The organism is Arthrobacter sp. NPDC058097, from assembly GCF_042884885.1.
In the GTDB taxonomy this organism is placed as follows: Bacteria; Actinomycetota; Actinomycetes; order Actinomycetales; family Micrococcaceae; genus Arthrobacter.
The window spans coordinates 200,102-255,072 of record NZ_JBHVSZ010000005.1 but is presented as its reverse complement, the minus strand read 5'-3'; the positions used below and the strand labels follow the sequence as shown (position 1 = coordinate 255,072).

55 protein-coding genes and 3 tRNA genes (2 of these 58 running past the window's edge) are annotated in these 54,971 nt (G+C 67.2%); 18 read left to right on the top strand and 40 right to left on the bottom strand.

The window, feature by feature from the left end:
- Both ACFVTE_RS11105 and ACFVTE_RS11100 read right to left on the bottom strand, forming a co-directional pair.
- Positions 1 to 151 carry the start of a proline--tRNA ligase gene (locus tag ACFVTE_RS11105; protein WP_387100275.1) on the bottom strand. Its footprint begins 1,661 nt before the window's first position, so 151 of the gene's 1,812 nt are visible here — the first part of the coding sequence; the start codon lies at positions 149 to 151; the stop codon falls past the left edge of the window.
- A gap of 314 nt (positions 152 to 465) precedes the next feature.
- Positions 466 to 783 carry a hypothetical protein gene (locus ACFVTE_RS11100; protein WP_387100273.1) on the bottom strand — a complete coding sequence of 106 codons (318 nt, stop codon included), beginning with the start codon at positions 781 to 783 and terminating at the stop codon, positions 466 to 468.
- Positions 784 to 799: 16 nt separating this feature from the next.
- Between ACFVTE_RS11100 and ACFVTE_RS11095 the strand changes: the two genes are divergently transcribed.
- A complete protein-coding gene (locus ACFVTE_RS11095; protein WP_387100271.1) occupies positions 800 to 1,177 on the top strand; it encodes a hypothetical protein in 378 nt (125 codons plus the stop codon).
- Here the strand turns inward: ACFVTE_RS11095 and ACFVTE_RS11090 are convergent.
- The 7 genes from ACFVTE_RS11090 to dxr form a co-directional block, all read right to left on the bottom strand.
- The gene (locus ACFVTE_RS11090; protein WP_387100530.1) at positions 1,161 to 2,048 is read right to left on the bottom strand and encodes a GNAT family N-acetyltransferase; all 888 of its coding nucleotides are present in this window, start codon (positions 2,046 to 2,048) and stop codon (positions 1,161 to 1,163) included. The genes ACFVTE_RS11095 and ACFVTE_RS11090 overlap by 17 nt on opposite strands.
- The gene (gene ispG / locus ACFVTE_RS11085) at positions 2,011 to 3,177 is read right to left on the bottom strand and encodes a flavodoxin-dependent (E)-4-hydroxy-3-methylbut-2-enyl-diphosphate synthase (protein ID WP_331573793.1); all 1,167 of its coding nucleotides are present in this window, start codon (positions 3,175 to 3,177) and stop codon (positions 2,011 to 2,013) included. Before ispG ends, ACFVTE_RS11090 begins: the two co-directional genes overlap by 38 nt.
- A gap of 39 nt (positions 3,178 to 3,216) precedes the next feature.
- The gene (locus ACFVTE_RS11080; RefSeq protein WP_354261805.1) at positions 3,217 to 3,510 is read right to left on the bottom strand and encodes a YciI family protein; all 294 of its coding nucleotides are present in this window, start codon (positions 3,508 to 3,510) and stop codon (positions 3,217 to 3,219) included.
- A 25-nt stretch (positions 3,511 to 3,535) separates the two neighbouring features.
- Positions 3,536 to 4,078, bottom strand: a complete 543-nt coding sequence (locus ACFVTE_RS11075) for a hypothetical protein (RefSeq protein ID WP_387100266.1) — start codon at positions 4,076 to 4,078, stop codon at positions 3,536 to 3,538.
- Positions 4,075 to 4,785, bottom strand: coding sequence for a MarR family transcriptional regulator (locus ACFVTE_RS11070; protein ID WP_387100263.1), 711 nt, complete (start codon positions 4,783 to 4,785; stop codon positions 4,075 to 4,077). Before ACFVTE_RS11070 ends, ACFVTE_RS11075 begins: the two co-directional genes overlap by 4 nt.
- A gap of 87 nt (positions 4,786 to 4,872) precedes the next feature.
- Positions 4,873 to 6,204, bottom strand: coding sequence for a M50 family metallopeptidase (locus tag ACFVTE_RS11065; RefSeq protein ID WP_387100261.1), 1,332 nt, complete (start codon positions 6,202 to 6,204; stop codon positions 4,873 to 4,875).
- A 20-nt stretch (positions 6,205 to 6,224) separates the two neighbouring features.
- Complete coding sequence (gene dxr / locus ACFVTE_RS11060; RefSeq protein ID WP_387100527.1) at positions 6,225 to 7,415, bottom strand: 1-deoxy-D-xylulose-5-phosphate reductoisomerase; 1,191 nt, start codon at positions 7,413 to 7,415, stop codon at positions 6,225 to 6,227.
- A 134-nt stretch (positions 7,416 to 7,549) separates the two neighbouring features.
- On the opposite strand from dxr, the gene ACFVTE_RS11055 reads away from it, so the two are divergent.
- Entirely contained in the window at positions 7,550 to 8,995 is a 1,446-nt protein-coding gene (locus ACFVTE_RS11055; RefSeq protein ID WP_387100524.1) for a lipase maturation factor family protein, read from the top strand.
- Between the two features lie 76 nt (positions 8,996 to 9,071).
- Here the strand turns inward: ACFVTE_RS11055 and ACFVTE_RS11050 are convergent, their stop codons facing one another.
- The 8 genes from ACFVTE_RS11050 to ACFVTE_RS11015 form a co-directional block, all read right to left on the bottom strand.
- Positions 9,072 to 11,633: an ATP-dependent Clp protease ATP-binding subunit gene (locus ACFVTE_RS11050; protein ID WP_387100258.1), complete on the bottom strand. Its 2,562-nt coding sequence runs from the start codon at positions 11,631 to 11,633 to the stop codon at positions 9,072 to 9,074.
- A gap of 76 nt (positions 11,634 to 11,709) precedes the next feature.
- Positions 11,710 to 12,540 carry an HpcH/HpaI aldolase/citrate lyase family protein gene (locus ACFVTE_RS11045; RefSeq protein ID WP_387100255.1) on the bottom strand — a complete coding sequence of 277 codons (831 nt, stop codon included), beginning with the start codon at positions 12,538 to 12,540 and terminating at the stop codon, positions 11,710 to 11,712.
- Positions 12,541 to 12,555: 15 nt separating this feature from the next.
- Positions 12,556 to 13,083, bottom strand: a complete 528-nt coding sequence (locus ACFVTE_RS11040) for a MaoC family dehydratase (protein ID WP_387100252.1) — start codon at positions 13,081 to 13,083, stop codon at positions 12,556 to 12,558.
- On the bottom strand, positions 13,080 to 13,820 hold the full coding sequence (locus ACFVTE_RS11035) for a CoA transferase subunit B (protein WP_003805903.1): 741 nt from the start codon (positions 13,818 to 13,820) through the stop codon (positions 13,080 to 13,082). Before ACFVTE_RS11035 ends, ACFVTE_RS11040 begins: the two co-directional genes overlap by 4 nt.
- Before the next feature lie 2 nt (positions 13,821 to 13,822).
- Positions 13,823 to 14,665 (bottom strand): CoA transferase subunit A, encoded by an 843-nt coding sequence (locus ACFVTE_RS11030; RefSeq protein ID WP_387100249.1) that lies wholly within the window; start codon positions 14,663 to 14,665, stop codon positions 13,823 to 13,825.
- A gap of 55 nt (positions 14,666 to 14,720) precedes the next feature.
- Positions 14,721 to 15,896, bottom strand: coding sequence for an acyl-CoA dehydrogenase family protein (locus ACFVTE_RS11025; RefSeq protein ID WP_387100246.1), 1,176 nt, complete (start codon positions 15,894 to 15,896; stop codon positions 14,721 to 14,723).
- Between the two features lie 2 nt (positions 15,897 to 15,898).
- Positions 15,899 to 18,106, bottom strand: coding sequence for a biotin carboxylase N-terminal domain-containing protein (locus ACFVTE_RS11020; protein WP_387100244.1), 2,208 nt, complete (start codon positions 18,104 to 18,106; stop codon positions 15,899 to 15,901).
- 7 nt (positions 18,107 to 18,113) lie between these two features.
- Positions 18,114 to 19,721, bottom strand: coding sequence for a carboxyl transferase domain-containing protein (locus ACFVTE_RS11015; protein ID WP_387100241.1), 1,608 nt, complete (start codon positions 19,719 to 19,721; stop codon positions 18,114 to 18,116).
- Positions 19,722 to 19,867: 146 nt separating this feature from the next.
- Here ACFVTE_RS11015 and ACFVTE_RS11010 point away from each other — a divergent pair, with 146 nt between their 5' ends.
- Positions 19,868 to 20,542: a TetR/AcrR family transcriptional regulator gene (locus ACFVTE_RS11010; protein WP_387100238.1), complete on the top strand. Its 675-nt coding sequence runs from the start codon at positions 19,868 to 19,870 to the stop codon at positions 20,540 to 20,542.
- A 34-nt stretch (positions 20,543 to 20,576) separates the two neighbouring features.
- Here the strand turns inward: ACFVTE_RS11010 and ACFVTE_RS11005 are convergent, their stop codons facing one another.
- From ACFVTE_RS11005 to pdhA, 3 genes are read right to left on the bottom strand one after another with little or no spacing between them, the layout of a single operon-like run.
- Positions 20,577 to 21,962 carry a dihydrolipoamide acetyltransferase family protein gene (locus ACFVTE_RS11005; RefSeq protein ID WP_387100235.1) on the bottom strand — a complete coding sequence of 462 codons (1,386 nt, stop codon included), beginning with the start codon at positions 21,960 to 21,962 and terminating at the stop codon, positions 20,577 to 20,579.
- A complete protein-coding gene (locus tag ACFVTE_RS11000) occupies positions 21,959 to 22,969 on the bottom strand; it encodes an alpha-ketoacid dehydrogenase subunit beta (protein WP_387100232.1) in 1,011 nt (336 codons plus the stop codon). Before ACFVTE_RS11000 ends, ACFVTE_RS11005 begins: the two co-directional genes overlap by 4 nt.
- Complete coding sequence (gene pdhA / locus ACFVTE_RS10995) at positions 22,969 to 24,144, bottom strand: pyruvate dehydrogenase (acetyl-transferring) E1 component subunit alpha (protein WP_387100229.1); 1,176 nt, start codon at positions 24,142 to 24,144, stop codon at positions 22,969 to 22,971. The genes ACFVTE_RS11000 and pdhA overlap by 1 nt, the downstream gene beginning before the upstream one ends.
- Positions 24,145 to 24,340: 196 nt before the next feature.
- Between pdhA and ACFVTE_RS10990 the strand changes: the two genes are divergently transcribed.
- From ACFVTE_RS10990 to ACFVTE_RS10975, 4 genes are all read left to right on the top strand, one after another.
- On the top strand, positions 24,341 to 24,814 hold the full coding sequence (locus ACFVTE_RS10990) for an Lrp/AsnC family transcriptional regulator (RefSeq protein WP_387100226.1): 474 nt from the start codon (positions 24,341 to 24,343) through the stop codon (positions 24,812 to 24,814).
- A gap of 297 nt (positions 24,815 to 25,111) precedes the next feature.
- Positions 25,112 to 25,561, top strand: a complete 450-nt coding sequence (locus tag ACFVTE_RS10985) for a hypothetical protein (protein WP_387100224.1) — start codon at positions 25,112 to 25,114, stop codon at positions 25,559 to 25,561.
- Positions 25,562 to 25,685: 124 nt separating this feature from the next.
- Positions 25,686 to 26,090, top strand: coding sequence for a DUF4383 domain-containing protein (locus ACFVTE_RS10980; RefSeq protein ID WP_387100221.1), 405 nt, complete (start codon positions 25,686 to 25,688; stop codon positions 26,088 to 26,090).
- 18 nt (positions 26,091 to 26,108) lie between these two features.
- On the top strand, positions 26,109 to 26,735 hold the full coding sequence (locus tag ACFVTE_RS10975; RefSeq protein WP_387100218.1) for a hypothetical protein: 627 nt from the start codon (positions 26,109 to 26,111) through the stop codon (positions 26,733 to 26,735).
- Between the two features lie 128 nt (positions 26,736 to 26,863).
- Here the strand turns inward: ACFVTE_RS10975 and ACFVTE_RS10970 are convergent, their stop codons facing one another.
- Both ACFVTE_RS10970 and ACFVTE_RS10965 read right to left on the bottom strand, forming a co-directional pair.
- Positions 26,864 to 28,480 (bottom strand): cation acetate symporter, encoded by a 1,617-nt coding sequence (locus ACFVTE_RS10970; protein WP_387100216.1) that lies wholly within the window; start codon positions 28,478 to 28,480, stop codon positions 26,864 to 26,866.
- Positions 28,477 to 28,860, bottom strand: a complete 384-nt coding sequence (locus ACFVTE_RS10965) for a DUF485 domain-containing protein (RefSeq protein WP_387100521.1) — start codon at positions 28,858 to 28,860, stop codon at positions 28,477 to 28,479. The genes ACFVTE_RS10970 and ACFVTE_RS10965 overlap by 4 nt, the downstream gene beginning before the upstream one ends.
- A 163-nt stretch (positions 28,861 to 29,023) precedes the next feature.
- Here ACFVTE_RS10965 and ACFVTE_RS10960 point away from each other — a divergent pair, with 163 nt between their 5' ends.
- Genes ACFVTE_RS10960 through ACFVTE_RS10945 form a run of 4 tightly spaced genes read left to right on the top strand, consistent with a single transcriptional unit; the run spans position 29,024 to position 32,827 of the window.
- Positions 29,024 to 30,253: a sensor histidine kinase gene (locus ACFVTE_RS10960; RefSeq protein WP_387100213.1), complete on the top strand. Its 1,230-nt coding sequence runs from the start codon at positions 29,024 to 29,026 to the stop codon at positions 30,251 to 30,253.
- A 21-nt stretch (positions 30,254 to 30,274) separates the two neighbouring features.
- Complete coding sequence (locus tag ACFVTE_RS10955; RefSeq protein WP_387100210.1) at positions 30,275 to 30,994, top strand: LytR/AlgR family response regulator transcription factor; 720 nt, start codon at positions 30,275 to 30,277, stop codon at positions 30,992 to 30,994.
- Positions 30,991 to 31,353 carry a hypothetical protein gene (locus tag ACFVTE_RS10950; RefSeq protein ID WP_387100207.1) on the top strand — a complete coding sequence of 121 codons (363 nt, stop codon included), beginning with the start codon at positions 30,991 to 30,993 and terminating at the stop codon, positions 31,351 to 31,353. The genes ACFVTE_RS10955 and ACFVTE_RS10950 overlap by 4 nt, the downstream gene beginning before the upstream one ends.
- A gap of 7 nt (positions 31,354 to 31,360) precedes the next feature.
- A complete protein-coding gene (locus ACFVTE_RS10945) occupies positions 31,361 to 32,827 on the top strand; it encodes a cation acetate symporter (protein WP_387100204.1) in 1,467 nt (488 codons plus the stop codon).
- A gap of 88 nt (positions 32,828 to 32,915) precedes the next feature.
- Here the strand turns inward: ACFVTE_RS10945 and ACFVTE_RS10940 are convergent, their stop codons facing one another.
- The 6 genes from ACFVTE_RS10940 to rpsB all read right to left on the bottom strand — a co-directional run bounded on the left by ACFVTE_RS10940 (position 32,916) and on the right by rpsB (position 37,861).
- On the bottom strand, positions 32,916 to 33,503 hold the full coding sequence (locus tag ACFVTE_RS10940; RefSeq protein ID WP_387100201.1) for a DivIVA domain-containing protein: 588 nt from the start codon (positions 33,501 to 33,503) through the stop codon (positions 32,916 to 32,918).
- Positions 33,504 to 33,592: 89 nt separating this feature from the next.
- Complete coding sequence (locus ACFVTE_RS10935; protein WP_387100199.1) at positions 33,593 to 34,516, bottom strand: phosphatidate cytidylyltransferase; 924 nt, start codon at positions 34,514 to 34,516, stop codon at positions 33,593 to 33,595.
- The gene (gene frr, locus ACFVTE_RS10930) at positions 34,516 to 35,073 is read right to left on the bottom strand and encodes a ribosome recycling factor (RefSeq protein ID WP_076798197.1); all 558 of its coding nucleotides are present in this window, start codon (positions 35,071 to 35,073) and stop codon (positions 34,516 to 34,518) included. The genes ACFVTE_RS10935 and frr overlap by 1 nt, the downstream gene beginning before the upstream one ends.
- A gap of 96 nt (positions 35,074 to 35,169) precedes the next feature.
- Positions 35,170 to 35,907, bottom strand: coding sequence for a UMP kinase (pyrH, locus tag ACFVTE_RS10925; RefSeq protein WP_236807821.1), 738 nt, complete (start codon positions 35,905 to 35,907; stop codon positions 35,170 to 35,172).
- A 124-nt stretch (positions 35,908 to 36,031) separates the two neighbouring features.
- Entirely contained in the window at positions 36,032 to 36,868 is an 837-nt protein-coding gene (tsf, locus tag ACFVTE_RS10920; RefSeq protein ID WP_190606903.1) for a translation elongation factor Ts, read from the bottom strand.
- 126 nt (positions 36,869 to 36,994) lie between these two features.
- Positions 36,995 to 37,861: a 30S ribosomal protein S2 gene (gene rpsB, locus ACFVTE_RS10915; protein ID WP_387100195.1), complete on the bottom strand. Its 867-nt coding sequence runs from the start codon at positions 37,859 to 37,861 to the stop codon at positions 36,995 to 36,997.
- 423 nt (positions 37,862 to 38,284) lie between these two features.
- Between rpsB and ACFVTE_RS10910 the strand changes: the two genes are divergently transcribed.
- The gene (locus ACFVTE_RS10910) at positions 38,285 to 38,884 is read left to right on the top strand and encodes a M23 family metallopeptidase (RefSeq protein ID WP_387100192.1); all 600 of its coding nucleotides are present in this window, start codon (positions 38,285 to 38,287) and stop codon (positions 38,882 to 38,884) included.
- Between the two features lie 108 nt (positions 38,885 to 38,992).
- Here ACFVTE_RS10910 and ACFVTE_RS10905 read toward each other — a convergent pair whose 3' ends face one another.
- The 6 genes from ACFVTE_RS10905 to ACFVTE_RS10880 form a co-directional block, all read right to left on the bottom strand.
- On the bottom strand, positions 38,993 to 40,183 hold the full coding sequence (locus tag ACFVTE_RS10905; RefSeq protein ID WP_387100190.1) for an acyl-CoA dehydrogenase family protein: 1,191 nt from the start codon (positions 40,181 to 40,183) through the stop codon (positions 38,993 to 38,995).
- A 142-nt stretch (positions 40,184 to 40,325) separates the two neighbouring features.
- A tRNA-Ile gene (locus ACFVTE_RS10900) sits at positions 40,326 to 40,399 on the bottom strand.
- A gap of 143 nt (positions 40,400 to 40,542) precedes the next feature.
- Positions 40,543 to 41,739: a glycosyltransferase gene (locus ACFVTE_RS10895; RefSeq protein WP_387100188.1), complete on the bottom strand. Its 1,197-nt coding sequence runs from the start codon at positions 41,737 to 41,739 to the stop codon at positions 40,543 to 40,545.
- Positions 41,740 to 41,844: 105 nt separating this feature from the next.
- Complete coding sequence (locus tag ACFVTE_RS10890) at positions 41,845 to 42,753, bottom strand: DMT family transporter (protein ID WP_387100186.1); 909 nt, start codon at positions 42,751 to 42,753, stop codon at positions 41,845 to 41,847.
- A complete protein-coding gene (locus ACFVTE_RS10885) occupies positions 42,753 to 43,376 on the bottom strand; it encodes a CDP-alcohol phosphatidyltransferase family protein (protein WP_387100184.1) in 624 nt (207 codons plus the stop codon). Before ACFVTE_RS10885 ends, ACFVTE_RS10890 begins: the two co-directional genes overlap by 1 nt.
- A gap of 55 nt (positions 43,377 to 43,431) precedes the next feature.
- The gene (locus tag ACFVTE_RS10880) at positions 43,432 to 44,313 is read right to left on the bottom strand and encodes a phage holin family protein (protein WP_387100181.1); all 882 of its coding nucleotides are present in this window, start codon (positions 44,311 to 44,313) and stop codon (positions 43,432 to 43,434) included.
- Positions 44,314 to 44,493: 180 nt separating this feature from the next.
- Between ACFVTE_RS10880 and ACFVTE_RS10875 the strand changes: the two genes are divergently transcribed.
- The 3 genes from ACFVTE_RS10875 to ACFVTE_RS10865 all read left to right on the top strand — a co-directional run bounded on the left by ACFVTE_RS10875 (position 44,494) and on the right by ACFVTE_RS10865 (position 46,420).
- Positions 44,494 to 45,714 (top strand): multidrug effflux MFS transporter, encoded by a 1,221-nt coding sequence (locus tag ACFVTE_RS10875; RefSeq protein ID WP_387100179.1) that lies wholly within the window; start codon positions 44,494 to 44,496, stop codon positions 45,712 to 45,714.
- 77 nt (positions 45,715 to 45,791) lie between these two features.
- Positions 45,792 to 45,971 (top strand): hypothetical protein, encoded by a 180-nt coding sequence (locus tag ACFVTE_RS10870; RefSeq protein WP_102970802.1) that lies wholly within the window; start codon positions 45,792 to 45,794, stop codon positions 45,969 to 45,971.
- Positions 45,972 to 46,012: 41 nt separating this feature from the next.
- A complete protein-coding gene (locus ACFVTE_RS10865; protein ID WP_076798221.1) occupies positions 46,013 to 46,420 on the top strand; it encodes a hypothetical protein in 408 nt (135 codons plus the stop codon).
- Positions 46,421 to 46,533: 113 nt separating this feature from the next.
- Here the strand turns inward: ACFVTE_RS10865 and ACFVTE_RS10860 are convergent.
- From ACFVTE_RS10860 to ACFVTE_RS10835, 6 genes are all read right to left on the bottom strand, one after another.
- Positions 46,534 to 46,606: transfer RNA gene (locus tag ACFVTE_RS10860), tRNA-Asn, on the bottom strand.
- A gap of 125 nt (positions 46,607 to 46,731) precedes the next feature.
- Positions 46,732 to 46,804: transfer RNA gene (locus ACFVTE_RS10855), tRNA-Asn, on the bottom strand.
- Positions 46,805 to 46,915: 111 nt separating this feature from the next.
- Positions 46,916 to 48,910 (bottom strand): DNA primase, encoded by a 1,995-nt coding sequence (gene dnaG / locus ACFVTE_RS10850; RefSeq protein WP_387100176.1) that lies wholly within the window; start codon positions 48,908 to 48,910, stop codon positions 46,916 to 46,918.
- A 72-nt stretch (positions 48,911 to 48,982) separates the two neighbouring features.
- Entirely contained in the window at positions 48,983 to 50,296 is a 1,314-nt protein-coding gene (locus tag ACFVTE_RS10845) for a deoxyguanosinetriphosphate triphosphohydrolase (protein WP_387100174.1), read from the bottom strand.
- Positions 50,280 to 51,461, bottom strand: coding sequence for a tRNA dihydrouridine synthase DusB (gene dusB / locus ACFVTE_RS10840; RefSeq protein WP_387100172.1), 1,182 nt, complete (start codon positions 51,459 to 51,461; stop codon positions 50,280 to 50,282). Before dusB ends, ACFVTE_RS10845 begins: the two co-directional genes overlap by 17 nt.
- A 79-nt stretch (positions 51,462 to 51,540) precedes the next feature.
- Entirely contained in the window at positions 51,541 to 53,013 is a 1,473-nt protein-coding gene (locus tag ACFVTE_RS10835; RefSeq protein ID WP_387100169.1) for a YibE/F family protein, read from the bottom strand.
- Between the two features lie 83 nt (positions 53,014 to 53,096).
- Here ACFVTE_RS10835 and ACFVTE_RS10830 point away from each other — a divergent pair, with 83 nt between their 5' ends.
- The 3 genes in view from ACFVTE_RS10830 to ACFVTE_RS10820 are tightly spaced (at most 49 nt apart) and all read left to right on the top strand, a layout consistent with a single transcriptional unit that may run on beyond the window.
- The gene (locus ACFVTE_RS10830) at positions 53,097 to 53,825 is read left to right on the top strand and encodes an alpha/beta hydrolase (protein WP_387100166.1); all 729 of its coding nucleotides are present in this window, start codon (positions 53,097 to 53,099) and stop codon (positions 53,823 to 53,825) included.
- A 49-nt stretch (positions 53,826 to 53,874) separates the two neighbouring features.
- A complete protein-coding gene (locus ACFVTE_RS10825) occupies positions 53,875 to 54,705 on the top strand; it encodes a DUF1295 domain-containing protein (protein WP_387100164.1) in 831 nt (276 codons plus the stop codon).
- A gap of 14 nt (positions 54,706 to 54,719) precedes the next feature.
- On the top strand, positions 54,720 to 54,971 hold the start of the coding sequence (locus ACFVTE_RS10820; RefSeq protein ID WP_387100161.1) for a lysophospholipid acyltransferase family protein. 585 nt of this gene lie beyond the right edge of the window; 252 of the gene's 837 nt are visible here — the first part of the coding sequence; it begins with the start codon at positions 54,720 to 54,722; its stop codon lies off the right edge, out of view.

Sequence of the window (54,971 nt, the reverse complement as noted above, 5' to 3'; positions counted from 1 at the left end):
CGCTCAGTCCCAGCGGCAGCCAGGTGTAGATGCCCGGGGCGGCGCGGCGGATGTAGCCCGCGCGCACGAGCAGCCGGTGGCTGGCCACCTCGGCGTCGGCGGGGTCTTCACGCAGGGTGCGCAGGAAAAGCTTGGAGAGTCGAAGAACCACGGGTAGGTGTCCGTTTCTGGGGGAAGTGCTGATTGTCTGGGTACTAATCTACCGGCTGGGCAGCAGTACAGGTTTCGGCGCCCTGTGGCAGCTGAACAGAAAAGCCACGCCCCGCAGGTGAAGCCCCTGGCCGTTTCCGGCTGGTCATCCCTGTGGTGGCGTGGCTTCGCGGCCGGTCATGCCGCTAATTCTCTGAGACCACCCGAGTCCGAAAACGCGGTTAGAAAGAACCTATGTGATAGCCGTCACCGATTCAAATTCAGTTTGGCTGGGAGATCCCGGGTGGAGCGGTCTTTAGCGCCGGACCGGGGCGGCTACTTGACCAGCGCTGCGGCTGAGTTCAGGAGCTTTCCGGCCCTGGAGCTGGCCTCAGCCTCGCTGGAGCCGCCGATGGCAAGAACGGTGATCAGGACTCCGCGCTTCACTGCCTGCGTGGTGACCATGGACTGCGTCCGGCCGTCGGGCAGCCCTGTGTCCGTCCTGTAGGCCATTGCGCCGGGTACGGATCCGATGCCGCTGAGCTGGGTCACGGTGACAGAAACCCGCACGCCCGACACGGTCATGGACATGTTCGCGCACTTCTTCAACTCCGCGGCCTGGGCAAAGCTCTTCTTCAGAAACGCGGCATCCAAGCCGGAGGTAAGGGCAATGAGTGTAGTGACACCGGTCGCAGCTTCGAGGCTCGTACCCATCGCGGCCGCCGCGCCCGCCACCGACGGGGCGCTCCCTGCGACCGCGAGTTCCCGGCACACCGCAGGCTCCACGGCTGCCGACGCCACCATGCTCTTGCTCTGCTCCACGCTTCCTGAAAGGTCGGCGCTGGACATCACGGACAGCTTCCTGCCGCCGGCGTCGCGCAACTGGCCCACCAAGGCTGTCAGTTCGGCGCTCGTGTATTTCTTGATCGGCGTCGCTGTGGGAGTTGGCGTCGGCGTCGCTTTGGGGCTCAGCGCTGCGGCAGGCGTGGAAGTCGCGGCCGCAGACGCCGTGGCCGTCGCTGCGGCGCCCGCTAGAAGAGAACTGTAGCGAAGGTCCCCACCTGCTGGAAGCCAACACGTTCGTACGTGGCCCGAGCCCGGGAGTTGTAGTCGTTGACGTACAGGCTGGTGACGGGAGCCATCTTCTGGGCCAGCAGCACCACGGCCGCCATATACCCGGCGCTTAGGCCGAGACCCCGGTGGCTGGGATTCATCCAGACGCCCTGCACCTGGGTAACTTCGGCGGTGACGGCGCCGAGCTCGGCCTTGAACACGACTTCGCCGTCCTTCAGGTGGACCAGCGAGTGGCCCTGGCGGATCAGGCCCGCCACCCGGCGGCTGTAGAAGTCGCGGCCGCCGAGGTAAGGCGAGTAGCCAACCTCTTCTTCGAACATCGCCGCACATGCGGGCAGAATGGCGTCAAAATCTGCGTACTGCCCGTATCCCAGCTCCCAGTTCGGCTCCACGGCCGGGGCGCCGGTGATGGTCATGAGCGGCTGGTCGGGCCGCACCTCGTGGGCAACGTGCCCCAGCTCCTCCAGGTGGCGGTGCAGGGCAAGGACCGTGGCTGCCGGACCGAAGATCGACGCATACCGGCGTCCGGAGCGGTGGGCCGCAGCAGTCACCGGGCCGGCCAGTTCGGGGGCGAGCTGCACGGGGACGAGGTTGGCGCCTGCCCAGCAGGCGCCAACCAGCACGTCGTCGTCGAAAACGCCCAGGACGTTCGCGCCGCCCGGAGTGGGCGCGGCGGAGTCCGTGGACTCCAGGTGCGCCAGGATGAACACGTTGGCGACCGGGTCAATCTCTGCCAGTTCGCGCAGTTGACGGGTGTCCGCAACACCCAGTACCCGGACGGTGGAACCGTCCGGCGCGGCGCCGTCCTTATGAGACGCTAACCACGGGGCTACCCTTGACAGCATCTTCGCCATCGGCCTCCCCCATCTCTTCCGCGATACGCATGGCCTCTTCGATCAGTGTCTCAACAATCTGGCTCTCAGGGACAGTCTTGATGACCTCGCCCTTCACAAATATCTGGCCCTTTCCATTGCCGGAGGCGACGCCGAGGTCAGCTTCCCGTGCCTCACCCGGACCGTTGACGACGCAGCCCATGACGGCGACGCGCAGCGGGATTTCCATTCCCTCGAGGCCTGCAGTGACCTGCTCGGCGAGGGTGTAGACGTCCACCTGGGCACGCCCGCAGGACGGGCAGGAGACGATTTCGAGCTTGCGGGGGCGCAGGTTCAGCGACTGCAGGATCTGGTTGCCCACCTTGATCTCCTCGACGGGAGGGGCGGAGAGGGAGACCCGGATGGTGTCGCCGATGCCGCGCGAGAGGAGGGCGCCGAATGCTGTGGCCGACTTGATGGTTCCCTGGAAGGCGGGGCCGGCCTCCGTCACGCCGAGGTGCAGCGGCCAGTCGCCCTTCTCGGCGAGCATTTCGTAGGCCGCCACCATGACCACGGGGTCGTTGTGCTTGACGGAGATCTTGAAGTCGTGGAAACCGTGCTCCTCGAACAGGGAGGCTTCCCAGACCGCCGATTCGACCAAAGCCTCCGGGGTGGCCTTGCCGTACTTCTTCAGGATGCCCGGCTCCAGCGATCCGGCGTTCACACCGATGCGGATGGACGTGCCGTGGTCCTTGGCCGCCGCGGCGATCTCCTTGACCTGGTCGTCGAACTTGCGGATGTTGCCCGGGTTGACGCGCACCGCGGCGCAGCCTGCCTCGATGGCGGCGAAGACGTACTTCGGCTGGAAGTGGATGTCCGCGATGACCGGGATCTGCGACTTCCGGGCGATGATCGGCAGCGCCTCGGCGTCATCGGCCGACGGGCAGGCGACGCGCACGATGTCGCAGCCGGATGCGGTCAGCTCGGCGATCTGCTGAAGCGTGGCGTTGATGTCCGTGGTGGGCGTGGTGGTCATCGACTGCACGCTGATGGGGAAATCGGAACCGACTCCGACGGAGCCCACTTTGATCTGGCGCGTCTTGCGGCGCGGGGCAAGAACGGGCGGCGGTGCGGATGGCATTCCCAGGCTGACCGAGGTCACGTGGACTCCTTGTATTCGAAAATCGGTAGTGCGGGACGGCTAGGCTGCGTGCTCAGCCAGGAGGCCGGTCACGGGCGCCCATTCGGTGGTCCGGGTGCCGGAAATCACGCCAGCAGCAGCGAAAGGATCCTGCCGCAGGAGCTCGTTGAGTGCAGCTTCGTCAGCCGCTTTGAAGATGAGCAGGGCGCCCGCGCCGTCGCCATAGGGTCCGCTGGCAAGAAGCGTGCCGTCCTGCGCCAGTCCGGCAGTCCATTCGCGGTGGGCGGGGCGGGTGGCCGCGCGCGTTTCGGAGGACTCGGCGTCGTATACGTACTCAACAGCAAAAACAGTCATAGAGATACCCTATCCCGCGGCCGGGCTAGCCAAGGAGTACGACCTTCGTAAATGCGGCAACGCCCGCCGCCCAGAGCATGGAGGCCAGGGTGCCGATGATGAACCGCTCCGCAGCCACGGGCGTTTCCTTCAGTTCCGCGAACCGGCCCAGGCCCTTGATGGCCACCACATAGGCGATGGCCACGGGCTGCCCGGTCAGGATGGCCAGGCAGACAGCCAGCCGCTCGAGCACTCCGATGATGGCCCCGCCCCGGAGAATCCGTGTGGCCGAAGCTTCGCCTCCGGGTTCCGGCGCGGCACCACCGGCGGCGTCCACCGTGATGTCGCCGTTCACCGTGTTGGCCCGGTCCCCCACGGCCGGGCTGCCAGCTGACGTCGGGCTGCCCGCAGGGGCGGGGCTGTCCACTGTCACATCCGCCGACGGATCGTCTGCGCCGTCCCTGCCGGCCCCTGCAGCGGCATCGGCTTTGTCATCGATGGTGCGGGCCAGGCGGAAAACCAGCGCCGTGACTGGCCAGCCCACGAACCCGGCCGTCAGCAGGGCGGCTGCGATCCAGACAGCGTTCACGGTTCTCCTCGGTTGTCGTCGCCATCCTGGTTTCCGGAGGCGGGGTTCTCCGGACTGGGGTTCCCAAGGATGAGGTTATGGGCGGCGGCCAGCAACATTTCCACTGCCGGCCTTGCCGCCCATTCTTCCTGCCAGCCGGACCGGAGGACGGCCCGGCTCACCGACTGTTCGCTGATTCCCAGTTCCGCGGCGACCTGTTTCTGCAGACCGTGACGCCCAGGACCCTGTTCGGCGCCCGCCCCGCTCTTCGCACGGAGGGCATCCACTACGCGCCACTGGGCTTCGGTCCGGTCCTGCACTAGCCTTCCGACCAGGCGCAGTACTGCCTCGGCGTTGGCGCACGCCGTGGCGGCTTCACGCTCCCGGGTCCCCGCAACCACGGCCGCCGGGACATGGCTCGCGGCTGACTTGGCCTGCTCCACCGCACGGCGTGCGGCAACAAAGGCCGGACCGGATCCTTCGCGCGGGCTCGCTTCCGGGGGCAGGGTTCCCTGGCCCACGCCGATTCCCACGTACCAGTGGTTGCTCCGCAGTGCGTGCAGCGCCACGTCGACCACGAGTGCCGGGTCGTGCAGAACTCCCTGTACTTCGTCGCCGACGGAGCGTTCGAAGCGGACATCGGGATGGCTGCCGAGGGCTTCGAGGAGCTCGGGCACGCGGTCCATGTCATTGGTGCTGTCACGCTGGTCGATGGTCAGAACGTACATGGCTAAACCGTATCCGGCCTAGATCTCAAAATCAATCATTTGGAGGTGATTTTTGATAATCAGCCAGAAAGGGGCGATTATGGAAGATCAGCCGAAGAGATTCACGGGCTTCACGATGTCTGCATAGATCAGCAGCGCGCCCATGCCCATGAGCAGCGCGGCCACGACGTAGGTCACCGGCAGCAGCTTCGCGATGTCGAAGGCGCCCGGGTCGGGTTTGCCGAACAACTTGGCCACCCGGCGCCGCACGGCCTCGTAGAGTGCGCCGGCGACGTGGCCGCCGTCGAGCGGGAGCAGCGGGATCAGGTTGAAAACGGCGAGGGCGAAGTTCAGTCCGGCGAGGAGTCCCACCAAGGCTGCCAGCCGGGCCTGGGCAGGGACTTCCTCCATGGCGGCCACCTCCCCGGCCACGCGGCCCACGCCCACCACACTGATGGGGCCGTTGGGGTCGCGGGGCTCTTCGCTGAACGCCGCCTTGGCGACGCCAACAACCCGGGCCGGCAGGTTCAGTACCACCCCGGCCACCTGCTTGATGTTCTCCCCTGCCATGGGCAGGACGGACGACGCCGGCTGGGGAACCAGGGCGGTCTGCGCGCCGATGCCCAGGAAGCCGACGTCCTGGTACAGGAGCTTTCCGGCCTCATCCTTGGCCTGGCGCCCGTCCGCTCCGACAACCGGGCGAGCGGACAGGACAGGGGTGACGGTGCTGGTCACCGGGGAGCCGTTGCGCTCCACCGTGATGGAGACTTCCTTGCCGGCGGAAGCACGGATCCAGCCCGTCAGCTGGTCCCAGCTGGTAACGGGTTTCCCGTCGAAGGCGGTGATGATGTCGTTGGGCTTGAGCTGGGCCGCAGCAGCCGGCGTCGGCTTGCAGTCCGCCGAGTTTGGATCGACGGTCTCCCCCGCCTTCACCTGGCACTTGGAGACATCGGCGATGGTGGTGGTGGGCTCGGAGATGCCGAAGCCCATGAGCAGCACCGCCGTGAGCACGAGGCCGATCAGCAGGTTCATGGCGGGCCCGCCGAGCATGATGATGATCTTCTTCCAGACCGGCAGCCGGTAGAACACGCGGTTCTCATCCCCCGGACCCACGTCCTCATGGGCCATGGAACGGGCCTCGCTGGCCAGCGTCTGGAACATCCCGGTGCTGGACGGGCGCACCGAGCCGTCCTCCTTGTTGGGCGGGTACATGCCGATCATCGAGACATAGCCGCCCAGGGGCAGCACTTTGAAGCCGTACTCGGTCTCGCCCTTTTTGGTCGACCAGAGGGTGGGGCCGAAGCCGATCATGTACTTGGTGACGCGCACCTTGAACAGCTTGGCGGGCACCAGGTGGCCCACCTCATGCAGCGCAATCGAGACCGCGATGCCGATCGCCACAAAGACGACACCAAGGATGAAGAGGATGACGGGACTCATGCTTAAGATTCTGCTGCTTCCTAGAGACTGCTCACTGCTAAACGTTCGTGGGTGCGCGCACGTGCCCATTTCTCAGCATCGAGCACCGATCCGACCGTTAGCCCGGAGGAACCCGAATGTTCGCTGAGGACGGCTTCGATGGTATCCACGATGTCCGTGAACCTGATCCGGCCCGCGTGGAACGCCATGACGGCTTCCTCGTTGGCCGCGTTGAACACGGCGGGGTACGTGCTTCCGCGCCGCGCCGCGTCCTTGGCAAGCCCGACGGCGGGGAAAGCTTCGGCGTCCAACGGCTCGAAGGTCCAGCTGGTGGCCTGGCTCCAGTCGCAGGGCGAGGCCGCGCTGGCTACCCGGTCCGGCCACGCCAGGCCAAGCGCAATCGGCAGGCGCATGTCCGGCGGCGAGGCCTGGGCGATGGTGGAACCGTCCACGAACTGCACCATGGAGTGGACCACGGACTGGGGATGGACCACCACGTCGATCCGGTCCAGGGGGATGTCGAACAGCAGGTGCGCCTCGATAACTTCGAGGCCCTTGTTCACCAGGCTGGCTGAGTTGGTGGTGACCATCAGGCCCATGTCCCAGGTGGGGTGGGCCAGCGCTTCCTCAGGAGTGACGGCGAAAAGCTCCTCGCGGGTACGGCCGCGGAAGGGCCCGCCTGAGGCGGTCAGGATGAGCTTGTCCACCTCTGCGGCAGTCCCCGAGCGCAGGCATTGGGCGATGGCGGAGTGCTCGGAGTCTACCGGGACGATCTGTCCCTCCGCGGCGGCGGCCTTGACCAGTGAACCGCCAACGATGAGGGATTCCTTGTTGGCGAGAGCCAGCGTGGCACCGGATTCCAGCGCGGCGAGCGTCGGGGCCAGCCCGATCGAGCCCGTGATGCCGTTGAGCACCACGTCAGCCTCGATGGCGGCGATCCGGGCCGAGGCGTCCGGGCCCGCGATGATCTCGGGACGGTACTGCCCGATCCCTGCCGCACCGGCGGCGTCATTGATCAGGTCCCGGAGGAGCGCGGGATCACCCGCGGCAATGCCGACAGCGGCGGCCCGGGTGTGCACCGCCTGCCGGGCGAGCAGTTCGAGGCTGCCGCCTCCGGCACTTAGCGCCACCACGTCGAAAAGGTGCGGGGCGCCGTCGACGACGTCAATCGCCTGGGTGCCGATGGAACCGGTGGATCCGAGGATGACGATCCTGCGCGGCTGGCCTGTCATGGGTAGGTCGGGGCCCGAAGTCTGCATTGCTTAAGTATCCCGCACCGCCGGTGGCCGCCGGACGCGGAGCCGCGGCGCAAGGTGCGGCCGGCCGGCACCTTGACGCACTTCCCCGCGGGGGTAACGTGGTGCCCGTGGACTGGGCCGCATGGTTCGACGCGCCGGACTATGAATTCGCGCGGCAGGTGCTGCAGCGCGGCGTTGCCGCACTCTACTTCGTCGCGTTCCTGTCCTCCCTCAACCAGTTTCCCGCGCTTCTCGGCGAGCGCGGCCTCCTCCCTGTTCCGGACTACCTGAAGGCCTTCACCCGGATGCGCCGGCCCACATTGTTCCGCTGGCGCTACTCCGACCGGCTGCTCCGGACGGTCTGCGCAGTGGGTCTGGTCATTTCCGGCGTCCTGGTCCTGGGGCTCCCCCAGCTGGGACCGCCATGGATACCGCTGGTGGCGTTCCTGGCGCTGTGGCTGCTTTACATGTCCGTGGTCAACGTGGGGCAGACGTTCTACGGGTTCGGCTGGGAGATGCTGCTCCTGGAGGCCGGTTTCACGGTGGCCTTCCTGGGGTCCGACCAGACGGATCCGCCCCGGACCATCCTGATCCTGGTGGCGTGGCTGGTGTTCCGGCTGGAATTCGGTGCCGGCATGATCAAGATCCGCGGCGGCCGGGAATGGCGCGACCTCACCGCCCTGTACTACCACCACGAGACCCAGCCGATGCCGGGCCCCTTAAGCCGGCAAGCGCATCTGCTGCCCAAGCCCTTCCACCGGCTGGAGGTGGTGGGCAACCACTTCGCCCAGCTGGTGGTGCCGTTCTTCCTCTTCGCACCCCAGCCGCTGGGCAGCATCGCGGCGGGCATCATCATCTTCACCCAGCTGTGGCTGGTGGCCAGCGGCAATTTCGCGTGGCTGAACTGGATTGCGATCGTGCTGGCCTTCGCAGGCGTCAGCGATTCCGTGGCGCACACGGTGCTCCCGTTCATTCCGCTGGACTGGCACACCACCGGGGAGACGCCGCTGTGGTGGCTTCTCATCACGCTGGCCGCGTCGCTGCTCCTGGTGGTCCTGAGCTACCGGCCCATCAGGAACCTGTTCTCGCAGTACCAGCTGATGAACGCCAGCTTCAACCGCTGGCAGCTGGTGAACACGTACGGCGCGTTCGGCACGGTCACGAAGCAGCGCATCGAAGTGGCGGTGGAGGGCACCCTGGACGACGAGCCGGATGATGCGGCCGACTGGCGCGAGTACGGCTTCAAGGGGAAGCCCGGCGAGGTGCACCGGCTGCCGCGTCAGTGGGCCCCGTACCACCTGCGGCTGGACTGGCTCATGTGGTTCCTGCCCCTGCGCACCGTCCACGAGGAATGGTTCTACGCCTTCCTCGGCAAGCTGCTGGAGGCTGACGCAGCCATGCTGAAGCTGCTGCGCCATGACCCGTTCGACGGCGAGCGCCCCCGCTGGGTGCGCGCCCGCACCTATCTGTACCGCTTCGCCACCCGGGCGGAGTTCCGGGAGACCGGCCAGCGCTGGATCCGGACGCCGCTCTACGAGGCGATTCCGCCCATTTCCCTGCGGGCAGGAAAATAGCCGCCTGCAGGAAAGCGGCCGGCCGGGCGGGTGCGGAGCCGGCGCTCCGCACCCGCCCCGGCCGGCAGCTTACTGACTACGCCGCCAGGGGCAACACAGCGCCCGAGGTTACGCTGAGCTGACCAGCCTCCGCGGACACGGTGACGCTTCCGCCCGGCTGCAGTCCGGACGCGACCAGTAGGTCGGCGATACGGTCGTCCACCTCGCGCTGAATGACGCGCCTCATGGGACGTGCACCGTATTCCGGTTCGTAGCCCCGCGCGGCGATCCAGTCAACGGCCTCCTCGGTCACGGTAAAGCCGATCCCCTGTGCCTGTAGGCGGCCTTCCGTGCCGTTCAGCATGAGCCGGACGATCTGGCGCAGCTGCGCCTGGTCAAGCTTGCGGAACAGGACGACCTCGTCGAGGCGGTTAAGGAACTCCGGCCGCATCGATTCACGCAGCCGGGCCATCACTCGTCCGCGCAGGGCTGCATCCGAACCGGCATCCCCTTCGCTGGCCCGGATGGCGAATCCCGCCGGGCCTGTCTTGCTGGCGAGGAACTCGGACCCCAGGTTTGACGTCATGATGACCACAGTGTTGCGGAAGTCAACTGTCCGCCCCTGCCCGTCGGTCAGACGCCCATCATCCAGTACCTGGAGCAGGAGGTTGAACACATCCGGGTGGGCCTTCTCGATCTCGTCCAGCAGCACGATGGAGTACGGATTCCGCCGCACCCTCTCGGTAAGCTGGCCCGCCTCGCCGTAGCCGACGTAGCCAGGGGGCGCACCGACCAGCCGGCTGACGGTGTGCCGCTCGCCGAACTCACTCATGTCGAAGCGGACCAGCGCGTTCTCGTTGCCGAACAGGGACCCGGCCAGCGCCTTGGCCAGCTCGGTTTTGCCGACGCCGGTGGGCCCGAGGAACAGGAAGCTGCCGATCGGCTTGCCCTCCGTGCCCATGCCGGTGCGGTTGCGGCGGACGGACTTGGCGATGGCCGTCACCGCGTCGTCCTGCCCGATGACCCGCTCATGCAGTTCCGCTTCCAGCTTGGCCAGCCGCTCCCGGTCATTTTCGGTGATCCGGCTTGCCGGAATTCCGGTGGACCTGGAAATGATCTCGGCGATCCCCGCTTCGTCAACAACTGCAGGGTCGGCACCGGGCGCCGTTCCGGCACTGATCTTCTCCTTCGTGGCTGCGATTTCGTCCCGCAGCCGCGAGGCCTCCTCGAACCGCTCGTCAGCGACGGCGGCATTCTTTGATTCCTCCAGGGCGGACAGACGCTCACGCAGGGCATCCAGTTCACCTGTACCGCGCTGCAGGCTCAGCCGCGCTCCCGCCTGGTCGATGAGGTCAATGGCCTTGTCCGGCAGGAAGCGGTCGGTGACATACCGTGCGGACAGCTCGACCGCTGCGCGGACGGCGGCGTCGGTGTACTCCACGCCGTGGTGTTCCTCGTACCGTCCCTTCAGCCCTGCCAGGATCTGAATGGCGTCCTCGATGCCAGGCTCACCGACGTGGACGGGCTGGAACCGCCGCTCGAGAGCCGGATCCTTCTCCACCTTGCGGTACTCGTTCAGCGTCGTGGCGCCCACGAGATGAAGTTCACCCCGTGCCAGGCGGGGCTTGAGGATGTTGCCGGCATCCATGCCTCCCTCGCCTGCCCCGCCGGCGCCGATCACGGTGTGCAGTTCGTCGATGAACAGGATGATGCTGCCCGCCTGGCTGCTAATCTCATCCATCGCCTTGGTGAGCCGCTCTTCGAAATCGCCCCGGTACCGGGTTCCGGCGAGCATGGCAGGCAGGTCCAGTGAAATGACGCGCTTGTTCCGAAGCTGCTCGGGAACCGCGCCCGCCGCAATTGCCTGTGCCAGGCCCTCAACGATAGCCGTCTTGCCCACCCCGGCCTCGCCGATCAGGACCGGGTTGTTCTTGGTCCGGCGGGCGAGGATCTCAATGGCTTGCTCGGTCTCCTGCGAGCGCCCAATCACCGGATCCAGTGCGCCTTCACTGGCGCGCGCCGTGAGGTCCGTGCCGTAGGTGTCAAGGGTGGGCGTCGCCGGGCCAGGCCCGGCGGAGGGCTGGCCGGTGGCCGGGGAACCTGATCCAGGTGCCGATCCACCATCGGTCTCCGCTCCAGTGGCTCCCGACTGGAAGGACTCGGGCGTCACGCCGGCGGCCATGAGGATCTGGCCTGTCGGTGCTTCCTGGTTAAGGACCAGGGCGACGAACAGGTGCTCGGGATCAATGTAGGTAGACCCGAAGGCACGGGCGACCTGGTGGGCATCGAGCAGGGCCCGCTGGGCCGACGGCGTCAGGGCCGGTGTTCCGTCCACTGCCGCACTCGACTTTTCGGGCAGCCGGTCTTCTGCCGCCTGGGCGACCGCGGCAGTGTCAGCACCGGCTCGCCGCAGGTAACCGGCGGCGGGTTCGTCCTGCACCATGACACGGAGAATGTGCAGCGCGTCGACGTCGCTGTGACCATGGTCAGTGGCGAAGCGGGCGGCGTGGGCAAGCACCTCGTGGGTACGGCGGCTCAGCAGCCGGGTGAGGTCGCGGGCGCGCGCCGACCTGGCAGCCCGCTGGCCCTGAAGGTAACGGGCAAAGAACTCATCAAAGGAACCGTTGCCGGAACCGGCAGGCCCGAAAAACGTAGGCATTAAACCTCCAATAGAAACTTGAGTGTACTTGACTCAAGTCCCGCTCCTGGAGATTTATTCCCGGGCAAGGACCCGGCTACCGCGCCCTCCGGAGCACGGACTCCGCGTGCCGCAGGATGGGGCCATCGATCATCCGGCCCTGGTACTGGAACACGCCGGTCCCGGCTTCCTTTGCCGCCTCCAGCAGGTGCGTCGCAGCGGCTACGTCCTCGCCCGAGGGTGCGTAGGCGGCCCGGACGGCGGCCACCTGGCTGGGATGGATGCAGGCCTTGGAGCCGAACCCGGACGCGGCGGCGTCCCGGGCCTCCGCGGCAAGCCCGTCAAGGTCCGGAATGTTCACGTAGACCGCGTCGACGGCCTGCTTGCCGGCAGCGCCCGCTGCCAGAAGCACGGAGGATCGGGCGTGCAGGGCAACTGCGCGGTAGCCGCCGTCGTCATTCCGGCTGGACGTGCCACCCAGGGAGGCAAGCAGGTCCTCCGCCCCCCACATCATTGCCACCACGTTCGGCTCAGCGGCAATGGCTGGTGCGTGGACCACGCCGGCGGCCGTCTCGCACAGGGCAATCACATGGAAGTCCGGCAGGGCCCGGAGCTGGCTCGCGCTCTCCGCCTTGGCAAGCATCACGGTGCGGTAGGGCGTGTGGGCCAGGCAGTGGAGGTCCTTCTCGAAGTCCTCGGTGCCGGCCGGGTTGATCCTGATAATGGTCCGGCTGGGGTCCAGCTCCGGCCCCTCCCCGGAGCCGCCGAGCTGGGCCAGGATGGCGCCCCGGGCCCGCTGCTTGTCCGGCGCCGCCACGGCATCTTCAAGGTCCAGGATGACGGCGTCGGCCCGTTCGGCGGCCTTTTGGAAGCGTTCTGGACGGTCGGCAGGGCAGAAAAGCAGGGCGGGGCCCATTACAAAAGTCATAGCTTCATTGTCCGATTATTTGCCCCGCTGCGCCTCTATATGCGCCTCGCGCGTCCACATCAGGCAGCTTCTCGTGGCCAGTGCCACCACGGTTCCGTCCTGGTTCCGGCCGGTGTGCTGCATGGTGACCACGCCCTGCCCGGGCCGTGACCCGGACAGCCGTTTCCCGGTGATGACCGTCTCCGTATAAAGGGTGTCACCGTGATAAAGCGGGTGCGGGAAGGAGACGTCCGTCAGCCCGAGCTGCGCAATGATGGTGCCCTGCGTCAGCTGGCCGACCGACTGGCCCACCACCGTGGCCAGCGTGAACATGGAGTTCACCAGCCGCTGGCCGAAGGGCTGGCCCGCACTCCAGGCCGCATCCAGATGCAGCCCCTGCGTGTTCATGGTCATGGTGGTGAACAGCACGTTGTCCGTCTCCGTGACGGTGCGCCCGGGGCGGTGGGCGTAGACGACGTTTTCCTCGAGTTCCTCGAAGTAGAGTCCGCGCTGCTCGATGACCCTGGCGGTGCCAGTGGCTGAGTCTTCCGGCTCCGCCCTCATACGGTGAGTTCCTGGTCTTCCTCATACAGCTCCGCGCCGGTGGCCGCGGCAACATCTTCCGCCGAGACGTTGGGGGCGAGTTCGCGCAGGACCAGGCCGTCGGGGGTCACGTCGAGGACGGCGAGGTCGGTGATGATCCGGTCCACGCAGGCCTTGCCCGTCAGCGGCAGCGAGCAGCGGTCCACGATCTTCGGTTTCCCGCTGCGGTCCACGTGCTCCATCATGACAATCACTTTTTTGGCGCCGAAGACCAGGTCCATGGCGCCGCCCATTCCCTTGACCATCTTTCCGGGGATCATCCAGTTGGCGAGGTCCCCGTTGGCGGCCACCTCCATCGCGCCGAGCACGGCCACATCCACGTGGCCGCCGCGGATCATGCCGAAGGACTGCGCGGAGTCGAAGAACGCCGCGCCCTTGTTGACGGTGACCGTCTCCTTGCCGGCGTTGATGAGGTCCGGATCCACCTCGTCCTCGCCGGGGTAGGGCCCGACGCCGAGGATGCCGTTCTCGGAGTGCAGGACCACCTCGACGCCGGCCGGGATGTAGTTGGGGATCAGCGTGGGCATGCCGATGCCCAGGTTCACGTACTGGCCGTTGCTCAGCTCCTGGGCCACGCGGGCGGCGAGCTCGTTCCGTGTCCAGCCCTTGCCCTCGGGGTGGGAGGAGGCAGCCCGGCGGTACTCGTGACGGACGGCCTCGGGGCGGGGCGGCTCCCCCTGTGCGCTGTTCAGGTCCATGGCTACGCTCCTGCCTGTTCGGTGGTGCCGGTGGTTCCTGCCGCGGCGGTGGTTCCCGCTGTGCCGGCAGCCGCTGGCGGGGTCGCCGACGCCGCGGACAGTGCGACGGTCCGCTTCTCAATGCGCTTCTCGGACTCGGGCACCACCACTACCCGCTGGACGAAGATGCCCGGGAGGTGGACGTGTTCGGGATCCAGCTCGCCCGGCTCCACGAGTTCCTCCACCTCCGCGATGGTGATCCGGCCCGCCATGGCGCAGAGGGGGTTGAAGTTCATGGCCGTGGCGTGAAAGACGAGGTTCCCGTGGCGGTCGCCCTTCCAGGCGTGGACCAGACCGTAATCGGGGGTCAGGGACTCCTCGAGCACGTAGTCCACGCCGTCGAAGCTCCGCACTTCCTTGGCCGGGGACGCGATGGCGATGCCGCCGTCGGCGTCGTATTTCTGCGGCAGGCCGCCGTCGGACACCTGCGTCCCCACCCCCGCCTTGGTGTAGAAGGCTGGGATGCCGGCGCCGCCGGCCCGCAGCTTCTCGGCCAGCGTGCCCTGGGGGGTCAGGACCACTTCCAGTTCCCCGGCGAGGTACTGCCGGGCGAACTCCTTGTTCTCCCCCACGTACGAGCTGACAGTCCGGCGGATCCGGCCGTCCCGGAGCAGGATGCCCAAGCCCCAGTCATCCACGCCGCAGTTGTTGCTGACCGTCTCCAGGTCCTTGGTGCCGTGGCGGTGGAGGGCATCGATGAGCGCCACCGGGATCCCGCACAGTCCGAAACCCCCGACGGCGAGCGACGCGCCGTCGGATATGTCGGCGACCGCTTCGTCAGCGCTGGCAACAACCTTGTCAATCATCCTTGATCCTTTCGGCGTCTCCACAGACTCTCGACAGACACGGCCACCGGGCCTGTTACAGCCCCAGTTCCCGGGCGATCAGCATCAGCTGGACCTCCGTGGTGCCCTCCCCGACCTCCAGGATCTTGGAGTCCCGGTAGTGGCGCGCCACGGTGAACTCGTTGATGAAGCCATAGCCGCCGAATACCTGGGTGGCATCCCGCGCATTGTCCATGGCCGCCTCGCCTGCGACCATCTTAGCTATGGCCGCCTGCGTCTTGAACGGCTTCCCGGCGAGCATCCGCGCCGCCGCATCGTAGTAGGCCAGACGGGCTGTATGGGCCCGCGCCTGCATACGGGCGATCTTGAAGGCGATGGCCTGGTGCTTGCCGATATTGGTCCCGAAGGCGCTCCGGTCCTTGGCGTAGCGGACGGAGAGATCCACGCAGCCCTGCGCCGCGCCGGTGGCCAGCGCCGCGATGGCGATCCTGCCCTCATCCAGGATGGACAGGAAGTTGGCGTAGCCGCGGCCCCGCTCCCCCAGCAGGTTCGCCTCGGGAACGGTGACGTCCCGCAGCGTCAGCGGATGCGTGTCCGAGGCGTTCCAGCCCACCTTGTTGTACGCCTTCTCCGCCTTGAAGCCGGGCGTGTTCGTGGGCACCAGGATGGTGGAGATTTCCTTCCTGACGCTGCCGTCCTGGCGCTCCTGCTCGCCGGTGACGGCGGTGACCGTCACCAGTTTGCTGATGTCCGTTCCCGAGTTGGTGATGAATTCCTTGTTGCCGTTGATCACCCAGTTTTTTGCGTCCCCGTCGCCTTCCAGCCGGGCCGAGGTCTTCGTGCCACCGGCGTCGGAGCCGGCCTCCGGTTCGGTCAGGCCGAAGCCGGCGAGCGCTTTTCCGGAGGCGAGCAGCGGAAGCCATTCCTGTTTCTGGGCCTCCGTGCCAAAGCGGTAAACGGGCATCGCGCCGAGTGACACGCCTGCCTCCAGCGTGATGGCCACGGACTGGTCCACGCGCCCCAGCTGTTCCAGGGCGAGGGCGAGCGCGAAGTAGTCGCCGCCCATGCCGCCGTACTCCTCCGGGAACGGCAGGCCGAACAGCCCCATGTCCGCCATTTGCGAGACCACTTCGTAGGGGAAGCTGTGTTCCTCATCGTGCTTGGTGGAGACGGGTGCCACCACCTCGTCGGCGAATTCGCGGACGGTCTTGCTGAGGTCCTGGTATTCCTCGCTGAGGTCAAAATCGGCCATCGCTAGGCCTCCTTACGTTCTTGTGCTGGAGCGTGGTTTGCGGGCTGTTCCGCTTCGGGGGCGGCCGCGTGGTCCGCGTGGATGGTAGCGACAAGCTGGCCGGCTTTGACGAGGGCACCCGTGGTGACGCTGATGTGGACGGTGCCGGCGACTTCGGCCACGAGCTGGTGCTCCATCTTCATGGCCTCCACGGACAGGAGGACCTGGCCGGCCTCTACCGTGTCGCCGTTGCTGACGGAGACGGACACCACGGTCCCGGGCATGGGTGACCGCACTTCCGGATCAGCGGCGCCTTCCTCCCGCTCGATCGCGGCCAGCACGCGCTCCAGGCGGCTCTCACGGGTGAGGACCTCGAGGCGGCAGGACCAGCCGCCGTTGCCGAGGAAGAGCTCCGACAGGATGCGGGGATCGGGCTCCATCCAGCTCCGGGCGGGGGGACCTGTGTAAACGGGTGCCACGGTGTAGCTGCTGACCTCGCCGTCAAGGGTGAGCACCGGGAGGTTGCGGCCCGTGAACTCCAGGACGGCGGTGAGGCGGGGGCCGCCGTTCACACTCACCGTGGCCTGTTCACTTGCGGCCGAAGGCCACACCTTCACTGTGGCAACGCCGCCGTCCGAGGTTCCCAGGCTGATCAGCCGCGGAGCGGCAGCTCCGATGCGCCAGCCGTCGCGACGCTTCCACGGGTTGCCTTCGGGTTCCTGTTGCTTCGCTTCCTCCTCCGCGGCCAAGGCGTACAAGGCCGCAGCCACAAGTTCGGCGTCGCCCGCACGGCGGAACGCAAACTGCGGCAGCTTGCGCTCGATCAGGCCGGTGTCGAGGCGGCCGGCGCGGACGTCGTCGTCATTAATCAGGAGGCGCAGGTATTCCACGTTGGTGTCGATTCCCAGCGCGGTGTACCCGGCGAGCGCCTCGTCCAGGTTGTCCAGTGCCACCTTGCGGGCCTCACCCCAGGCGATGACCTTGGAAATCATCGGGTCATAGTTGGTGGAGATCTCCACTCCATCCAGCAAGGCCGAGTCCACCCGGACGCGGCCGCGGTCGGTTTCAATCTCAAAACGGGCGCCGGCGCTCGGGCGTGAGGCGGGGCCAGGGACCTCGTCCAGCAGAAGCACTGTTCCTGCAGACGGCAGGAAGTTCCGGTGCGGGGTTTCGGCGTAGACGCGCGCCTCCGCTGCATGGCCGTTGAGTACGACGTCGTCCTGTCCGACGGTGAGCACCTCGCCGGCGGCGATGCGTACCTGCCATTCGACGAGGTCGATGCCGGTGACCATTTCCGTCACCGGATGCTCGACCTGGAGGCGGGTGTTCATTTCCATGAAGAAGAACTCGTCCGGGGAGTCGTCCGAAACCAGGAACTCCACGGTGCCGGCGCCGGTGTAGTGGACGCTGCGGGCGGCCTGGCAGGCGGCTTCGCCGATCTTCGCGCGGACTGCCTCGCCGTCGGGCAGCGATGCGAGCAGCGGCGACGGGGCCTCCTCGATCACCTTCTGGTGCCGGCGCTGCAGGGAGCACTCACGCTCCCCCAGGTGGATGACGTTGCCGTGCGTATCGGCCAGGACCTGCACCTCGATGTGCCGCGGGGAGGTGACCAGGCGTTCCAGGAACAGGGTGTCGTCCCCGAACGCGCTGGCAGCCACCCGCCGTGCGGTGGCCAGGGCGGCTGGCAGGTCTTCCGGGTGCTCCACGGCATGCATCCCCTTGCCGCCGCCGCCGGCCGAGGGCTTGATGAGCAGTGGGAAGCCCACCGCCGGGGCGGCGGCGATGAGGTCCGCATCCGTCATGCCGGGCTCGGCGATGCCCGGGACCACCGGAACGCCATACCCGGCCACGTGGTTCTTCGAGCGGATCTTGTCGCCCATGACCTCAAGGGCCTCGACCCCGGGGCCGATGAAGGCGATGCCGGCATCCTTCAGAGCCCGGGCGAAGTCGGCGTTTTCGCTCAGGAAGCCGTAGCCGGGGTGCACCGCCTGGGCACCGGTGTTCCGGCACGCCCCGATGATCGCGTCGATGCTCAGGTAGCTCTGGGCCGCCGCGGCGGGGCCGATCCGGACGGCGGTGTCCGCTTCGCGCACGTGACGCGCACCGGCGTCGGCATCGCTGAAAACCGCAACCGAACGGATGCCCATGGCGCGCAGGGTCCTGATCACCCGGCAGGCAATCTCGCCGCGGTTGGCGACCAGGACGGTGCGGAACGTGTTCTCGGAAGTCATCTCTGGCTCACATTCGGAAGAGGCCGAAGGAGGACTCCGGCAGCGGGACGCGGGAGACGACGTCGAGCGCCAGGCCCAGCACGGTGCGGGTGTCTGCGGGGTCGATGACGCCGTCGTCCCATAGCCGCGCGGTGGAGTAGTACGGGCTGCCCTGGTCCTCGTACTGCTGGCGGATGGGGGCCTTGAAGGCTTCCTCGTCCTCGGCGGACCACTCCTGCCCGGCCGCTTCGAACTGGTCACGCTTGACGGTCGCCAGGACGCTTGAGGCCTGGTTCCCGCCCATGACCGAAATCCGGCTGGCGGGCCACATCCAGAGGAAGCGCGGCGAATAGGCCCGGCCGCACATCGAGTAGTTGCCGGCACCGAAGGAGCCGCCAATCACCACTGTCAGCTTGGGCACGCGGGTGGTGGCCACGGCGGTGACCATCTTGGCGCCGTTCTTGGCGATGCCGCCCTGCTCGTAGTCCTTGCCCACCATGAAGCCGGAGATGTTCTGCAGGAAGAGCAGCGGGATGCCGCGCTGGTCGCACAGCTCAATGAAGTGGGCGCCCTTGAGTGCGGACTCGCTGAACAGTACGCCGTTGTTCGCCACGATGCCCACGGGATGTCCGTAAAGCCTGGCGAAGCCGGTCACCAGGGTGGGCCCGTAGTTCTTCTTGAACTCGTGGAAGCCGCTGCCGTCCACCAGCCGGGCGATCACCTCGCGGACGTCGTACTGCGCATTGACGTCGGTGGGCACGGCGCCGTAGAGCTGGCCGGGCTCGGCAACGGGTTCGACGGCGGTGTCCACGTCCCAGGCGGGCGCGGAGGGTCCGGGCAGCGTGGCGACGATGTCGCGGACGATCTGCAGGGCGTGCTCGTCGTTTTCGGCGAGGTGGTCAGTTACGCCGGAGATCCGGGAGTGCACATCGCCGCCCCCGAGCTCTTCGGCGCTGACGATTTCGCCGATGGCCGCCTTCACGAGCGGCGGCCCGCCCAGGAAGATGGTGCCCTGGTTGCGGACGATGACCGTTTCATCGCTCATCGCGGGAACGTAGGCGCCGCCGGCAGTGCAGGAGCCCATTACGGAAGCGATCTGGGGAATCCCGGCGGCGGACATTCTGGCCTGGTTGTAGAAGATCCGGCCAAAGTGGTCCCGGTCCGGAAAGACCTCGTCCTGCCTGGGAAGGAAGGCCCCGCCGGAATCCACGAGGTAGATGCATGGCAGCCGGTTCTCAAGGGCGATCTCCTGGGCCCTGAGGTGCTTCTTCACCGTCATGGGATAGTAGGTGCCGCCCTTGACGGTGGCGTCGTTGGAAATCACCAGCACGTGGCGGCCGTGCACCAGGCCGATGCCGGTGATGATGCCGGCGCCGGGCGAATCGTCGTTGTACATGCCGTTCGCCGCCAGCGGGGCGATCTCCAGGAAGGGGCTGCCGTCGTCGAGCAGGCGGTCAATCCGCTCCCGGGGCAGCAGCTTGCCGCGGGCCATGTGCCGCTCGCGGGACTTTTCCGGGCCGCCCAGGGCCGACGTCGCAAGTCGCTTCCGCAGCTCATCGGCGAGCGCGCGCTGGGCGAGGCTGTTGGCCTCGAATGCGCTGCCGGCAGTGTCCAGCCGGCTGGCGAGTGTCTCCATTGACCGCTTCCATTCCCGGACACATATCCGGCGGCAGTCCTGCCGCATTTCGGTTAGTGCCTCGTAACTGAGTTTAGGTTAGTCTCTAGTAACTGTGATGTCCAACACAGGATGTTGGTAGAGTTCTTGGGTTCCGAGGAGGAAATGTGCCCACCACAGACCACGGAGAGCTCACCGCTCCTGTCCAGGCCGCACCCGGTCGCGAGACATCCGTCCCCACGCAGCGCAGCCGGGCGAAGGAGTCCCGCCGGCAGGCGCTCCTGTCCGCAGCGGCCACACTCTTTGCCGTCAACGGGTTCAACCGGGTCTCCCTCGAGGACCTTGGCGCTGCGGCCGGCGTGAGCGGACCCGCCGTGTACCGCCACTTCCCCGGAAAGCAGGCAGTACTGGGCGCGCTGCTGCTCACCGTCAGCCAGGACCTGCTCGACGGCGGCCGCCACGTGGTTGCCGACGCCGGCGATCCCTCTTCCGCACTGGCCCGGCTGGTGCAGTTTCATGTGGACTTTGCCCTCAGCAACCCCGATGTGATCCGGGTGCAGGACAGGGACTTCAGCAACCTGACCAGCGAGGACCAGGCACAGGTGCGGGCCTTGCAGCGCAGCTACGTGGAGGTGTGGGTCGACGTGCTCGCAGGCGTCCACGGCACCACCGACACAGCCGACCTCCGCATGCGCGCCCACGCTACCTTCGGCCTGATCAACTCCACACCGCACTCCGTCCGCACCCACGGCCGGCGGGTGGCCATCAGGTCGGCGCGGCCGCTTCTGGAGAACATGGCGCTGGCGGCCCTGCTGGTGACAACGAGCCCGCTCGCGGAGTAGCCCTTTGCGGGGATCCCTGAGTTTCGGCCTGCGGCTACACCATTGCGAATGCCATGCCGGGATCCGCGAGGAGGGCGCCGACGTCGGCCAGGAACCTGGATCCCTGTTCGCCGTCCACCAGCCGGTGGTCGAAGGACAGGCTCAGCGTCATGACCTGCCTGAGCGCGACCTGGTCCTGGTACTCCCAGGGCGTCTTGCGTACAGCGCCCATGGCGAGGATCGCGGCCTCCCCCGGGTTGAGGATGGGGGTGCCGGCGTCGATGCCGAAGACACCGATGTTCGTGATGGAGATGGTGCCGCCCGAGAGGTCGTCCGGGCTGGTCTTGCCGGCCCTCGCCGTGTCGGTGAGTTCGGCGAGCGCCGTCGAGAGGTCGATGAGGGTCAGGCGGTCGGCATCCTTGATATTGGGAACCGTGAGGCCGCGCGGGGTTGCGGCCGCGATGCCGAGGTTCACGTAGTTGAACTGCACGATTTCCTGGTTGGCCTCGTCCCACTTGGCATTCAGCCCGGGATTGCGCCGCAGCGCGATCAGGACGGCCTTGGCCACCAGGGTCAGCGGTGTGAGCTTGTGGCCGGCAAAGGGCTTGCTTTCCTTGAGCCTGGCCAGCAGCTCCATTGCCAGGGTCACGTCGACGGTGAGGAACTCCGTCACGTGCGGCGCCGTGAAGGCGCTGCTGACCATGGCGGCGGCCGTGTACTTGCGGACACCCTTGATCGGCGTCCGCACCTCGCGCTCGCCCTGTGCCGGCGCGGGCTGCACTTCCTGTGCTGCCAGTTCCTGGGCGGCCGCGGGAAGGTCCCCGCCGCCCACGAAGTTGCGCACGTCGTCACGCGTGATCAGGCCGCCGGGGCCTGTCCCCGCGACCCTTTCCAGATCCACGCCAAGGTCCTTGGCCAGCTTCCGGACAGGCGGGGTGGAACGGGGCCGCTCGGCGGGGCTGGTGTCCTGGGCTTTGGTTTCGGCGGGCTGGGTTTGGACAGGCTCAACCAGCGGGGCCCGGGTTTCGACAGGCTCAACCAGCGGGGCAGGCTGCTCCGCCAGGGTGCGCTGCCGCCGCACGGGACGGCCAGTGCTTTCGACGACGGCGCCGTACCCCACGAGGTTGGGTTCCCGCTTGGGAAGCGCCGCCTCAGCCGGAGCGGCAGCGGCAGGCTGGGCACCGGCGTCGTCCATTACCTCGAACGAGACGATCGGCTTGCCCACCTCCACGACCGTTCCCGGCTGTTCATGAAGGGCAGTGATCACGCCCGCGAACGGTGAGGGCAGTTCCACCACTGCCTTGGCGGTCTCCACCTCGGCGATGATCTGGTTCAGGCTGACGGTGTCCCCGACCCCCACCTTCCAGCTGACGATTTCGGATTCGGTCAGTCCTTCGCCGAGATCGGGCAGCCGGAATTCCTTGATCATGGTGGCGGTCATCCTTCCAGTCCGCTCAGCGAATTCGGGCGGCCCAGCGCGCGGTCGACACCATCGAGGATCCGGTCCAGATTCGGCAGGTGATGCATCTCCACCTTCGAATACGGGTAAGGCACGTCAAACCCTGTGATGCGGACCGGTGCCGCCTCCAGGTGATAGAAGCAGCGCTCGGTGATGCTGGCGGCAACCTCTGCGCCGAGGCCGCCCGACTGGCCAGCCTCGTGGGTAATCACCAGCCTGCCCGTCTTCCGGACAGAGGCCTCAACGGTGGCGAAGTCCACCGGAGCCAGGGAGCGCAGGTCAATGACCTCAACCGAGACACCCTCGTCCGCGGCCGCCGAAGCGGCATCGCGGGCCGTCTTCACCAGTGGCCCGTACGCCACAAGCGTGACGTCGCTGCCGGCCGTGACCACGCGGGCCTGGCCCATTGGCGGGGCTGAATTCGGATCCAGCGCCTCGTCCACGTCGCCTTTGTCGTGGTAGCGGCGCTTGGGCTCGAAGAACACGACGGGGTCATCGCAGGCAATGGCCTGCTGGATCATGGTGTGGGCGTCCTGCGGGCTGGCCGGGGTGACCACGCGAAGGCCTGCCGTGTGCGCGAAGTAAGCCTCAGGCGATTCGGAGTGGTGCTCAGGCGACCCGATACCGCCGCCAAAGGGAATGCGGATGGTGATGGGCATTTTCACGGTGCCGCGGCTGCGGTAATGCATCTTCGCAACCTGGGATACGATCTGGTCGAACGCGGGGTACACGAAGCCGTCGAACTGGATTTCCACCACGGGCCGGTACCCGCGGTAGGCCAGGCCGACAGCCGTGCCCACAATGCCGGACTCAGCCAGCGGCGTGTCCACGACGCGGTGCTTGCCGAAGTCCTTCTGCAGCCCGTCGGTCACGCGGAAAACACCGCCCAGGGTGCCGATGTCCTCGCCCATGAGGACCACCTTGGGATCGCTGTCGAGGGATCTGCGGAGGCCGGAGTTTATTGCCCGCGCAAAGGTCATCTGCGTCATCAGCGTGCACCTTCTTCTTGTGTTGCCGCTTCGGGATCGCCAAAGGAGGCAAGGTAACGGGAGTAGTGGTCCTGCTGGCGCTCCAGCCAGGAATTCGGGGTGCTGTAGACATGCTTGAAGACGTCGAGGGGTTCGGGGTCCGGCATGCCGACGCAGCCGGCGCGCAGGTCACGGGCGACGGCGTCTGCCTTGGTCCGCACCCCGGTTTCGAACTCCTCGGTGAACAGGCCCTTCCGGTCCAGCAGCGCATGGACCCGGCCGATCGGATCCTTGGCAGCCCAGTCCTCAAGCTCATTGGGGTCGCGGTACCGGGTGGGATCATCCGCCGTCGTGTGCGGGCCCATCCTGTAGGTGACGGCCTCGATGAACGTGGGACCGCCTCCCCGGCGGGCCCGGTCGAGGGCGACCCGGGTGGCCGCCATGACCGCCAGCACGTCGTTGCCGTCGACCCGCATGCTGGGGATGCCGAATCCGGTCCCGCGGTCCACAAGCTGGGTGTGGGACTGGACGCGCACCGGTTCGGAGATGGCCCAGTGATTGTTTTGGCAGAAGAACACCAGCGGGACCTGGTAGCTGGCGGCGAAGACCATGGCCTCGCTGACGTCGCCCTCGCTGGTGGCTCCGTCGCCGAAGTAGACGATGGCAGCGGAATCGGCACCGTCGTTCTGGATTCCCATCGCATAGCCGGTGGCATGCAGGGTCTGGGCGCCAATGACGATCTGCGGGATGGCCAGGTTGAACTTGTACGGGTCCCAGCCGCCGGAAGCTGCGCCGCGCCAGACACGCAGGATGTCCTTCAGGTCCACCCCGCGGCAGTAGGCCACGCCGTTCTCGCGGTAGCTGGGAAAAATAAAGTCGTCATCGCGCAGCGCCCGCACGGATCCCACCTGCGAGGCCTCCTGGCCCAGCAGCGGGGGCCAGAGGCCCAGTTCGCCCTGCCGCTGCAGTGCGGTGGCCTCCTTGTCGATCCGCCGGATCACCACCAGGTCCTCGTAGAGCGAGCACAGCTGCTCGTCTGATACGTCCTTGACCCAGGGGTCGTACTCCGGATGGCTGACGCGCTCCCCCGCGGGGGTAATCAGCTGGACCATGCTGTGGCCAACGCCACCCTGGTGCCCTGTCCTGTTGTCCCGGCCGGCGGCTGTTCCGCCCTGGCCCGCATCGTCTGTTACCACTGTTGCCGCAACCTTCTGACGTCGTGTAACCATCCCGCGGCAGGACTCGTGATACCGCCGCATTCCGGCCTCCCGGGCACCTTTGCCCCGGTTAATTGTGACCATACTCACAATGTTCAGGTGGTACAACCACCGTGGCAAAAACTGAGCACAATGCACTGTCTGGCAGCTCCAGACCGTGCTAGCCTTGCGCATTATGCACGTTTTGGATGGCACAGACACCCGGCTGCTCTCCGCCCTGGCGCAGGACCCCCGCCGCACGGTGGTGGCCCTGGCCCAGAAGCTTGGGCTCTCCCGCAACACCGTCCAGGCGCGGATGGCCCAGCTCGAGAAGAAGCACGCTTTCCTCTCCTTCGAGCGGCGCATCAACCCCGTGTCCCTGGGCTATCCGCTGATGGCTTTCATCTCGGTGCACGTCCAGCAGCAAAAGCTCGGCTCCCTCGCCGAGGAGCTGGCCGCCGTGCCGGAAATCCTCGAGGGCTACGGCCTGACGGGCTCCGCGGACCTGCTGCTGCGCGTGGTGGCACTGGACGCCGAGGACCTCTTCCGGATCAACGGAAAGATCCTGGCCTGCGACGGCGTCGAGAGGACCGATACGGCCCTGGCCATGGGTGAACTGATCCCTTTCCGGATCCAGCCACTGCTTGAGCGCAACTCTGCGGACGACTGACCGGAACAGACGGGCGTAACCACGGGACAACATCGCTGTTCCGGGCCGCCGGCGCTATAGGCTGTTCCACAAAAGTGACCGGGCGCCGGCTGTGCCCCGTAAGTTGGAGCGCCGCTGGTGCGGTGCCGGAAAGGCCCACCCTTGAGCAATCCCCCGCTCCCCCCGCAGCAGCCCGGCTCACAACAACCCGGCCCCTACCCGCCGGGTTCTCCCCAGCCCGGTCCGTACCAGCAAAGCGCCCAGCCCGGCCCGCAGCAGCCCCTGGGCCGGCGGTCGCTCCCTTCTTCGCCTTTCGGCTTGCCCGGCCTGCCTCCGGCCAAAAGCCGGAAGGGCCTCTGGATTGTCGTGGGCATCGTGGCAGGCGTGCTCCTGCTGGTGGTCGTCGGGGTGCTGCTCCTGGTGAATCTCGTGGGCGGTGCCACCCGGCAGGCCGGGGACCTCGCGGACGGCTTCACCAAGCTGGTCATCGCCGGGGACACGGACAAGGCCTATAACGACTACATGGATCCCAGCCTCAAAGAGCAGCTGAGCCGCGAGGAATTCGCTTCCGGCGTCAAGAGCCTCCAGCTGGACCCGGCCTGCACACCGGCCTACGACGACCTCAAAGTCAGCACGCAGAATGAGAACAACATTGCGGACGTGGCCGGGCTCATTAAATGCCCGGGCAGGGACATCGAACTCGTATACCGCTTCGCCGGCAAGAACGATCTCAAGCTGGTGACCATCAAGCTCCGGCCCAAGGCCTGACTCTCATCTGACCGCCACCCATCCAAGCGCACACCAGGCCCGAATTGCTTCCGAGGGGTCCGTCCGGGACTCCGCAAACAAGGCCGGGGAAACAGCCCCGGCTTGAACCGGAAGGAAATGGGCAATGCGCAACTCACCCAACCGACTTGTCGCCACAGTTTTCGGAGCCGTCTACCTGCTGGTGGGCCTCGTCGGCTTCGCCGTGACCTCGGGGGTCGGCTTCTTCGCCACCGAAGGCACCAACCTGATCATCTTCGAGGTCAACCCGCTGCACAACGTGATCCACCTGGCCATCGGCGCGGCCCTGCTCTACGCCGGCGTCAAGGACATCCAGCTTTCGCGCACCGTCAACACGGCCGTGGGTGCCGTTTACCTGCTGGTGGGCATCCTCGGCCTGTTCCTGCTCAGCTCCCCGCTCAACATCATTGCCCTCAACGGCGCGGACAACGTTCTCCACCTGGCGAGCGCCGTCCTGCTGCTCGGCGTCGGCCTGTCTCTGGACAAGGTCCCCGCCACGGCCCGCGCCTAAGAGACCCCGAGCCGAAGGATGATGACCAGCCAGGCCATCCCGGCAACCGCGGGAACCCCGGCAACGCATGACATATGCCGTTCCGATGCCGTGCGGCTCGTCGCCGCCTTTGCCGGGCTCGGCGCCGCAGCGGTCAACCTCGCCGTCGCTTCCAGCCTGTTTGCCGCCGCCGGCCCTGCCCTCCCCGCGAGGGCAGCCGGCGCCGCGGCCGCCCTGCTCTGGGGAACGGGCCTGCTGGGTTGGACGGTGGCCGGGCTTAGACGGAACCGCTTCCCGCTGCCGGGGACCTCCGCCATCCTGCTCCCCGCCGCAGCCGCCTTGCACGTGGTTGCCATCATTCTGGGCGCAGGCAGCGGCATGGCGGGCCTTGGCATCAGCCACCTCGCCGCCCTGCTGCTGACCCTCATGATCCTCGCCGCCACATCGTGGCTCCGCCGCAGGTCCCCGGGTGTTCCCGGCGGGCCGGGCCAGAGCGAACCGGGCCAGAGCGAATCGGGCCGGCTGGGTGCCGGGCAACTGCTCGCCGCCGCCTTCGCCGGAGCGCTGCTGGTCGCCGCCATCACGACGCCGGGACTCGCCGCGTCGACGGCCGGCCAGTTCGCGGTGCCGCACGGCGAACACACCGGAGGCCACCACTCGCCTTGAGCCGCAGGCTTACTCCCGACGGCGGCAGGCTCCACCGGCAGCAGGCTCCGACGGCGGCAAGACAGTGGCAGACACAGCACGAGCCCCCGCGCCATGCGCGGGGGCTCGTCACTGTTTTATCGGGCTTTCTAGTGCTCCACGGCCTTCTCGGCGCCCACCCCGGTCAGTGAACGGACCTCCATTTCGGCCTGCTTGGCGCGGTCCTCCTGCTTTTTATCCAGGACGGTGCCGAGCCAGCCCAGCAGGAAGGCCAGCGGGATGGACACGATGCCCGGGTTGCTCAGCGGGAAGACGGCGAAGTTGGCGCCCTTGATCATGGACGTTGCGCCGCCGGACACCACCGGGGAGAGCGCGATCAGGATGATGGCCGACGCGAGCCCGCCATACATGCTCCAGATGGCGCCCTGCGTGGTGAACCGGCGCCAGAACAGGGAGTAGATGATGGTGGGCAGGTTGGCGGAGGCCGCAACGGCGAACGCCAGGGCCACCAGGAACGCCACGTTCTGGCCGTTGGCGAAAATCCCGCCCAGGATGGCGAGGATGCCAATCACAATCACAGTGCGGCGGGCCACCTTAACTTCAGTGTCGGCGTCGGCCTTTCCCTTCGCGATGACGTTGGCATAGATGTCATGGGCGAACGAGGCGGCGGCGGTGATCGTGAGGCCGGCGACCACGGCCAGGATCGTGGCGAAGGCCACGGCCGAGATGAAGCCCAGCAGCAACGGGCCGCCCAGGTGGAAGGCCAGCAGCGGCGCGGCGGAATTGACGCCGCCGGGGGCTCCCTTGATGGTGTCCGCCCCCACCAGGGCGGCGGCCCCATAGCCGAGGACCAGCGTGAAGAGGTAGAACAGCCCGATCAGCCAGATGGACCACACCACGGACTTGCGGGCTTCCTTGGCGGTGGGCACCGTGTAGAAACGCATCAGCACGTGCGGCAGGGCGGCCGTGCCCAGGACCAGGGCGAGGCCCAGGGACATGAAGTCCAGCTTGGACGTTTCGGTCTTGCCGTACTGCAGGCCCGGGTTGAGCACGGCCGGGTTGTTGGCCGCGTCGACCGCGCCGCCCAGCAGGTTCGAAAGGTTGAACCCGTAAATGGCCAAAACCCAAAGGGTCATGACGGCGGCCCCGGCGATGAGCAGGATGGCCTTGATGATCTGCACCCAGGTGGTGCCCTTCATGCCGCCGATCAGGACGTACATGATCATCAGGGCGCCGACGACGATGATCACCAGGGCCTGTCCGCCCCAGTCACTGATGCCGAGCAGGAGCGAGATGAGGCTTCCGGCGCCGGCCATCTGGGCCAGGAGATAGAAGAAGCAGACGGCCAGCGTGGAGATGGCGGCCGCGATGCGCACCGGGCGCTGCCTCAGGCGGAAGGAAAGGACGTCTGCCATGGTGAACTTGCCCGTGTTCCGGAGCAGCTCCGCCACCAGCAGCAGCGCCACGAGCCAGGCCACCAGGAAGCCGATGGAATACATGAAGCCGTCGTAGCCGTTGATGGCGATGGCGCCGGTGATCCCCAGGAACGAGGCTGCTGACAGGTAGTCCCCGGCGATGGCGGTGCCGTTCTGCGAGCCGGTGAACGAGCGGCCGGCGGCGTAGTAGTCGGCGGCGGTTTTGTTGTTGCGGCTGGCCCGGAGGACGATGACCATGGTGACGGCGACGAACAGGGCGAAGATGCCCATGTTCAGCAGCGTGGTGTCCTTGAGTGCGGCGACGTCAACCGCTGCGGGGATCGCGATCATTGTGCCCCTCCGCCCAGTGCGCCGCTGCCGGATTTGTCGTACTCGTGGCCTTCAATGCCGTGCCGGATGTCCGCGGCGATGGGGTCCAGGCGCCGGTTCGAGTAGCTGACGTACCAGCCGGTGATGGCGAACGTGGTCACGAACTGCAGCAGCCCCATGATGATGCCCACGTTGATGTTGCCCCACACCTTGGTGGACATGAAGTCCACGGCGTAGGCGGCAAGGATGACGTACGCGAAGTACCAGAGCAGAAACGCGACGGCCATTGGGAACACAAAGCTGCGGTGGCGCTTGCGCAGGTCCTTGAACTGCTGCGTGGCCTGGACTTCCTCGAAGTCCGCGGACGCCGCCGCGTCCTGCTTTCGGGCATCGTTACCCATCATTCCTCCTCATAGAGATGAACTCCCACACGGCGGCCCCCACCAGCCAATGTGACTGTCATCACTGTGCGCCGCGGCGCGGACCATAAGCCAGTGGTTGCACGACGCGGGTCGGTCAACGGCGGCGATGCTGCGCCAAACGGCACGCGCTACGCTGGGCATCATGCCGGACTCCCCTCTCTATTCCGCAGCCGCCGTTGCCGTCATCGCGCTCGCGGTGGCCGCCGTCGTCGCCGTCGGGCTCAAGGTGCTGCGCTCCTTCCGCGAGCTGGGCACCGACGCCGAGCGGGCCACCTACAACACCCTGCACGCCGCTTCGAAAGCCGGCCGGCACCTGCGGACCGGCCTGAACCCCGCGGGCGCCGCCAAAGCCAGCCGGCAGCTGCGGGCCCTGCTTGGCTGTGACGCGCTGGCCATTCTGGATGTGTCCGGCGTGCTGGCCTGGGACGGGGCAGCCGAGGAGCTGCGTCCCGGGCTGATGGAGCTCGCCGCGGATGTGCTCTCCAGTGGCAGGACCCAGGTTTTCAACGCCGCCGATCTGAAGCTGCACTCCCCCACGTCCGGACCCTCCAGGTCCGGGTCAGTCCCCAAATCCGGGCCGGTCGCGGCCGCGGTGGTGGCGCCCGTCCGGGCCGGCTCGCGCGTGGTGGGCGCCGTGGCAGCCTTCGCGCCGCAGGCGGGGGCCGGCCTGGTGCGCGCTACCACCGAAGTGGCCGACTGGGTGGCCGCCCAGGTAGAGCTGGCTGAGCTGGACGCCTCCCGGACGCTCCTGATGGAGGCCGAGGTGCGGGCACTCCGCGCCCAGATCAGCCCGCACTTCATCTACAACTCGCTGAACGCCATCGCCTCCTTCATCAACACCGATCCGGCCCGGGCCCGGGAGCTGGTGGTGGAGTTCGCGGACTTCACCCGGTACTCGTTCCGGCGGCACGGGGACTTCACCACGCTGGCCGAGGAGCTGCGCTGCATCGACAGGTACCTGCTGCTGGAGCGGGCCCGCTTCGGCGAGCGGGTGCAGGTCAGCCTGCGGATCGCGCCCGAGGTGCTGAGCACGGTAATCCCGTTCCTGAGCCTGCAGCCGCTCGTGGAAAATGCCGTCCGGCACGGCCTGGAGGCAAAGGAGGGTCCCGGCCACATCACCATCTCCGCCAATGATTCGGGCGCGTTCGCCGAGGTCACCATCGAGGACGACGGTGTGGGGATGGACCCGGTGCAGCTGCAGTCCATGCTGGCCGGCCATGTGGACGGCGAGCACGTGGGCCTGCGGAACGTCGACGCCCGGCTCCGGCAGGTGTACGGGGACGAGCACGGCCTGGTGATCGAGACGGCTCCCGGCGAGGGCACGCTCATCACCATGCGGGTCCCCAAGTCCCAGCCGGACCACGATGCCTGAACCGAAAGCTAACCTAGGACCATGATTAATGTTCTCGTCGCCGACGACGAGCTGCCCGCCATCGAGGAGCTGGCCTTCCTGCTGGGCCGGGATGAGCGGATCGGCACCATCCTCCGTGCCTCCTCCGGCGCCGAGGCCTTGCGTGCCCTCGAAGCCGATTCGGTGGACGCCGTCTTCCTCGACATCCATATGCCGGCCGTGTCCGGCCTGGACATCGCACGCGCCATATCCCGCAGCAGCCGGCCGCCCGCCGTCGTCTTCGTGACAGCGGACGAGGACTGCGCCCTGGAGGCGTTCGAGCTGGCGGCCGTGGACTATCTCCTGAAGCCCGTCCGGGCCGAGCGGCTGGCCCGCTCCGTGGGCCGGATCAGTGAACTGATCCGCGACGGCGGGACCGCACCTGAGATGATCACCGTGGACCAGGGCGGCACCACCAGAATGATCCGGCGCGACGACGTCACGTACGTCCAGGCCCAGGGCGACTATGCGCGCCTCCACACCGCCGATGCCAGCTACCTGATCCGGGTTCCGCTCGCCGATCTGGAACAGCAGTGGGCGGATGCAGGCTTCATCCGAACCCACCGTTCCTACCTGGTGGCCCTCGCCCACGTCACGCACCTCAAGCTCGCCGCTGGCCGGCCCAGCGTGTCCGTCGAGGACGCCGAGCTGCCGATCAGCCGGCGGCACCTGCCTGCCGTCCGCGAGAAGCTTGAGGCAACCAGGATCCGGCCCCAGGCATGACGCGCGTCAGGGTCACGGCGCCCCGTTCGGCATCCCGCATTTCGGCCGACTCCTCGGCAGAGCCGCGGGAGTCCGCCGAGGAGTCGGCCGTCGGCCAGGTGTTTGTCCGCTCGCTCATCCGTTCCCAGCTCCGGCTGGCCCTGGTGGTGGCAGGCGGCTTCCTGCTGATCCTCGGCGCCTTTCCGCTGCTGCTTGCCGCCATACCGGGCCTGGCGGAGACCCGGCTCGCCGGGATTCCGTTCGACTGGCTCCTGCTGGGCGCCGGGATCTACCCTGTGACCGGAATCAGCGCCTGGCTGTACATCCGCAGCGCGGCGCGGAACGAGGCCCGCTACCGCGACCTCGCCGGGGAAAAGTGATGCGCCGATGAATCCGGCCGTCGGCATTGCGGCGGTTGCCGCTGTTTCCGTGGCGACGGCGGTGATCGGCTTCTACGGACTGCGGATCTCGCGCACCACCGGCGACTTCTACGTGGCGTCGCGAACCGTGCCGCCCTGGTGGAACGCGTCGGCGATCGGCGGGGAGTATCTGTCCGCGGCGAGCTTCCTGGGCGTGGCCGGCCTGATCCTGCTGTCCGGCACTGATGCCCTCTGGTATCCCGTGGGCTATACGGCCGGGTACCTGATGCTCCTGCTGTTCGTGGCCGCGCCGCTGCGGCGTTCCGGGGCGTACACCATCCCTGATTTCACCGAGGCCCGGCTCGATTCCCGGGCCGTTCGGCGCGTGACCAGCCTGGCTGTGGTCATCGTGGGCTGGCTCTACATCGTGCCGCAGCTGCACGGCGCCGCCCTGACCATCCGGACAACCACCGGGCTGCCGGCCTGGGCCGGTTCAACCGCCGTCGTCGTGGTGGTGTGCCTAACCGTCGTGGCCGGCGGCATGCGCTCAATCACCTTCGTCCAGGCCTTCCAGTACTGGCTGAAGCTCACGGCCCTGGCCGTGCCACTCATCTTCATTCTGCTGGTCCTGGCAGACACCGGTTCACCCTCGCTGGCGGAAGCTGCCGCGAACCCGGGCGGAGCGGAGCCGGCCAGCCCCTACCAGAGCATCTCGCTCCTCGTTGCCCTGCTGTTCGGAACGCTGGGGCTGCCGCACGTCCTGGTCCGCTTTTACACCAACCCGGACGGGCACTCGGCGCGGCGGACCACGCTGATCGTGCTGGGCCTGCTGTCCGTGTTTTATCTGTTTCCGACGGCGTTCGGCCTGGCCGGCAGGCTGTTCGCCCCTGATCTGGCAAGGGCGGGGCAGGCGGATGCCCTGGTGCTGCTGCTTCCGGGCCGCCTCGTCGGGGGCCCTGCCGGCGAGCTGCTGTCCGCCCTCGTCGTGGCGGGGGCCTTTGCCGCGTTCCTGTCCACGACGTCGGGACTCGTCGTCTCGCTGGCCGGTGTGATCAGCCAGGACGTCCTGGGCGGCAGCGTGCGCGGCTTCAGGCTGGCGGCGCTTGTCTCGATCACCGTTCCGCTGGCCGTGGCACTCATGACGGACTCGCTGGCCCTTGCAGGCAGCGTGGGCCTGGTCTTTGCCTTCACGGCGTCAACCATCTGCCCGGTCCTGCTGCTCGGCATCTGGTGGCGGGGCCTGACCGACGCCGGTGCCATCGCCGGCATGGTGACCGGCGGCCTGCTCTGCGGCGGCGCCATGGTGGCGGGGACGGTGCTCGGCGTGGCCGGGACGCCCCCGTGGCTGGCGCAGCCGGCGGCCTGGACAGTGCCCGCCGCCTTCACCGTGATGGTCCTGACGTCGCGTGCCACCAGTTCCCGCGTGCCGCGGACCACCACCAGGGTGATGAACAGGCTGCACACGCCCGAACGGCCGCTGGCCACGGAACGCTGAACTGGCAGCGCTCAGCGGCCGGGCCCGTCGACGGGCCGGCGCGGCCGCATCATGACGCGGAGCGGCGGGGCCAGCCTTGCCCAGGCGGTCAGTCGATGGCGGCCATCAGCTCGACCACACGGTCGAGGAAGGCGTCCACCTGGGTCTCCTCGTAGCCGTCCTTGCCGACCGCGGGCCGGAAGACGGCCCGGCGCACGTTATCGACGCTGAGGGGCTTGTCCTGCTCCAGGTAACCGATCAGGTCGCGGCACAGGGTGTCGACATCTTTGGTGTTGTAGCCGCGCGCCTTCTTCTTGGCCGGCCGGCGGAACCTCTCGCCGTCGGGACGGTGAAGGCGGCCGCGGAGCGTCCCGGACAGCTGTCCGATCTGGCGCAGCCAGGCGTCCTCGCCGCGTTCGGCGATGAGGTCGTCCCGCTCCCGGCGGGCGAAGGCGTCTTCCAGCCGGTCCAGGGCCGCGTCGACGGCGGCGGCCGAGTATCCGCCCTTGACGGGGTCAAAGGACACGGACCGGACGTCGGCGCTCTTGATGGGGTGGGCGGCAGCCTCGGGCGTCTCCAGGGACACGCGGGCCTGCTGGAGGAACTGGTCCACCTGCTTGGCGTTGTAGCCGTAGTCGGTCCGCGCCACGCGTTCGAACGACGCGGGGATCTGACGCTTGCTGTCCACTCTCACCATGTTTCCTTCGATACTTCTTCGGCGGGTCGTAACCGCATTATTCTAGGGCGTTGCGCAGGGCGGGGTGCCGGAGCCCTCGCCAGGAAGATTCAGGCCCCGGAAAACAGGACGAACAGCATGAAAGCCGCCGGCGAGGCGAACACGATCGAGTCCAGCCGGTCCATCACCCCGCCGTGTCCCGGCAGGATGCTGCTCATGTCCTTGACGCCGAGTTCCCGCTTCACCATCGATTCGGCGAGGTCGCCGGCGGTGGCGGCAGCGACCATGCCGATCGCCAGCACTACCCCCACCCACCAGGGCTTGTCCAGCAGGAAGATGCTGGCCAGGATACCGACGAGCATGGCGCCCGCGATGGATCCGGCAAAACCCTCCCAGGACTTCTTCGGGCTGATCTTGGGCGCCATGGGGTGCTTGCCCAAACGGGCGCCCACGAGGTACCCGAACGTGTCATTGGAAACCACCAGGAGCAGCAGGATGACGATCTGCCACGCGCCCTCCGGCACCGTCCCGCCGGGCCACGGCCCTACCGGGGAAGCCCCGCCTTCGACGTGGAGCGGCAGCGCGGCGAAGCTGATCAGGAAGGGCACCCAGGCAAGGGTAAACACCCCGGCGAAAATGCTGCGGGCGGAGCCCGTCGCACTTTCCACCGACCGCCAGAGCAGCACAGCGACACTGCTCGAAAGCATCGCGAACAGCAGGCTTTCCAGACCCCTAAAGTAGGCCGAGAACGGCATTGCCACCGTGCCCACCATGACGGGCACGATGGGCAGGCGCGTGCCGTTCGCTTCGAGCGCCCGGAAGACCTCCCAGACGCCGAAGGCGGCGAAGGTGGTGACGACGGCAACAAAGCCGAGCGGCAGGAAGAGCAGCCCGCCGAGCACCGCAAGGAGCATGGCCAGACCCACGGCGATTGCGGCCGGCAGGTTGCGCCCCGCCCCGGGGGTGGGGTTGGGCCTGGGCTGGCGGGTCCGGGTTCGGGCCCGCGCACCGGGGGCCTGCTGTGCCTGGCCCATCAGACCTCGAGCAGCTCAGCTTCCTTGCGCTTGAGGAGCTCGTCGATGCCGTCGACGTGCTGCTTGGTGATTGCGTCAAGTTCCTTTTCGCCGCGGGCACCCTCATCCTCGCCGGCTTCGCCGTCCTTGACGAGGCGGTCCAGGGTTTCCTTGGCCTTGCGGCGGATGTTGCGGATGGAAACCTTGGCGTCCTCGCCCTTGGACTTGACGATCTTGACGTATTCCTTGCGGCGTTCCTTCGTCAGCTCCGGGATGGTGATGCGGATGACGTTGCCGTCGTTGGACGGGTTCGCGCCGACCTCTGAATCACTCAGCGCACGCTCGATGTCGCGCAGGGCAGTCTTGTCGAACGGCGTGATGAGGATGGTGCGGGCATCCGGGATCGCGAAGGAAGCCAGCTGCTGCAGCGGCGTGGGGGTCCCGTAGTACTCCACCATGACCTTGTTGTACAGTCCGGGGTTTGCCCGCCCAGTGCGGATCGAGGCGAAGTCTTCCTTGGCTACCTCAACGGCCTTGTCCATCTTGTCTCCGGCTTCGAGCAAGGTTTCTTCGATCACGATCTCTCCTCAGAAATTGGTTCCCGGCCAACCGGGCATTTCACAAACCTGGTCCCGCCCAGTGGCGGAACCGTCCTAGAAATATCCTAGCTGTAACTAGGGTGTGACCAGCGTTCCCAGCTTTTCGCCGCGGATGGCGCGCGTGACATTGCCTTCGCCTTCCATGCCGAACACCACCATGGAGAGCTTGTTGTCCTTGCACATGGTCATGGCGGTCTGGTCCATGACGCGGATGTCGCGGCGGAGGGCGTCGTCGTAGCTGAGGTTTTCCAGCTTTTCCGCCGTCGGGTCCTTCTTCGGATCGGCGGTGTATACGCCGTCCACGCCGCTCTTGGCCATGAGCACCACGTCGGCGTGCACCTCGAGGGCGCGCTGGGCGGCCACGGTGTCCGTGGAGAAGTACGGCAGGCCTGCGCCGGCGCCGAAGATGACCACGCGGTTCTTTTCCATGTGGCGGATGGCACGGCGGGGAATGTAGGCCTCGGCCACCTGGCCCATGGTGATGGCACTCTGGACCCGGGTCTCAACGCCGGCCTGCTCCAGGAAGTCCTGCAGCGCGAGGCAGTTCATGACGGTTCCCAGCATGCCCATATAGTCGGCACGGGAGCGGTCCATGCCGCTCTGGGACAGTTCGGCGCCGCGGAAGAAGTTACCGCCGCCCACCACGATGGCCACCTCGACGTCGGGAACGGCTGCGGCGATCTGCTTGGCGACCGCGCGGACGGTGTCCGGGTCGACGCCCAGCTTGCCGCCGCCGAAGACTTCACCGGACAGTTTCAGGAGGACCCGGCGCCTGCTCTTCTCTGACTGGACGGGAGTGTTGACGGCTTCCATGGTGCCTTCCGGTTGGTGAACTCTGAGCTAGGTTATCGCGCATCCGGCCAGCGCTCACATTCTTATGTGGCCGGTGCATGCAAAAGGGGCGGCCACCAAAGTGGCCACCCCCTTGCGTGTCAGACTAGGAGCCGACGCGGAAACGCGTGAACGCGGTTCCCTTGACGCCGGCCTCTTCGAGGACCTGCGCCACAGACTTCTTGGCGTCCTTGGCGAAGGCCTGGTCAACCAGGACCTCACCCTTGTAGAAGCCGGTAACGCGGCCTTCGACGATCTTGGTCATCGCAGCTTCGGGCTTGCCCTCGGCCTTTGCGGTTTCCTCGGCGATGCGGCGCTCGGATTCGACGAGCTCGGCCGGAACGTCCTCGCGGGAGAGGTAGTTCGGAGCCATAGCGGCCACGTGAACGGCAACATCGTGCGCGGCCGTGGCAGCGGCTTCGCCTTCACCATCGACAGCGAACAGGACGCCGACCTGGGCCGGGAGGTCCTTGGACGTCTTGTGCAGGTAGGCGTCAACCGTGGCACCCTCGATGCGGGAAATGCGGCGGACAACAACCTTTTCACCGAGGATTGCGCCTTCTTCGACGACAACCTCGGACAGCGGCTTGCCGTCAACGTCAGTGGCGAGCAGGGTCTCGAGGTCGGCAGCGCCGGACTCAACGGCGATGGCCAGGACCTTGTCAGCCAGCTGGATGAACTTGTCAGCCTTGGCGACGAAGTCGGTCTCGCAGTTGACCTCGATCATTACGCCGACGCCGCCCTCGACCTTGGCAGCAACCAGGCCTTCAGCGGTGGAGCGGCCTTCACGCTTGGTGGCGCCCTTGAGGCCCTTGATACGGATGATCTCGATCGCCTTCTCGGCGTCGCCGTTGGCTTCGTCGAGAGCCTTCTTGACATCCATCATGCCGGCGCCGGTGCGCTCGCGCAGAGCCTTGATATCAGCGGCAGTGTAGTTCGCCATGTGAACCCCTCTGTCTAGAAAATTTTTGTGTGTACGGACCGACAGGACGGCAGCTCACTGAGTGAGCGGCCATCCTGTCAGTTGCCCGGGCGCTGCGGACAGCGACCGGAAATCCCGATGAAGTTGTTACTTCGCGGAGTCGGCGCCCTCGGCGTCAGCCGGGGCTTCCTCAGCGGCGGGAGCAGCTTCGGCGGGAGCAGCTTCGGCAGCCGGAGCTTCCTCAGCCTTGCTGCCTTCGAGGAGCTCGCGCTCCCATTCAGCCAGCGGCTCTTCCGGAGTCTCGGTGGTGCCGGTTGCGCGCTGGTTGCGGGCGATCAAACCCTCGGCAACGGCGTCAGCAACAACGCGGGTCAGCAGGTTCACGGAGCGGATGGCGTCGTCGTTGCCCGGGATCGGGAAGTCGACCTCGTCCGGATCGCAGTTGGTGTCCAGGATGGCCACAACCGGGATGTTGAGCTTCTTGGCCTCGTCAACAGCCAGGTGCTCCTTCTTGGTGTCAACAACCCACAGCACGGACGGTGCCTTGGTCAGGTTGCGGATACCGCCGAGGTTGGACTCGAGCTTGGTCAGCTCGCGGCGCAGGAGCAGCAGTTCCTTCTTGGTGTAAGCGGAACCGGCGACGTCGTCGAAGTCGATCTCTTCGAGTTCCTTCATGCGCTGGATACGCTTGGCAACAGTCTGGAAGTTGGTGAGCATACCGCCGAGCCAACGCTGGTTGACGTACGGCTGGCCAACGCGGGTGGCCTGCTCGGCGATGGCTTCCTGAGCCTGCTTCTTGGTGCCGACGAACAGCACGGTGCCGCCGTGGGCAACGGTGGCCTTGACGAACTCGTAGGCGCGGTCGATGTAGGACAGCGACTGCTGGAGGTCAATGATGTAGATGCCGTTGCGCTCGGTGAAGATGAAGCGCTTCATCTTCGGGTTCCAACGGCGGGTCTGGTGTCCAAAGTGGACGCCGCTGTCAAGCAGCTGGCGCATGGTTACGACGGGCATGCCGACGCTCCTTCCGGCAGGTCATTCATGAGAGCGGCCGCGGCCGCTCTTACCCTGCCAATAGTTGACGGTTAGTTAGCCTTGCCCGGCCGGGCACAGGCTCCTGGCATCCATTGCACATCTCATCAGGACCGTTGCCGGGCCTGACCGCAAGAGGCACAATCCTCCGCAGCAGGAAGCAACTGCTTACCGGTTGTGGAGGGCTGGATACGCGTAGTCAGCTGCTGCTCCCCCGCACTCCTGAATGGGGCGTGCTGACGCGACCCACTAAAATGGAATGCGTTGAGGGCACAGCAAACTGCTCCACCAAGTGTACTACAGCGCCCCGCGGCAAATGCACCGGTTCGGGCGCACCGGGCGGCGTTTTCCACATAGGCCGAAGCTCCCGTTCCGGCGGGCGGACCGGGCGCCCATGCTGGGGGCATGAAAGCTTACGTGATGGCGGCGGTGCTCCTGCTCACGACGGCGGCACCCGCGCCTTCCGCCATTCCCGCACCTTCCGTTGCTGCCGCACCCTCTGCCGCCCCGGCACCGTTCGCTCCGGCATCGTTCGCCCTGGCAGCAGTTTCCCCCTCTCGGGCCGGCACGCCGGCGCCGGCTGGGTGGCACTGGCCGCTTGCACCGCGGCCGGCGGTCCTGCGTCCCTTCGATCCCCCGGACAAACCGTGGCTGAGCGGGCACCGGGGCGTGGACCTCGGCTCAGCGTCCGACGGGGGCCCGGTCACAGCGCCGGAAGCCGGCACCATCAGCTTTGTAGGCGTGGTGGTGGACCGGCCGGTCATCACCATTGATCACGGCAATGGCCTGCGCAGCAGCTTTGAACCGGTGCGGAGCAAACTCAAGAAGGGCGCTTCGGTGGCCAAGGGCGCCGTGGTGGGCACCCTGCTGGCGGGCCACTGCGGCCGCTCGCCATGCGTGCACTGGGGCGTCCGCCGCGGCGGGGAGTACCTCAATCCGCTGTCCTTCATCCTGGACCTGCGGCCCTCGGTGCTGCTGCCGCTGAAGGGCAGCGGGCCATCTTGAGGCTAGGCAGGGTCACCTGGTCAGGCTGCGGCACCAGCTTAGGGGCGGCGCCTGCTTACATGATGACTCCTGCTTAGGGGCGGCGCCTGCCTTAGGCGCTGCGCCTGCCTAGACGATCGCGGAGACGCCGGTGATGGCCCGGCCGGCCACCAGGGTGTTCACTTCGTGGGTGCCCTCGTAGGAGTAGATTGCCTCGGCGTCGGCGAAGATCTTTGCCATCTCGAAGTCCGTCACAATGCCGTTTCCACCGAGGAGGCTGCGGCCGATGGCCACGCTCTCCCGCATCCGTGCGGTGGTGAACGCCTTTGCGAGGGCCGACTGCTCGTCCTTGGCCTGACCGGCATCCTCGAGCTGGGAGAGCCGCACCATCATGCCCATCGAGCTGACCGCGTTCCCCAGGATCTGGACCAACTGGCTCTGCACCAGCTGGAATGAGGCCAGCGGACGCCCGAACTGGTGCCGTTCCACGGCGTAGCGCCGGGCCACGTCGAAGGCGGCGAGCTGCTGGCCCACCGCCTGCCAGGCAACGGCGAGACGGGTGACTTTCAGGACCTTGTTGGTGTCGCGGAAGCTGTTGGCGTTCGCCAGCTTGAAGAAGTCCGGCACCGCCACATTGTCCAGGGTGATGTCGGCGTTCTGCACGGTCCGCAGTGAGATCTTGTTCTCGATCCTGGTTGCACTGAAGCCCGGCAGCGCCGTGTCCACCAGGAAGGCCTTGACCTGGTTGTCAGCGACATCGCGGGCGTAGACCACCACCCAGTCGGAGAAGGTTGCGTTGCCGATCCAGCGCTTCGCGCCGTTGAGGATCCACCGGTCGCCGTCCCGTTTGGCGGTGGTGCGGGTGCCCCCGGCAACGTCCGACCCGCCCAGGGGTTCGGTCAGGCCGAACGCGCCGATCTTGCGCAGCGAGTAGATGTCCGGCAGCCAGGCATCCTGCTGCTCGCGGGACGCCAGGGCCTCGATGGAGCCGGTAAAAAGGCCGTCGTGCACACCCATGAAGGTGGCGATGGACGTGTCCGCGCGGGTAACTTCCGCATGCACGATGCCGGCGAACAGATTGGAATAGCCCTGGCGGCGCACCGGGCTGACGAGGTCGAGCTCGGCCAGCTTGGGAATCAGGTCGAGGGGAAATTCGCCGCGGTTCCAGCAGTCCACCGCTATCGGCTTTACCTCCCGGGCCAGGAAGGAGCGGACCTCGGCCAGCCTGTCCTGCTCCTTGGAACTAAGCAGCTGCTCGAAGGAAAAGAAGTCGCCGTCGGCGTAGGGCAGGCTGTTGATGTCGGTTACAGCGGCGGACATGGCGCTCCTTCGCAATGGCCAGCGTCCGCGAGGGAACAACGACACGGCGCCGGCGGGTTAGTTACTCGTCAGTAACATATCCCAACGCGGCGGAAAAAGGAAAGAGCCCTGATCTGCGGGACGCAGATCAGGGCTCTGAAAGTAGGGCTACTCGGACTTGAACCGAGGACCTTAGGATTATGAGTCCCGCGCTCTAACCAGCTGAGCTATAGCCCCGTGCACCAGCCCCATAAGGGGGAGGCGTCCCCGGCCAGCAGCGGCCCGCGAGGGGCCCGTCGCCGGGGGGCAGATTCACTCTAGCAAACCGGCGAAGGGCTCCAGACCACTTCGGCCGCCGCTGGCCCCAGACGGCAGGGACCCTAGACGACCTTGTCCTCGTAGTTCGCCCCGTAGTACAGGTCCTCGAACGTCTGAAGTGTCCCCTGGATGCTGTGCGGTTCCACCATGCACCGGCTGGCTTTGCCCATTGCCTTCCGTTCCTCGGCCGGGAGCCGGAAAATTTGGGTGATCTTGGCAGCGAGGTCGGCGCTGTCATTCGGGGTGAACAGGTAGCCGTTCTCGCCGTCGCGCACCAGATGCGGCAGCGCCATGGCGTCCGCCAGCACGACCGGCGTCGATGCGGACATCGCCTCCAGTGTCACCAGCGACTGCAGCTCCGCGGTGCCGGGCATGCAGAACAGGTCGGCCCGGATGTAGGCCTCGCGGAGTTGGTCGTCGCTGGCCAGGCCCAGGAACTTCACCCGGCCCTGCAGCCCAAGCTGTTCCACCAGGGCCTCGAGCGTCGGGCGCACCTCGCCGCCCCCGACGATTTCGAGATGGACATTCAGGTCGGCAGGGGTGGCAGCCACCGCCTTGATGAGCACGTCGACGTGCTTCTCCTCGGCGAGGCGTCCCGCGAACAGCACTGTCGGGTGTTCATGTGGCTCTATGACCTCATCGGCCTTGGGCTCGTATGCTGCGGAGTCAATGCCGTTGGACAGCGGGAGCACCTTGCGCAGGAAGGCATGCTGGTGCATCGCCTTGGCGGCCAGCGGCGTGGGTGTGGTGACCACATCCGCCTGGCCCATGACCTTGCCCATGTCCTTCCAGGAGATTTTCCCGATGATGTCCTTGAACCACTGCGGGAACGGCAGGAACGGGTTGAGGTTCTCCGGCATGAAGTGGTTGGTGGCGACGACGCGGATGCCGCGCTTCACCGCCTCGTACAGGACGTGCTCGCCGATCATGTAGTGGCTCTGGATGTGCACCACGTCCGGCTGGACCTTGTCGAACAGCAGGCTGATTTCCTTCTTGATCTCCCACGGGAAACAGATCCGGAAGTACTCGTGCGTGAAAACGCTGTGCGAGCGCAGGCGGTGGACGGTGGCTTCGGCGCGGAACTCGGTAAAGCTCTTGCCCTTGTCCTGCCGGCAGGCCAGCACGTGGACATTGTGTCCGCGTGCCGTCATGCCCTTGGCCAGCCGGTAGCCGAACTGGGCGGCTCCGTTAACGTGGGGCGGGTACGTGTCCGCCGCGATGAGGATGGTCAGTGGACGCTGGGCGTCGGGCATGGTCACGTAGAGAGCTCCTGGTGGTCATGGTGGTCGGCTGCGGCTAACCACACCGGCCGGCCGGCGCGTGGTGCACCGGCACATTCTTGCCTGGTCCGCAGTAAAAACCGGCTAGTGGGACGCCCTGCCCGTGGCCTTCCGAACGTCCTTCTTCCGTTTGGTGACCTCGGGATGGTGTCGTGAAAGGGCGATTACCCCCACGATAGCAAGGGTTGCCGCCGTACCCATGGCAATCGCCAAGACGGCGTGGACGTCGGGACGCAGCTCGCCCAGGATGGTGATGCCAATCGCGATGCCCACAATGGGGTCCACCACGGTGAGGCCGGCAATCACCAGGTCCGGCGGACCGGTGGAGTAGGCGCTCTGGACGAACCATGATCCCAGTCCCCCGGCCGCGGCGATGGCCACCACCGAATACCACGGCACGTTCAGCAGGAACTGGCCGTTGGGGTCCAGCAGATGCTTGCCGATAATGCGCGTCAGCACTGCCACGAAGCCAAACAGGATGCCGGCACCCAGGATGTAGATGAACGCGCTCATGCGGTGCTTGAACATGGCGGCGAGGCTGCCGAACACGCCCACCGCCAGGGCCAGCAGCAGCACAATCGTGAGTTCGTCCTCCGGCGTGACGTGGTGGCTTTCCTGCGTGACGTTGACGGCCAGCAGGACGAACAGCGCCGATCCCGTCACGCACGCGGTGATTGCCACCACCGTGGCGCGGTTGATGCTCAGCCCCTGGTCCTTGGTATTGACCACGGTGGTGATCACCAGGGCGATGGCGCCAATGGGCTGCACCACGGTCAGGGGTGCCGTGACCAGCGCTACCGAGTTCATCGCCATGCCCATGCAGAGCAGGAGGAGGCCGAAGACCCAACGCGGGCTCCGCAGGAGGCGCAGGAATCCGTTGGAGCTCAGCGCCAGACCACCGGTGTCCGCCTTGACCGCACTGCCCTGGCGCTGGGCTCCGAAGGCAAGACAAAAGGCGCCCATGACCGCGAGCAAAACCGCAACCCAGACCATCAGCCGTTCCCGCCGTCGTCGGCCGCCAGCATTTTTCCTTTGCGTCGGATCGCCCGGAAATAGTTGTAGGCAGCAACCCAGTGGCCGACGAGTCCCAGCCCCAGAACCACCCAGGCGGCGACGAACCACGCTGCGGCGAACGGAATGGGCAGCTTGGACAACACCAGGAGCGGAGTTCCGAGCAGGAGCAGGCCGGTGCGGGCCTTGCCCACGAGGCTGACAGGAAGGTCCGGGTGGCCGCGGAAGTAGAACAGCGACATGCCCAACAGGACGGCATCGGGAACCACCAGCGCCGCCAGGTACCACCACTGCACGACGCCGGCGATCACCAGGGTGACCGCGACGGCAATCATGGCCAGCCGGTCGGCGATGGGGTCCAGGACCCGCCCCAGCTTGGAGGCCTGGTTGAACCGCCGGGCGACGTAACCGTCCACCCAGTCGGTGCTGCCCATGATGGCCAGCACCAGCACGGCCAGTCCGTATTCCTTCTGGGCCAGCACAAGCCAGATGAAGATCGGCACACCCATGAAGCGGAGGACCGTGAGGAGGTTGGGGACGGTGTAGACCAGATCGCGATCGACATGCGGCTGCCCGGGGCGGGAACCAGCGCCGATGAATCTCATCAGGCCTCCCTCTCCGGGGCCGGCGGCCTCTTACAGTCTTCGTTCAGGGCAAGGCTCAGCTCTTGAAAAGTTTCCGGAGCAGAGTGAGCAGGACGGCGGTGGAGGCGGCGAGGGCAAGGAGCGGCTTCCAGCGCGCCTCGAGCTGTCCGGGCAGCGAGCCCGCCGGGGCAGCGGAGCGGGCCGACGCCGACAGGGCGGCGAAGCGTTCGGCCGCACGTTCGCGGGCCTCCTGGAACTTTTCGTTGCCTTCAGCGGCCCGGTGCCGGGCGACCCCGAGCAGGGCCTGGGCCTGGGTCTTGACGTCCAGTTCCTCGCCGAGCTCGTCCCGCACACCGGTCAGGTGTTCACGGCGCTGCTTCAGGCGGCGGCGGAGTTCGGGCTCGGTGGCCACGGGAACTTCCACGGCCTCGGCGGCCTTCTTGGCGTCCTTGTCTGCCTTCTCCCTGGCCTTCTCCGCGGCCTTTGCCTCGGCGGCGGCCTTGGCCTGGGGCGAGTTGGGATCCAGTACGGCGGCGTCGAAGTCCGAGCCCTCCTTGGCGATGCCCAGGTCGTGCTTGAGGCCGCGGACTGTGTCCTCGGGAATCAGCGGCATGGCCTGTTTGAACTTCCGGAGGCCGATGAGCCCGCCAATGAGCGCAATGAGGACGAAAACCGCACTGACGAGCAGCGCCGCCAGCCACGCGGGCATGATGGTGGCCAGCCCCATGATGGCGGCGACGACCAGACCGATGACCAGGAGGGCCAGGAAGACGGCGGCCACGCCGAAGAATGCGCCGGCCACGCCGAGCTGCTTGCCTTTGCGCTTCGCTTCGATCTTGGCAAGCGCGATCTCGTCATTGAGCTGGCGGGGCACAAGTTTGATGGCGAGCCGCAACGTTTTTGGCAGCGCAGTGATACGCAGTCCTTGGTTGGTCCGCCCGCTGTGACGCCCGCTCATAGGTTCCGCCTTACTGGTTCCGTCGTCGATTTTTCTTCGCTGCCACGGGGGCAACCGGCACGTCCGCGCGCCCCCGCTGACAAAACTATCATTCAGGGTCTGCCGGAACTTCTGGAAATAGCCCCGGCGAGCCCTCCAACGCTGTAAAAGTCTGATCTGTCAGCCCTAGGATGGTTCTCTGTGACCACCACCAACCCGGGCGATGCCCTCAGCCGCCGGCAGAAATTCCTCTACATCCTTCTACTCGGCGCCCTGACCGCCCTCGGGCCGTTCACGGTGGACCTCTACCTGCCCGCCTTCCCCGCCCTGGAAGCAAGCCTCAACGTCTCGGAAGCGGCTGTTCAGCTGACCCTGACCGGCACCACCGTCGGCTTTGCCCTGGGGCAGCTGGTGGTGGGGCCATTCAGCGACAAGTTCGGGCGCCGGCTTCCGCTGATCCTGGCCACCGCCCTGCACATCGCCGCCTCGCTGGGCGCCGCAATCTCCACCGACATCGCCACCCTCGGCGTGTTCCGGGTCCTCATGGGCATCGGCGCTGCCGGCGGCGGCGTGGTGGCGATGGCCATGGTCCGCGACCTGTTCAGCGGCTACGCCATGGTCCGGATGTTCTCCCGGATGGCTCTGGTCAACGGGCTGGCCCCCATCCTGGCGCCCGTCATCGGGTCCCAGCTTCTCCTCGTCATGCCGTGGCCGGGCATCTTCGTGTTCCTGGCCTGCTACGGCACCGCGGTCATTGTCTCCGCCATCGTGCTTGTCCGGGAGACGCTGCCGCGGGAGAAACGGGGCCAGTCCGGCCTGACGGCCCGGCAGCGGTACGGTGTGCTCTTCTCCGACCGGATCTTCGTGGGCCTGCTGATGCTGGGCGGCATGAACTTCGGCGGCCTGTTCACCTACCTGTCGGCGTCCCCGTTCCTGTTCCAGGACGTCTTCGGGTTCTCACCCCAGCAGTACGGCCTGCTCTTCGGCATCAACTCGCTGGGCATCGTCGCCGGAGTGCAGACAAGTTCCCGGCTGATCAAGCGCGTCCCGCCGCAGTGGATCCTGGCTTGCTCCACCGCATGGATGTTCCTGATGGCCGTGCTGATCGTCGTCTTCGACCAGCTGGGTTTCGGGCTCTGGGGCGTCATGGTTCCGCTCTGGTTCTACATCCTGGGCACCGGCTTCACCTTCCCGTGCGTGCAGGTCCTGGCGCTGGCCAGCCACGGGGCCCAGGCCGGCACGGCAGCGTCCCTGCTCGGAGCCTCCACCTTCCTGATGGCAGGCATCATCTCCCCCGTCGTGGGCTGGCTCGGCGGAAATTCCGCCACGCCCATGGGCGCCGTCCAGGCCTGCTGCATCTTCCTGGCCGCGGCCGCCCTGTGGCTCGTGGTCCGGCCCCGGACCGTGCCGTCCATCCACTGAGTCCTGCCACCCGCAGTGCTCCCGGTGGGCAGACTGGCGCCGGTCATCAGGCCGGCACCGGCCTGTAGGCTGGCACCATGACCCGCAAACCCCATCGAAACGGCCGAGGACTGTTCCTCGGAGCCATCCTCGGCGCCGTGGCAGGCTTCTTCGCCGGCCGGATGATGGGCAACGCGGCGCTGGGCATCCTGGTGGGCGCCGTCGTCGGTTCTGCGCTGCTGTACCGCGTCAATCCGGGACCCTGGAACAGGCCCTAGGCCATCTGTTCGCCTGGGGGGCTGCGCGATAAAGTTGTTACGTGCCCCACTGGCAGGATCATCCCCCACTTCCGGCCACGTGGCAGCGGTGCGACTCCGGCATTCTGCCGTTGTGGTGGGACCGGCTGTGCACCCAGACCAGTGCCCAGTCGGCAGCACTCTATGCGGCGGGACTTTTCACTGAGGACCGCCGCCGGCCCATAGCCCAGTGGTTCAACCCGGCTTTCAACGCTGCCCTGCTGGTGGCCCCGGAGACCTCCCCCGAATGGCCCGTCCAGAGGTTCGGCATCTTCTATGCCCCGCCCGACGGCGGCTTCACGCGCGTGCACTCCTCTCCCCACGAGTGGCACCCCCGCGAGCCGCGGAAGTCCCCCACGGAGCGGGAGGCGTTCGAGGCCGCCATAGCCGAGGCCGAGCGCTTCCTGCAGGTGGAGATGGATTTCGTCTGACGCTGCCCCTCCGTGGTTAGGGGGATTCGCCGGGTCAGCCTGCCCCAGACGGCCCGGGTCACAAAACAAAAAAGTCCCGCGGCCGGCTCTGGGGCCAACCGCGGGACTGCGCGCTCCTCCTGCTGGACTTGAACCAGCAACCCTTCGATTAACAGTCGAATGCTCTGCCAATTGAGCTAAGGAGGAATGAAGCAGGTATGACACTAGCAAACGTTTTGCCGCAATGTGAAATCGGCGCCAATACTGGGCGCGTATACCCCTCCGGGGTATAAAAAAGTCCCCGTTCCGGAACCCGGAACGGGGACTGTGCGCTCCTCCTGCTGGACTTGAACCAGCAACCCTTCGATTAACAGTCGAATGCTCTGCCAATTGAGCTAAGGAGGAATGAAGCGGGTACTAGCCTAGCAAACACCCGGCCCGGATACGAAATCGGCGACTTTGGGCCGCGGAGCCTGCTCCCGGAGACCGGCCTTCGAAGCCGCCAGTCTCCGCAGCCTAGGCATCCGAGCGCAGCGACCTGCGCTCCATTTCGAGCATCATGAGCTCCCGGTTCAGCTGCTGGAACTCCTCGGGGTGGGCAGCGGCATCCAGCCGCTGCAGCTGCCCGAGCTTGTCCGCCTTCACGCGGGTGATCTGCAGCTCGAAGAGCCTGGCGAGGATGTCCCGGCAATACTTTTGCACGGCTTCGGCGGTGTGGGCCGGCAACGGTACAACGGCCAGCTCCGAGACCAGCGGCTGCAGCGGCTCGGGAACCTCCTGCCGCAGGGCCTCCACCCATTGCACGGCATCCCCGGAGAACCCCGGAGCCGTGGCGCGGATGGCATCGTGGATGGCCTGGTAGGCGGGCGTGGCGAATCTAGCGGTAACGAACCGCTCCCACGCCGCACCGCCCAGCATCGCAGGCTCCTGCAGCGCCACCTCGAGGGCCTGCCGCTCCATGGACGCCACCGGGTCCCGGGGATCCGGACGGTGGAAGGACGGCAGGACGCCCGACGGCGGGAGCGCCGCTACGCCGGGCACGTTCTGTCCGATTCCCGGGACCGCGTTGGAGCCGGCACCGTTGTAGCCGGCACCGCCGGACCGGGCCGGCTTGGATCCGGCCAAGTTGGAACCGGACGCTGACCCGTTGGCCTGTGCCCCCGGACCCGGCGCACCCGGCGCAGCGCGCTTGGCGGCGGCCGCCACAGCCCGCGTAACGTCCTCGACGGGCATGCCCAGCCACCCGGCCAGTTCGCGGGCGTAGCCGGGCCGGAGCCCGGCGTCGCGGATCTGGGCCACGACCGGAGCGGACTCGCGCAGCGCGGCCACCCGCCCCTCCACCGTGTCCAGGTTGTGCTTCCGCAGGGTGGCCCGGATGGCGAATTCGAAGAGCGGGCGCCGGGAACTGATCAGGTCGCGGACGGCGGCGTCCCCGCGCGTCTGGCGCAGGTCACAGGGATCGGCCCCCGTGGGTTCGACCGCCACGTAGGTCTGGGCCACGAAGCGCTGGTCCTCTTCAAAGGCCCGCAGGGCCGCCTTCTGGCCGGCCGCGTCGCCGTCGAAGGTGAAGATGACCTCTCCCCCGGTGCCGTCGTCGGACAGCAGCCGGCGGGCAATCTTGATGTGGTCGGCGGCGAACGCTGTACCGCACGTTGCCACCGCCGTCGGAATTCCCGCAAGGTGGCAGGCCATGACGTCGGTGTAGCCCTCCACCACCACCAGCTGCCGGTCCTTGGCGATGTTCCGCTTGGCAAGGTCGATCCCGTACAGCACCTGGGACTTCTTGTAGAGCGTCGTTTCCGGGGTGTTGAGGTACTTGGGACCCTGATCGTCCTCGTAGAGCTTGCGCGCACCAAAGCCGATGGTGTCGCCCGCGATGTCCCGGATGGGCCAGATCAAGCGGCCGCGGAAGCGGTCATAGATGCCCCTGTTGCCTTCGGAGAACATCCCCGTGAGCTTCAGCTCGGGATCGGTGAAGCCCCGGCCGCGCAGGTGCTTGAGCAGCGCATCCCACCCCTGCGGCGCGTAGCCGACGCCGAAGTGGTCGGCCGCTGCCCGGTCGAAGCCGCGCTGCTGCAGGAACTTCCGGCCCTCGGCGGCACCGGCGGTGAGCAGCTGGGCGCGGAAGAACTCGTCGGCGATCTTGTGGGCGTCCAGGAGCCGCTGCCGCTTGCCGACTTCCTCGCGGCTGGGCCCGGTGCCGCCGTCCTCGTAGCGGAGCTCGTACCCGATCCGGGCGGCCAGCTTCTCCACGGCCTCGTGGAAGGAGGTGTGATCCAGTTTCTGCACGAAGGAGATGACGTCGCCGTCCTCGCCGCAGCCGAAGCAGTGGTAGCGGCCCACCTGCGGGCGGACGGTGAACGACGGCGAGCGCTCGTCGTGGAACGGGCACAGGCCCTTGTAGGAGCCGAGGCCGGCGCCCTTAAGCGTGACGTAGCCGTCGACGACTTCCTTGATGTCCGTGCGCTGGCGGACTTCATCGATGTCTTCCCGTTTAATCAGCCCAGCCACGAAGCAATCCTAGTCTTTGCAGGCCGGCACGAGCCCGGGATCCCGGCGTATGTGGACTGAGTGCGTCCAATCTCACCACAGGGACGGCAGGCTGCCCACGAGCCGTTCGTACATGGCCAGGGCGGAGCCGTCCGTCAGCGACGCCACCTGGTCGATGACCACGCGGAGCCGGGCGCCGTCGTCGGGCGCTTCCCGCCAGTCCGCCGCGAACATGGGCTCGAGGTGCCGGTCGCCGGAGGCGTTCAGAGCCGTCACCAGGGCGTGGAGCACCTCTCGCTGGCGTTCGTAGATGGGCTGCCGGTGGTCGGTGGTCATCACGAAGGTGGTGGCCAAACCCTTCATCACCGCGATCTCCAGGACGGTCTCCTCCGGAACCATGAGCTCGGCGTTGTACCGGGTCAGGTTCGCCGGGCCGTAGACGGCGCGGGTGGTTTCCAGCGCACTCTGGCAGAACCTGCCGATGAGCTGGCTGGTCATGTCCTTCAGCGCCGCCATGGACTTGCGGCTGCCGTCCGCCTCGCGCACCCAGACGTCGGTGGCTTCGAGCCGGGCCAGTGCGGCGTCGATGGCGGCGGGATCGTTGTGCGGCAGGTACCACTGCTTGGCGTAGCCCACCACGCGCGCCCGGTGGTCCGGGTTGTCCATCCAACGCAGCTGGAAGTGCCCGGCCACGATCGCGTCCTCGACGTCGTGCACCGAGTACGAGATGTCATCCGCGAGGTCCATGACCTGCGCCTCGAGGCAGGACCGCCGTTCGGGGGCGCCTTCGCGGATCCAGTTGAAGATGGGGAGGTCGTCCTCGTAGGCGCCAAACTTGCTGGTCCGCTGGCCGTGGATCACCGGCGCGTCCAGGGCGGACCACGGGTACTTCGCGGCCGCGTCCAGGCTCGCCCGGGTGAGGTTCAGGCCCGCCGGCCTGCCCTCCGCGTCAAGCACCTTCGGTTCGAGCCGGGTGAGCAGGCGCAGGGTCTGGGCGTTGCCCTCGAACCCGCCGATGGCGTGGGCCATCTCGTTGAGCGCCGATTCACCGTTGTGGCCGAAGGGCGGGTGGCCGAGGTCGTGGCTGAGGCAGGCGGTGTCCACAACGTCGGGGTCGCAGCCGAGGGCGCGGCCCAGTTCCCGGCCAACCTGCGCCACCTCGAGGCTGTGCGTCAGCCGGGTGCGGACAAAGTCGTCGGTGTCCGGGGCCACCACCTGCGTCTTCGCACCGAGCCGGCGCAGGGCCGAGGAATGCAGCACGCGGGCGCGGTCGCGCTCGAAGTCGGAGCGGTAAGTGCTCTTGGGCGGTTCCTCCACCCACCGGGCGGTGTCGTGGGCCTCGTAGCCCGGCAGGGCCTGCGGGGTGGTGCGGGCTTCCGCCAGCCGGCTTTCAGCCACCGGACACATCCAGTTCCGCCGCGGCGATGTCCCGCGACTGGTCCTCGTTCAGCTGGCGGCTCAGCAGCCAGTCCTTGGGCAGGGCCGGCCTCTTCGGCGAACCGGCGCGCCCGCGCGGCCCTTCGGAATCGACGCCGGGGTAAGGCAGGTCCATGTCCAGCTCGTCCAACAGTCCGCGGAGCACTTCAAGCGTGGGCACGGTGGCCAGCTTGGCCCGCAGTTCGCCGCCCACCACGTAGCCCTTGAAGTACCAGGCCATGTGCTTGCGGATCTCGCGCAGCGCCTTGTACTCGTCGTTGCCGAAGGTCTCGACCATGAGTTCGGCGTGCCGGTAGACGCCCTCGGCCACCTCACGCAGTCCGGGCCGGTGCCGCTTGTCGCTGCCTTCGAAGGCGGCCTGCAGGTCGCCGAACAACCACGGCCTGCCCTGGCAGCCACGGCCCACCACGACGCCGTCGATGCCGGTTTTGCGGACCATCCGGACGGCGTCCTCGGCGGACCAGATGTCGCCGTTGCCCAACACCGGAATGTCCGGCAGAGCTTCGCGCAGGCGGGCGATGGCGGACCAGTCCGCCTGGCCGGAGTAGAACTGCGCCGCCGTCCGGCCGTGAAGGGCGACGGCGGCAACACCGGAATCGCGCGCGATCCGGCCGGCGTCGAGGTACGTCAGGTGGTCGTCGTCGATGCCCTTGCGCATCTTGATGGTCAGCGGGACGCCGCCCTTGGACGCCTCGCGGACGGCGGTCTGGACGATGGAGGTGAAGAGGTCGATCTTCCAGGGCAGCGCCGAACCGCCGCCGCGCCGGGTTACCTTGGGCACCGGACAGCCGAAATTGAGGTCAATGTGGTCCGCCCGGTTCTCCTCCACGAGCATGCGGACCGCCGCACCCACGGTGCCGGGGTCCACGCCGTAGAGCTGGACGGAGCGGACTTTCTCGTCGTCGTCGTGCGAGATGATGCGCAGCGATTCCGGCGTGCGCTCCACGAGGGCACGGGAGGTGACCATCTCCGCCACGTACAGCCCGCCGCCATACTCACGGCAGAGCCTGCGGAAGGCAGTGTTGGTGATTCCGGCCATGGGCGCGAGCACCACCGGGGTGTCCACGGTGATGGGGCCGAGTTTCAGCGGCGGAAGTTCCAGCCGGGGGGCGGGAGGCGTTGCTACAACAGTCACCCGTCCATTGTCTCAAAGTCGGGCAAATCGGGCAGAATTCCGGGCAGGAACCCGACGGCGGCACCTAACCCCGCTCCATTCAGTCCCGCTGTGTTGGATCACGCTGTGTTTGGTCACGCTGTGTTTGGTCACGCAGCGCGGCACGCCGTCCCCGCCGGGTCGCCGGCGGCGCGCCAGCTTCGCTTTCCCGGCCAGCCACCGCCGCTGCGGCCGCGAGCGCGCCGGTGTCGTCGACGTCGTCGGCCGTTATGGCGGGTTGGCCGCCCGGGCGGTGATCCGCGACGGAGGCGCCGGGCGCCTCGGCCGACCGGATGCCCGTGGCCTTGACCACCAGCACGGCGATCAGCGTGGTGACCGGAATCGCCAGGACCAGGCCGATGGAACCGACCAGCGTGCGGATGACCTCCTCGGACAGTTCGGCGCTGGTCAGTGCCTCCCCCAGCGGACGGTTGTAGAGCATCACGATGATGAGGATGGGCAGGGCGGCGCCGGCGTAGGCGAACGCAATCGTGTACACCGTGGAGGCGATGTGGTCCCGGCCGATCCGCATGGCCGAGGTGAACAGCTTGCGGGCGCTCGTGTTGGGGGCGAGCTCGTACAGTTCCCATACCGCTGAAGACTGCGTGATGGTGACGTCGTTCAGCACGCCGAGCCCGGAGATGATGAGGCCGCAGAGGATGATGCCGGAGATGGAGATCTTGTCCGAGATGTTCACCAGTGTGGCGGCGTCGTGGCTGCCCACGCCCGCGAGGTTCGCCGCATTGGTGGCCCAGGCCGCGAGCAGGGCCGTGATGCCGAGCCCGAAGATGGTGCCCAGCAGCGCCGTCGAGGTCCGTGCCGAGAAGCCGTGCGCGAAGTACAGCACCCCGATCATGATCACCGTCGAGCCGACCAGGGCCAGCAGGAGCGGCGGCTTGCCCTCCACGAGGCCGGGGAGCATGAAGCTAACCAGCACAAAGTAGGCGCCGACAAGGCCGATCAGGGCACGCAGCCCGCGCCAGCGCGCCACGGCCACCACCACGACCGCGTAGAGGAGGGCCAGCAGGATGATCGGCATGGTGCGGACAAAGTCCACGAAGATGTACGACGGCGACCCCTGGGCCGCCGGGGCATCGGCGCCGGTGGCGGCCGCCTGCGCGTGGGCCAGGTTCAGGTAGCGGATGTTGTCGCCCACCTTCACGCCGTGCGATTTGGCGATGTCCGGGTTGATCACCACCTTGACCGGGTTGCCGCCCTTGTCCGGCTCGGTGAACGCGAAGGTGCACTGCGAGCCGCCGTTATCTCCGGCTGCCGCCGGGGTGCAGCTCTCCGTGACCACGCGCTGGATCCGCCCGGTGTCGAACGTGACGCCCGGGGCTGCGGCATACGGGTTGGCCAGGGTCAGGCCATCCCTGTTGCCCGAGGGCCACAGCGCCGCCATGGCCGCGAGGGTCAGCAGGGTCAGCGGAATCAGCACCGCTGCCAGAATCCTGTTTGCTTTCCTGCGGGCGGCCATCGCTTCCGCCGTTGGCTCCGAATGCCCTGTATGACCGTGGGAGTGACCTGCACCCATCAGCAGCTAGACCTCATGCTTGAACTCTACGGCGGCGGCCATAGGGTTGATAAATGGACGAGGAAGTGTCGGAGGATTCAGCAGTGAGCCAACGCCGAAGTGAACATGAAGCGGTGCTGACCGTTCTGGCCCCCTCCGGGCCCACCCGTGGCGTGGCCCTGGTGCTGCACGGCGGCAAGTCGCACAGCTTCGAGCCCGTCCAGGCCACGCACCTGAGCCCGGCGCGGATGGTGCCCTTCGCCCGCCACCTGCACGCCGCCGGCCGGAAACACGGCCTGGCGGTCTGGATCCTGCGGAACAGCGTGCGCGGCTGGAACGGCGAGGACATGTCCCCGCTGCAGGATGCGCACTGGGCGCTGGCCAAAATCCGCGAGGAGCACCCGGGCGTGCCCATCTACCTGCTGGGTCATTCGATGGGTGGCCTCACCGCGATCTGCGCCGCGGACGAACCGAACGTGGACGCCGTGGTGGCGCTGGCTCCGTGGCTCGATGATGCCACGCCCGTTTCCGCGGTCGCCGGACGGAAGGTCCTGATCGTGCACGGGAACGAGGACCGTTGGACGAGCCCCTCGGCTTCACTGCGGTTCGCGCGCCGCGCGGCCCCGGAAGCGGCGGAGCTGCGGTACGTGTCGCTCCGCGGCGCCGGGCACTTCATGCTGCGCCGGGTCGGACTGTGGCACAGGCTGGCTACCCGGTTCCTGATGAAGGCCTTCACGGAGCGGGCCGGAGTTCCGGGGGCTGGGTCCTCGTCCGCCGCCGCCCTGGACAGGGTACTGCCCCCGTCCGGCGAGGCACTGCCCCTGGTCCTGTGAGGCACCTGGTGTGCTGTGAGGTGCCTGGTCCTGTGAGGCGACCACTTTCATGAGCCCGTTCCCGCTGGAGGCGTTCCTCACCGCCCTGCCCTGGGCGGCGCTTGGCGTGGTGCTGGTGCTCGCCGTCACCTACGCCGCGGCCATCAGTGCGGATTCCACCGGTGCCGGAGCCGGCCGCCAGGCCCGGCATTCGGTCATGGACGTGGCGTGGGGCCCGGGCTTCGTCGTGATTGCGGTGATCTGCTTTATCCTCTCGGCCGGGGAAGGCGACGGCGGCCGGCGGGTGCTCCTGCTGGTCCTGACAGGCATCTGGGGAATCCGGCTCGGCACGCACATCGGCCGCCGGGCCCGTGGCGGCCATGAGGACCCCCGCTACGTGGAGCTGCTCAAAGGAGCACCCGGGTCGCGGAACGCCTACGCCCTCCGCCGCGTCTATCTGCCGCAGGGCCTCGTAATGTTCTTCGTCTCGCTGACCATCCAGGTGGGCATGTTCGCCACCGGCCCGCTGGGGTGGCTCGCCGTCGCGGGTTCGGCCGTGTGGCTGACCGGGTTCATCTTTGAGTCCGTGGGAGACCTTCAGCTGGAGCGGTTCAAGAACGATCCGGCCCGCCGGGGCACCGTCCTGAACTCCGGGCTGTGGCGCTACACGAGGCACCCCAACTACTTCGGCGACGCCGCCGTCTGGTCCGGGCTGTTCCTCATCGCGGCGGAGTCCTGGCCGGGCGTCCTGACCGTTCTCTCCCCGGCGCTGATGATCTGGACGCTGGCCGGCAAGACCGGGAAGCCGCTCACGGAGAGGGCCATGTCCGGCCGCCCCGGATACCGTGAATACGTGCAGTCCACCAGCGGCTTCATCCCGTGGCCGCCGCGGCGGCACTGAGATCCGGCCACCGAATGTCCTGGACCCCAGCTGCCAGCGACCGCTTCTACCGCCTCCTCGTCCGCACCGGGCTGTTCCTGCGGTGGCTGTTCGGGGTGCGCCTGATCGTGACCGGGCAGCAAAACCTGCCGGACGGCGAAGCGGGAAGCCCCACCAAGGCTGCGAGGACGGTGCTGCCGGGCAGCGGCGCCGTCGTCGCCATCACCCACTTCGGGTACCTGGACTTCGCCGCTGCAGAGCTCGTGCTGTGGCGGCACAACCGCGGG

Bases quoted from the DNA above. Each gene is read 5' to 3' on its own strand.
- ACFVTE_RS11095 (WP_387100271.1), top strand. From the start codon at position 800: ATGAGTGTAGTGACACCGGTCGCAGCTTCGAGGCTCGTACCCATCGCG.
- ACFVTE_RS11090 (WP_387100530.1), bottom strand. From the start codon at position 2,048: ATGCTGTCAAGGGTAGCCCCGTGGTTAGCGTCTCATAAGGACGGCGCC.
- ACFVTE_RS11080 (WP_354261805.1), bottom strand. From the start codon at position 3,510: ATGACTGTTTTTGCTGTTGAGTACGTATACGACGCCGAGTCCTCCGAA.
- ACFVTE_RS11070 (WP_387100263.1), bottom strand. From the start codon at position 4,785: ATGTACGTTCTGACCATCGACCAGCGTGACAGCACCAATGACATGGAC.
- ACFVTE_RS11065 (WP_387100261.1), bottom strand. From the start codon at position 6,204: ATGAGTCCCGTCATCCTCTTCATCCTTGGTGTCGTCTTTGTGGCGATC.
- dxr (WP_387100527.1), bottom strand. From the start codon at position 7,415: ATGACAGGCCAGCCGCGCAGGATCGTCATCCTCGGATCCACCGGTTCC.
- ACFVTE_RS11050 (WP_387100258.1), bottom strand. From the start codon at position 11,633: ATGCCTACGTTTTTCGGGCCTGCCGGTTCCGGCAACGGTTCCTTTGAT.
- ACFVTE_RS11045 (WP_387100255.1), bottom strand. From the start codon at position 12,540: ATGACTTTTGTAATGGGCCCCGCCCTGCTTTTCTGCCCTGCCGACCGT.
- ACFVTE_RS11040 (WP_387100252.1), bottom strand. From the start codon at position 13,083: ATGAGGGCGGAGCCGGAAGACTCAGCCACTGGCACCGCCAGGGTCATC.
- ACFVTE_RS11035 (WP_003805903.1), bottom strand. From the start codon at position 13,820: ATGGACCTGAACAGCGCACAGGGGGAGCCGCCCCGCCCCGAGGCCGTC.
- ACFVTE_RS11030 (WP_387100249.1), bottom strand. From the start codon at position 14,665: ATGATTGACAAGGTTGTTGCCAGCGCTGACGAAGCGGTCGCCGACATA.
- ACFVTE_RS11025 (WP_387100246.1), bottom strand. From the start codon at position 15,896: ATGGCCGATTTTGACCTCAGCGAGGAATACCAGGACCTCAGCAAGACC.
- ACFVTE_RS11020 (WP_387100244.1), bottom strand. From the start codon at position 18,106: ATGACTTCCGAGAACACGTTCCGCACCGTCCTGGTCGCCAACCGCGGC.
- ACFVTE_RS11015 (WP_387100241.1), bottom strand. From the start codon at position 19,721: ATGGAGACACTCGCCAGCCGGCTGGACACTGCCGGCAGCGCATTCGAG.
- ACFVTE_RS11005 (WP_387100235.1), bottom strand. From the start codon at position 21,962: ATGACCGCCACCATGATCAAGGAATTCCGGCTGCCCGATCTCGGCGAA.
- ACFVTE_RS11000 (WP_387100232.1), bottom strand. From the start codon at position 22,969: ATGACGCAGATGACCTTTGCGCGGGCAATAAACTCCGGCCTCCGCAGA.
- ACFVTE_RS10990 (WP_387100226.1), top strand. From the start codon at position 24,341: ATGCACGTTTTGGATGGCACAGACACCCGGCTGCTCTCCGCCCTGGCG.
- ACFVTE_RS10980 (WP_387100221.1), top strand. From the start codon at position 25,686: ATGCGCAACTCACCCAACCGACTTGTCGCCACAGTTTTCGGAGCCGTC.
- ACFVTE_RS10975 (WP_387100218.1), top strand. From the start codon at position 26,109: ATGATGACCAGCCAGGCCATCCCGGCAACCGCGGGAACCCCGGCAACG.
- ACFVTE_RS10970 (WP_387100216.1), bottom strand. From the start codon at position 28,480: ATGATCGCGATCCCCGCAGCGGTTGACGTCGCCGCACTCAAGGACACC.
- ACFVTE_RS10965 (WP_387100521.1), bottom strand. From the start codon at position 28,860: ATGGGTAACGATGCCCGAAAGCAGGACGCGGCGGCGTCCGCGGACTTC.
- ACFVTE_RS10960 (WP_387100213.1), top strand. From the start codon at position 29,024: ATGCCGGACTCCCCTCTCTATTCCGCAGCCGCCGTTGCCGTCATCGCG.
- ACFVTE_RS10955 (WP_387100210.1), top strand. From the start codon at position 30,275: ATGATTAATGTTCTCGTCGCCGACGACGAGCTGCCCGCCATCGAGGAG.
- ACFVTE_RS10950 (WP_387100207.1), top strand. From the start codon at position 30,991: ATGACGCGCGTCAGGGTCACGGCGCCCCGTTCGGCATCCCGCATTTCG.
- ACFVTE_RS10945 (WP_387100204.1), top strand. From the start codon at position 31,361: ATGAATCCGGCCGTCGGCATTGCGGCGGTTGCCGCTGTTTCCGTGGCG.
- ACFVTE_RS10940 (WP_387100201.1), bottom strand. From the start codon at position 33,503: ATGGTGAGAGTGGACAGCAAGCGTCAGATCCCCGCGTCGTTCGAACGC.
- ACFVTE_RS10935 (WP_387100199.1), bottom strand. From the start codon at position 34,516: ATGGGCCAGGCACAGCAGGCCCCCGGTGCGCGGGCCCGAACCCGGACC.
- pyrH (WP_236807821.1), bottom strand. From the start codon at position 35,907: ATGGAAGCCGTCAACACTCCCGTCCAGTCAGAGAAGAGCAGGCGCCGG.
- tsf (WP_190606903.1), bottom strand. From the start codon at position 36,868: ATGGCGAACTACACTGCCGCTGATATCAAGGCTCTGCGCGAGCGCACC.
- rpsB (WP_387100195.1), bottom strand. From the start codon at position 37,861: ATGCCCGTCGTAACCATGCGCCAGCTGCTTGACAGCGGCGTCCACTTT.
- ACFVTE_RS10910 (WP_387100192.1), top strand. From the start codon at position 38,285: ATGAAAGCTTACGTGATGGCGGCGGTGCTCCTGCTCACGACGGCGGCA.
- ACFVTE_RS10905 (WP_387100190.1), bottom strand. From the start codon at position 40,183: ATGTCCGCCGCTGTAACCGACATCAACAGCCTGCCCTACGCCGACGGC.
- ACFVTE_RS10890 (WP_387100186.1), bottom strand. From the start codon at position 42,753: ATGGTCTGGGTTGCGGTTTTGCTCGCGGTCATGGGCGCCTTTTGTCTT.
- ACFVTE_RS10885 (WP_387100184.1), bottom strand. From the start codon at position 43,376: ATGAGATTCATCGGCGCTGGTTCCCGCCCCGGGCAGCCGCATGTCGAT.
- ACFVTE_RS10880 (WP_387100181.1), bottom strand. From the start codon at position 44,313: ATGAGCGGGCGTCACAGCGGGCGGACCAACCAAGGACTGCGTATCACT.
- ACFVTE_RS10870 (WP_102970802.1), top strand. From the start codon at position 45,792: ATGACCCGCAAACCCCATCGAAACGGCCGAGGACTGTTCCTCGGAGCC.
- ACFVTE_RS10845 (WP_387100174.1), bottom strand. From the start codon at position 50,296: ATGTGTCCGGTGGCTGAAAGCCGGCTGGCGGAAGCCCGCACCACCCCG.
- ACFVTE_RS10835 (WP_387100169.1), bottom strand. From the start codon at position 53,013: ATGGGTGCAGGTCACTCCCACGGTCATACAGGGCATTCGGAGCCAACG.
- ACFVTE_RS10825 (WP_387100164.1), top strand. From the start codon at position 53,875: ATGAGCCCGTTCCCGCTGGAGGCGTTCCTCACCGCCCTGCCCTGGGCG.